The organism is Pedobacter caeni, assembly GCF_900129215.1.
Taxonomy (GTDB): Bacteria; Bacteroidota; Bacteroidia; order Sphingobacteriales; family Sphingobacteriaceae; genus Pedobacter; species Pedobacter caeni.
Genome location: NZ_FQUQ01000003.1, coordinates 828,045 through 885,715, shown reverse-complemented (window position 1 = coordinate 885,715; position 57,671 = coordinate 828,045). Strand labels below are relative to the sequence as shown.

Here is a 57,671-nt window from a genome sequence, read left to right as displayed (position 1 = left end):
TGGGGATTTTGGATTTTGTTCGAGGCCTGCAATTTCCTTGGCCCGCTCCTCCTCAATACTTCTATAAAGAAGTCGGCCTCGGGTAAAAAAACTTACATTTTCGATCCGGAATGGTCAAATGTTACTTTTGATACCCTTACCGACCTTTGTTTCTTTGGAATCGGTGCTCTTGGCTGCAGCCTGATCTGTGTCTATTCCCCAGCCATCATGATTGGCTTTATTATCCTCTGCTTGCTTTCCCTTTACCCATCTTATTATTGGTATTCCACTAAGATGCACCTGCAGAATGCCGGCTATCCTTTCCAGCTTCGCTTAAGCCAATGGAATTTCAAAATGCAGGATCAACATAAAAAAATGATCAAAGACTTCCTGAGAAGCGAAGAAAAAGGAAAACATCTGCTCTTATTTGGCTCCAAAGGGAGTGGAAAGACCTCGCTTTCGGTCGGAATTGCTACTGAACTCTCCATCAGGAATAACCGCTGTAGCTATGTAACGGCAACAAAATTATTGTCCATGTTTTTTGAGCAGAGTGACAGCAGCTCCCTTTCACCTGGTTCATGGACATGGCACGATTCTTCCCTTCTCGTCATAGACGACATCAATCCCGGAGGGCTCATCAAGAAAGACATTTTAAGGGCAACTTTATTTTATGAACTACTCAACAATCCGCAATACGGCCCATTTAACATTCAACATATTAAGGCCATGAACATCATTTGGGTGATGGGAAATGAGGAACCTACAGAACAGGTCGAAGAACGTTGGGAAACACTATTGGGAACAATAGGCGTACCGCAATCAGATATCATCACGGTAAACCTTGGTGGTGTTTAATTAAGGTAAGATATAATTGTCGTACGCAAAGCTGACCAGGTGGGTCAGACTTTTCACATTGAACCGTTTATAAAGTGGGATAATCCTTTTTTCTATCGCAGAATGGGAAACTTTAAGCGCATGCGCAATTTCCTTAAAAGAGTAACCTTTAGCCACCAGCTCCAGGGCTTGTTTCTCTTTATTGGAGATGGCCAGATAACTAAATAAGATTTTATTCAGCTCTTCTTCAAACTTTTCTTTTTCCGGTCCATATGCAGCATAACGCATCACCTTTCCAAAAATCAGACTCCTGTTTACCTGAAAACGACCAATAATCGATTCTATCTGTCCATTTTCAGAACTAAACACGCCTACCCTTGCCGTGATAGGGACCTGCGTTCCATCCTTATGGATCTTTTTAAGCTCAATGGTAAAGCTGTATTTTTCAAGATCCTTTGTTTTCTGATGAATAAACTTTAAAGCTTTATCGTTGAGTTCATGAGAGAAATGGGCAAACTCCGGGGCAGACATGTTCACAATCGCCAACATATTAATCTCATCGTCTTTATATCCCAAAACCTCTTCCCAGCCACTTGCATAAATCATACGCCCTTGTTTAAAGGAATAGATATAAACTGCCTCATCAGCAAATTTAGGAATGCGCTCATCAAAAAAGCGCGCCTCCTCACTTTGCAAATCTGCAGGCACAGCTGTGATAAAAGTCTTAGAGTAATCACCAAAATTCTCTCTCTCTTGCATTTTCATTGGAACATATTGTTTTTTTGGTTATCCTTTTGATCGTTTCATTAGGTCTTTGACAAATTAAATAATCAAAACTGCGTATTTTCTCAGTTGATACTCCCCATATCGTCCTGTAATTTTACGGCAAAATAAAAAAGTAACATTGCTTATCCAAAGTAATAATGGGGAAATAAAATTATTCATCTAAATATAATCACAATGTATCTCAAAAACATCAACAAATCGTATGTGACTCGATATTCGATTCTCATACTAAAGGTCATTGCAGTAATACTCTTTATCTTTTGCTTCTACCAGGCCGCAAAAATTAGTTCTTAATATAACTCCCCCCCTATATTTATGAACATGCAATCCTAACTAGTTTAGGATTGCATTCATATTAACCTTTAAACCCGGCTAATATGAAGCTAATGAACAAACTTTCACAGCATAAGGACTTAAACGCGCTCTCCCATTTAAGAAATCCAAACTAATGATAAACGAATAGGCAGCTACCTCTGCACCTAGTTGCATCACAAGTTTGGAGGCTGCCACAACGGTTCCTCCTGTAGCCAACAGATCATCGTGGATCAGGACCCGTTGCCCGGCCAGCAAAGCATCCTCATGAACTTCAATCGTTGCAGTACCATATTCCAAAGCATAAGACTCTTGTATGGTTTTATATGGCAGTTTTCCCGCCTTACGGATCGGAACAAATGGAACATTTAATAGCTGTGCCAATGCTGGTCCGAACAAAAAACCTCTGCTTTCAATCCCTGCAACCACATCAATTTTTACCCCGCTCAGCTGTGCAGCCAAAGCTTCAGTAATTTGCATGCATAACTTTGGATCTTTTAATATTGGAGTAATGTCTTTAAAAATGATCCCTGGTTTAGGAAAATCATTTACATCGCGGACAGTCTGCTTAATTTTTTCTTCAATCATCTTTAAAAGGTAAGATAAGGTGCCAGCCTCCCTATAATTTCCGGCGTTAAAATGGCGACCTTATTTAAGTCGGCAATATTACTATAATTTCCGTGTTGTTTTCTATATTCTATGACTGCATTTACTTGTTTATGACGGATATATGGATGATTTTTAAAATCCGCCAGCGCAGCAGTATTAATATTGATCTTTTTTAGCTTCCCAGGATCCACTATCACCTGATTTTTAATTTCCTCATATTTTAGGGAATCTATACCAAAAACTTCCTTCAACTGCTCTTTTTTATGAAATCCACCAACCCTTTCCCTATAGGCAACGATCCTTCTGGCAAACACCCTTCCGACCCCTCTGATCTCATCTAACTGTAGCGTATCAGCCCCGTTGAGCTCGATTATTTTTATGTCTTTAGGAATAACAATCTGCTCTTTGAATTTAACCTCTCCTTTCTGTGCTGGTTCAGGATCAATTCCCGAAATCACCACATAAGGTTCCAGAACCTTATATAATTGAGGACTCAGCGTATACATTTTCTTAAGATCTGCTTTCTTTCGGAATACCCCGCCCTTCGACCGGTAATTTAAAATTGCCTGTGCTTGTTTTTCCGACAAACCCAGTTTTTGCCAGTCATTGAGGTCAATGACATTCGGATCAAAATAAAATAATACTGATTTTCTTTTTTCAGAACCAGCAGATGGAGAAAAAATTCTCTTCTTCCCATCCTTCTCTTCTTTTGGCTGATTGGCCATCGCGAATTTCAACACAGCCAGCTGCTCTTCTGCTGAGGGAAGCTCCACAGGCACCAGGGCGCGGTAAATCATCGGAAAGAGAAAGGTCCCGGCAAGAAGGACCAGCAAAACCATAAGGCCATTAAATTCTTTTCTGGAAAACTCAAAGTAGTTATTTAGCCATTTTCTCATCACCTGTCTAATCTACTTACTGTTATTTAAAAATATAAATCTTATTTTTGAAATTGCTTTATTATTCACAAACAAAATTAAATGAAGATCATAACCACCAAAGAGTTTGCAAAGGCCACTAAAATAGATAAGTTAGGCGTGCCTGGCCTGGCCGCCTTACTTATGGAGATGATGAAACTGAATGACATCAACAAGGTTTTTTCCCAGAATGAACATTTTAACGGTTTAGAATTTGTTGATAAAATACTGGAAACTATTGGTGTAAGTATTGATTTTGATGAGGACGATCTAAAAAGTATTCCAAAGACAGGCGGATTTATCGCCATAGCCAACCACCCTTATGGTGGTATCGAAGGACTGGCACTGGTAAAACTACTATGTACAGTCAGACCGGAAGCTAAGGTGATGGTAAACTTTATCCTTAAGAAAATCCCGAACCTGAGCGAATTCTTCGTTGCGGTAAATCCATTCGAAAACGTACAGCATACCTCCAGCATCAGCGGGCTTAAAGCGACATTTGACCTTCTTCAAAGTGGTACCCCAATCGGAATATTCCCTGCAGGTGAGGTTTCAACCTTCAGCCTGGACAAACAGGAAATTACCGACCGGCTATGGCATCCGGTAGTAGGGAAATTAATTGCAAGAGCTAAAGTTCCGGTTGTTCCTATTTATTTCCATGGCAACAATGGAGTACTGTTTAATATACTTAGCTTCATTCACCCCACGTTAAGAACCGCAAAGCTTCCTTCAGAATTCCTGAACAAGCAAGGCCTTAAAATCAAAGTCAGAATAGGCAAGCCTATCCATATTGAGGACATCTCTTATAGAAACAATACCAACAAATTACTTGATTTCTTACGCGCCCGTACTTATGCTTTAGGAACCGGTCTTGATGAGGAGAAGAAATTATTCAATCCCATCAATCTCTTCAAAATCAAGAAAAAGCCAGAACCTGTTATCGAAGAAACAGAACGTTCACTGATCGTTGCAGAAATTGAAGATCTGGAAAGCTTCAGGGTATGGCAGGAAAAGAATTATGAAGTGTACATCACACCCACCTCCATTATTCCAAATATATTAAGAGAGATTGGCCGTTTGCGCGAAATCACATTCAGGGAAGTAGGTGAAGGAACGAATAAGAAAATTGACCTGGACAATTACGACATCTATTACCATCACCTGTTTATCTGGGATAAGGATCAGCAAAACATTGTTGGTGCCTACCGGATCGGTAAAGGAGATGAAATTCTAAATACCATGGGTAGAAGAGGATTTTACCTTTCTGAACTTTTCAAGATTAAAGAACCTTTTTATCCATTGCTGAGAAAAGGAATAGAACTGGGCAGGTCATGGATCCGCAAGGAATATCAGCTAAAACCCCTCCCTTTGTTTTTACTATGGAAAGGAATTTTAAAATACTTACTGGACAACCCTCAATACCGTTATATGTTTGGCCCGGTAAGTATCAGTAATAACTTCTCTAAGTTCTCCAAATCTCTGATAGTAGACTACATCACTAAGAACCATTTTGATTACGAACTGGCAGCTTATGTGAAGCCTAAGAACAAATTTAAAGCAGACCTGTCTGCCATAGATAAAAATCTTTTGATTGAGAGCAGCGAGTCTTTAAAAGACCTGGATAGTCTGATCTCCGATATTGAAAATTCGCACATCAAAATTCCGGTATTGCTAAGACAATACATGAACCTGAATGCGAAAATCATCTGTTTCAATATAGATCCTAAATTCTCTGATTGCCTCGATGGATTCCTGGTGGTGGATATGCAAAATATCCCTTCAGAAATGCTGGAGAAAATTGGTAAGAATTTCTAAAAAGCAAAGAGCCACGACATCTACAGTGGCTCTTTTCATATACATCCATTTTTGAGGTCTACACATCTCTTAATGAAGGGTTTCCATTAAATTATTTGCTATTTCATCCTTGTCAAACTCACCTTTGCTTTTCTTCATGACACTACATTAAAGTAGGAGGAAAGAAAGCAATCGAAAAAGCTTTAGAATTAATTTAACGTATAAAAGGCATTTGGAACAACCAACTGACTGTGCTGTGCTTAAGTAGATAGAATTACCTTAAAATCCTATTATACAAAAACCGAGGCTGCCCGCTTCGGTTTTTTTGTTTTAGTCTCTTTCGACCTTTTAGGAAACTTATAAAATAATAATTATTTAATATGTCACTAATACCGATATAGTAAATTAATAAAAATTAAAATATAAACCATGAAAACAAACACGACTTTAAAACATTTTTTCAATAAAATAGCCTTGGCTATTTTATTAGCGGTATTTATTATTCCGGGCTGTAAGAAAACGGAAAATAATACAATAGCCGATGAAACTTCAGCTATTGATCCCTCAGTTATTTCTAAAATAAAAGGGCTAGGATTTCAGACAGATGGCATCAGGGAGTTTGGAGAATACTATGTAGTTGAAGATGATATTATGATTTCGAAAAAATCTTTATCTCCGACAAAAAACACAGGAAAATTGATGAGTGCAGGTGGAAAAATAGCACAAGCCAATACTGATAATTTGATCAATAATACAAATAGCCATAATATTAATATATCAATAGATCAATCAATATGGGGTAATCACGTATGGTATAGTGGTGTACTACAAGCCATAACGGCATGGAACTCCACCCCAGGTAGTAATGTTAAGCTCAATTTAATTGTTAGCGATTATCAATATAATCCAGCACCAAGAATTGATATTATTATTAAAGGAGACCAAGGTATTCTTCCAACCAATACAGCTGCACGAGCTGAATTCCCAACCTCAGACGGAAAGCCAGGAAGCTTAATTTTGGTTAATTCTGATTTTAGAGATCCCAATACTAATTATTTTATAACACAAGGGCAAGGAGCTTGGAATGTGATACATGAAATCGGACATTGCTTAGGCTTACGACATACCAATTGGTACTTAAGAGGAGAACTTGCAGGAGCTGAGGGCGCAAATCAGATTCCCAATACGCCAGGTCATACAGTAGGTGATGCAAATTCCGTAATGAATGGAGGCACGGCTTTAAGCTATTATTCTTCTTATCCTTCATTACCTTCTAATTATGATGTAATAGCAATTAATACATTATATCCATTAAGTACAAATAGTTTAATTGTACCTTATATAGGTGGACAAAGTGTTATATACACCAATGGACAGAGTACTTATAATATGAGTTATGAATCAGCAGAGACTGGAATTTATTACAAATGGAAAGTAATCGGAATAAATGGCACTAATTATAACTATGAATATACAGATGATACCGATGCAATACTAAATGAAATAGGATTTGCATCATCTGGTACTTATCAATTACAGTGTACAATTTCCGGAGGTAAATACGCTTCACCGGTAACTGCGACAAAAAATATAACTGTTCAATAATCAATGTGCTAAACAGAATCAGTTGGTTATTTATTACCGGAACCGAATAGTACGATTCTCAATAAAAAAGCAAAGAGCCACGACATCCATCGTGGCTCTTTGTTATCAACTAAACCTAAACTTATAAATACTAACCAAATATTTATGATGCAAAAGTAAGGGCATCATGTTAACTCTTTATTAAATGCGGATTATGATAAGTATTCTTAACATTTCCCTAGAAACTATACCTTAAACCAAACTGCATCTGGTACCTCGATGCAAAGAAATCCTTAGAATAAGCACTTGTATTGTTCTGATCAAAAGTATAGGTTGGATAAGTATTTGCGCTTCCTCCTGCACCTGGTTTTAAACCTACACTAGCCATGGAATTGTAAGTGTTAGGAGAGAAATACTGAACACCCCAATTCTTGTTAAGCAAGTTCGTCAGGTTCACAATATCATACGTAAAAGTCAAGGTATGTTTGCGGTTTCCATTCTCTGCAACAATCAGATCCTGAGAGAAGCGAAAATCTGCCTGAACATTCCATGGTGTACGGGCTCCGTTCCGTTCCGTAAAATTACCTCTTCTTGTTTTCAGATACCGATCTCCATCAATGAAAGCATCAAATGCTGCTGCTTGTTGAAGTCCATCTGGAGTTTTTGCGAAAAACTCAGGGGTCTCCCCGGCTTTTGGAATATACACCAGACTCACATTTTGTCCCGTCCCGTTTATGGTCGTATTCAGGAATCCATAAGAATAAGGAGAACCGGATTGCGCACTAAAGAAGAGAGAAAAATTGGCGGTATATCGATTATTCTTATCCCAGGCGTGTTTGAAATTCACAGTAGACACAATCCTGTTTCTGATATCAAAATTAGAATATGCAAGGCCTGGAGCATTTGGATTTAAAGATTGATTCAACTGCCAGTTAGACTCCATAGAATTTCTGATTCCATTGGTGATGTCTTTAGACTGTCCATAAGTATAGGCAGCCATTACGTCCAAACCAAATGGAAAAGATTTGCTCACTTGTCCTGTCAGGCTGTAACGATACCCCTGACTGGTATTCGATAGCAGATAAGCATTACTATATTTGGAGTTGATCTTATTGTTTGTCGTTGGGTATATCGGTTGCTGCTTATTTGTGTCGTAAACATAATAAATAGGATTGTCAGTGAAATTTATCTGCTGGAATTTCAGATCATGAATCACCTTAGTAAAAATACCTTCCACTGTAAATTTCCATTGGTCTTCTGTCTTATAATCAAAGGCCAGACTTGTTCTCCAGGTTTTAGGCATTTTAAAATTGTTATCAATCAAATCAACTTGAGTGGCCCCATTCGCATCATTAACATTAACACCTTGTTTTGAAACATATCCAGCTTCTCCATTTCCGTTAAGCGCATCCTTAATGGGGTCACTACCCGCTGCCTGCGAAACAAGTGGTGGCTTGGTTGGATCATAATTGTACTTTTTATCAAAAGCCCCATAGGTTACCCCATTATTGTAATAAGCATACCCTAACCATGCAAAGGGAACCCTGCCTGTGAACAAACCACTTCCTCCCCTTAGCACCATACTCTGATCACCATTGATATCGTAGTTAAACCCAATTCTTGGGGACACCTGAACCTGGCCTAAGAAGCTATTCTTAATGTCTTTTGGAAGTGTGTAATTAAAAGTATTTCCATAATTTACATCAACCGGAGCATTTATCGTCTTATCACTTAAGGGCTGCTTATTAGGCAAGTCAGCCAGATCGAACCGCACACCATAAGTCAGTTTGAAACGATCGCTCAGCTGAAACTGATCTTCTCCATACAAACTATACATATTCATTTTAAATTCTGCCGGAGGGTTACTTAAAATGTTATCCCTTGTATTATCGGCATAATTATAATTCGTCCGGACGCGACTTGGGAGATTATTCAGAAAATCATTAACACTTCCATAAGCTACACGACCATTCCAGGCATTCACAAAGCCATAAGTAATGTTATAAAGCTCATTATGCGTCCCAAAAGTAAAAGTATGTTTTCCCTTGGTGAAGGTAAAGTTGTCTGTAAACTCAAAAGTCTTTTGTTTCATATTAAAGATACTTGCTTCCCGGTCCGTACCCAAAAAAATCGTTCCTCCGCGAGAGCTAATCTCTATTTGTGGTAAGGCGGGATTACTTACAGGATCTCTAAAATCATGAATGTTCGAATAACCAACTACCAAACTATTGGAAGCATTATTGGAAAGTCTGCTTTTTAGTTCAGCTACTGTGGAGCTCTGATTATTGGTTTGCTTAAAATCAACTCCACCAAACCTGAAGTTAGCCTGATCACGCTCCAGATTTGTTGCAGTAGACCTGATGGTATTGTTCCGGATCGTCAATTGATTATGATCATCTATGTTCCAATCCAAACGGTTAAAGAACTTGTTGGATTTAGCATAAATGTTGTAATTTCCAGATGAGCCGGGATCAATGCCATATTTATTGATCATGTTATTGGTAATTGCAGTCGCCTCATCCGAAGTAATGATTTTCATGTCCTTCGAACCTGCACCTAAAATCACAGGATCCTGACGGCGTGTCAGCTCTTCATTTGTGAAGAAGAACAATTTATTCTTGATAATCGGAAATCCTAGCCTTATACCTGTTTGATAATCATGGAAAGCAGAAGGTTCTTTAGAATTGTCGCCGATCTTGTTTGGTCCGATCAGTGAAGCATTACGTCCATATCCATATATTGAGCCTGTAACGTCATTGGTTCCTGAACGTGTAACCGCATTGACACTTCCACCCGTAAAGTTACCAATCTTCACATCATAGGGTGCCAGTAAGACCTGTACATCCTGAATCGCATCCAAAGAAACAGGATTAGTTCTGGTGCTACTCCCCGGCATCCCTGAGCTTCCGCTTTGACCACCAAGAGAAGGACTAAATCCGATTGCATCGTTATTGATTGCTCCATCTATCGTCACATTGTTATACCTGAAATTCGTCCCTACAAAGGAATTGTCTTTACTTCCTTGTGGAGTTAAACGTGTCAGGTCGGTCAGACTTCTGCTTACCGTAGGGAGCGTTTTAATCTGCTCCTCACCGATCTTTGTGCCCGATCCTGTTTTTTGTCCTCCGCGGGTACCAGACACCACCACTTCACTTAACAACTGGCCTTCGTCGGCCAATACAAAATCCTGTCGCTGATCTACTCCAAGATTCAGGTTAATTTGATTCCTTTCCTGTTTACTGTACCCAATATAAGTGATGGTCATTTTGTAAGGACCTCCCGGGTTTAAGTTGTTCACCCGATAAGCTCCATCACTGGAAGTAACTACACCATATTTGGTACCTGTAGGCTGATGTACAATAAGTACACTGGCGCCAGGAATACCATCCCCTTTGGTATCCCGAACTTTCCCGCTAATACTTGAGGTGGTTACCTGCGCAATAGACTTTGCCCCGACAAGAAGAAGCAATACCATAAGTATGCATGAGAAATAATTGTTTAGCTGTTTTTTCATTTTTCCCCTATAATTTTTATTCAAAACTATAGCAGCAAAATGAAGTTAATATTAAATTAACATGAATACAGCTCCGAATTAATATGGAATTAAAACTTGATTAAAATGGGATTAAAATATGGCCTGAAGTATTCATTTTAAAGGGGTCAAAAACCACAAAACTCTGAACAACAGCACAAACAAACACATCAAAACATAAATTTAATATTACCATTATGTTAACAATCAAAAGAGTATGGATGTAATCAATTTCCCTCCTTCTTTCAACAGACCACAACTACCTGTAGAATAGACAAATGAAATCAAATCATTCCGCCATATGGAAGATCTCAAAGAATACTTTAATGTGATAATACCTATATTAATAATATGTATATTTAATATTATCAAATCATTAACAAATTAAGGTGAGATCGCTGATTAAAAATTCTGTTCTGTTGTTGCTGGTCTTTGCAATCCATACTGGATTTGCTCAGGATAGACGTATCAATATCAGTTTTGAATTTTATAATGATACTTTTAATCTTGAACTGGATTCTTCTTTTGTGGTATCTCCTCAGTCTTCAGTATCTCAGCAATACATCCTTGATTCCTATAAAAAAGCCAATACAGGTAATTATCGCTTAATAGCTGATACACTCCTTCGCTACAAGGAAAAACACAAGCTCAATGATTGGTTATATTATCAACTGATTAGAAAAACTGCTCAGCAAATCAGCCCTAAGAAAGATGATTATATCAGATATACCTTTTACAAATGGTTTCTATTGGTAAAATCAGGATATGATGCCAGACTCACTACTGTTGACAACAGAATTATCATGTATATTTTTAATGATGAGAACATTTCCGAGGTTCCATACATTATAATTGACAAGAAAAAATTCATGTGCCTGAATTATCACGACTATGCCCAAACCAATTTCAGCAGTCTTCCTGATAATGAAATGGTAAGTATAGCAGAGGCTAAAAATCCCTTTTCTTACAAAGTCAACAGAATGCCTGATTTCAAGCCTGAGAATTACTCAGAGAAGAAGATCTTATTCAGCTATCGTCACAAATCCTACCATTTTAACATCAAACTAAATCCTGAAGTAGAAAATATTTTCACCAACTACCCGGGTGTAGATTTCGAATATTACTTTAACATTCCACTCAGTAAGGAAACTTATGGCTCTATTATCCCAACACTAAGGAAGAACCTGGAAGGAATGTCCCAAAAAAAAGGAGTAGATTATTTAATGCGGTTTACACGATATGCATTCTTGTATGAGAATGATGATGTGAATTTTGGAAAAGAAAAACGCCTGTCCCCTGAAGAGACGCTGTTTTCAGCTTACAGTGACTGTGATGACCGGGCGGCATTATTTTTCTATCTGGTTAAGGAGATTTATGATTTGCCCATGATTACCCTATTATATCCGACCCATGTAACGATGGCTGTTCAGTTTGAAAAATCAGTAGGCACAACCATCTCCTATAACGGCAAAGAATACACCATTTGTGAGCCAACTCCACAACTCCAGGATTTGCGGATTGGTCAGTTAAACCCCAAGTTAAAGAACGTCCCCTATCAGATTGTTTACGCTTACCAGCCAAACCCACATAAATAACAAAGAGGGCCTCGTTAAAACAAGGCCCTCTTTGTATTTTTAAATATTGTTAATATTATCTTTTGTCTGTTCTAACCCATGCACCAGTTGTCCAGTCACTACCTGTTTGCACAGCACCTTTGTAGTTGGCTGCAGTAAAGAAAGGATCTAAGGTTGCAGCGTCAACAGCACCAGTCGCTGTTGTTCCTACAAATACACCAGTAATATAGGCTGGTTTAGTACTTGCATCAACAAAAGTGTTTGAATATGGAGCGCTGATAAATAAATTCACACCAGTGAATGGAGGACGAACTCCACCTGCAGGTGTAGTTGGTTTAAATACCCAGGTTTTAAGGTTTGAAATGTCCGAGTTTTTGATCGCAAGTGAACCATCAGCCATATTTGCAAGTGTTCCATCGTGCTCAAGATCTACTCCATTATTGAAGTTATAAACCACAAAATTGTGCAATTTGCCTTTAGTACCTTCACGAAGTTTAAGCCCTAAAGTCTTACCTGTTTCTGTAGCATTATTTGGATCATCACCAGTTTTCGCTGTCAATGAACCTACCAGCGTTACGTTTGAGATTGTTGGATTTGAGAAAGGATTTGCTGCATTGTTCTTGTTGCTGTTATCAGCCTCAATTCCTCTGTCTGCAACACCGTCTCCCTGAACACCAACTAAAAACTGAGCTTTACCAGTCCAACCGAAAGTCCAGTCAAAAGTATCATCCTGTGCACCATAAGCGAAAAGATATTTTACGTTTACTGTACCACCAAACCATTCAAAAGCATCATCACCGCCTTTATAAACACTCAGGTATTCTACTTTCGTACCATTACCAACTCCTTCAAAAGTAAAGCCGTTATGCTCTTTATCAGCAGTCTGTTTTTTACCAGTATATTCTACGCGGATATATTTTAGAACACCAGAGTTATCTGATGCGTTTGTACCTCCATAAGTAACACCAGCACCCATTTCAGATGCAATGCGTCCACCTTCACCATTTACCGGAGCATTTCCGCAAATAATGATGCCTCCCCAATCTTGTTCTTTAGGTGCAGTTGCTCCTGAAGTGAATACAATTGGGCTCGCTGCAGTACCCTCTGCCATAATTTTTGATCCTGGCTCTACTAGCAAATACGCAGTACTTGGCTCATTTTGATCAGATTTAACAGTTACACCCTCTTGAATGGTTAGGGTTTTTCCGTTTTTCACGTGAACACCACCTTTTAAAACATATGAATTACCTTTAACCAGGGTAACATCATTAATAAGACTTCCTGTTATTACAGTACCATTGGCTAAAGCTCCAATTAAATCGCCATTGCCACCACCATCACCTGTTTTAGAATCTTTCTTACATGCCGCAAACAATGACATACTTGCAAGTGCTGCTAAAGTGAAGATCTTTGAAATGTTTAAATTATTCATAGTTTAGTTTTTTTATCTATTTTTATTGATACAAAAGAACACTTATGTTATTAAGTTGAGATTACCATAACGTAACCAATAAGTCAACTTAGTATTAAAAAACTGTTAAGAGTTAAAAGCTATAATTAAGGTTTAGTCCTACATTAATCCCTTTTCTATATTCATTGTAAATCAGGTTATTGTTACTATACTCTTGCTGAAACTTCACTTTAGGGTTCAGGATATTTCCGATATTCAGATCCAGACCTATTCTGTTGTTGATTTTGGTGTTTACGATAAAATCCAATGTATTAACCGGCATCTCATAGATATCACCTGCCTGTTGAGCTCCCGCAACGAACAACCTTTTTCCGAACACATTATAGGTTACAGTAAACATGGTATTCGTACTTTCCGACCAGTTATGTTTATAAGAATAATCAAGATTGATCAGGTAAGGAGAAGCACCAAACAAAGGTCTTGACCTGTTTGTCGGCGCGATTGGTTTTTTAGAATTTTTGATGGTCTCATCACTGATTTCGATTTTACTGTGAATATAAGAACCATTGATCCCCAGTGTCATGTTTTTAAGCAACTTCGAAGAAGAAGAAAACATAGAAGCGATGTTTCTGTTATATTCCAGTTCAATACCCGCTACCAATGCATTATCTGTATTGATATAAGTAAACAACGGATCGGCCGAATTCACCTGACTCAACTCGATCGGTTTATCGATGTATTTTCCAAAAACACTCACTGAAAACAGTTCATTTGCTGATGGATAAATCTCATATTTTAAATCCGCATTATAATTCGAGCTATTTACAAGGTCTGGATTTCCTTCACCTTCTGCAATTCCAAATCCAACGTTATACCTGAACGGCGCAGCTTCAACAAACTGAGGACGCGACATTGTTTTGCTTGCAGCAAATAATACATTTGATTTCTCTGTGATCAGATACTTCAAGGTCACTGCAGGTAAGATGTCAATGTTATCTAGTTTCTTTTTTTGAAATGGAGCATCATAAGCTTGTGAGCTTTCTTTGAAATAGGTATTCTGAACAGAGTATTCCGCTCTTACGCCGGCAATCAATTTTAATTTTTTATTCCATTCGAAGTTAAAGTTAAAAAAGGAGGCTGCGATGTTCAGGTCAGCTTTATAGTCATTCGGCGCATAATAAGATTCCTGATATCTGAATGAGTTTGCATCCTCACCACTACCTAATCTCCCATCATTCAAATACTGATCTACTTCAGATAAACCCAAAACAGGACTTAATCCGATTTTCGTATCGATCTGTCTTGCGCCAAATACTCTTTTTTTATGTCTGCCCTGGATACCTACCTGCAGGTTTCTGAAAACAGAATTCTCGCTTTTTGAAGCAAAATCAACAGATACGTTTCCAGAAAAATCATTTTCGTCCAAATCAGCAAAGAAACGGTGGTTATCACTCGTATTAAACTTTAAGAAAGAATAAGTACCGTTTTTATTATCAATAAAACTGTTCTGAACCCTATCCGGAGTGCTTCCGGTAATGTTCGAATAGCCTAATGCAAATTTCAACTTCGTACTTTCACCCAACTGATTTGTACCAGCAAGCTGAGTAGTTAACAACGAATTCTGTACATAAGAGTTTCTTCTGGCATAAATGTCACCACTTAAATCAGATTTAAATCCTTGCTGATCAAAAATATCATTACTTGAATCATTAACATACAAAGCAGTCAATGAATAAGAACTCTTCGCCCCTGCTTTATAAAAAAGGTTTACCAAACCTGAAGTATTGGTACCAAAGCTATAACGGTTCGTATTGTATAAATAGTCAGGAGCTTGTTGTGCATTAAATATCGCACTGATTCCATCAGAATACCTGTAATCATTTTTATAAGTCAAATTGGCTAAAAAACCGAATTGTCTGTCGTCCCCTAAATTATAGGAATTACCACCACCTACAGAGAACCCTGTACTTACAGGTGCAGATTTCTTTTCCGGCGACCATGCGGTGCTAAAGTCAGAAGGTTTTCCATTCTGATTGGCAGAGTTATATACTTTAGTATTGGCTACTCCTTCCGGCATAGCGCGATCTGATCTGTCAAACCCAACGAAATTAAGAAAACTACGTTTTGTTGAATAGAAGTCCTTGCCTGTAGTGATCGAATTATATCCGCTTGAAAGACCAACTTTAAGAAATGCTTTTTCCGGGTAATCCTTAGTGATGATATCTATATTACCACCAGAAAAATCTCCGTATAATTCAGGTGAATAAGATTTGGTTACACCTATATTTTTAACAACTGAAGTCGGAAATATATCTAAAGGAATAAGTTTTAAATCCGGATTGGTAGATGGAATTGGTAAACCGTTTAACATCGTGTTGTTGTAACGATCCCCAAGGCCTCTGACAAAAACATTTTTATTTCCTACAATAGAGACACCAGCAATTTTAGTAACTCCTTCTGCAACGTTAGAGAGTCCTTTACGGATCAATTCCTGAGCACCAATCTTCTGAAGAACAACACTGGAATTTTTCCTCTCCATATTTAATGAAGTTTCAGATTCCCTGTTCACTTTTGCGGTGATGGAAACATTATCAAGTGCTTTCCCAGCTTCTTCACTAAGATCTACGTTCAATAAAGTAGCATTTCCTTCGCTAACCTTAACGTCATTCATTTCCTTAGTAACATACCCCATATAAGAGAACTGGATGCTGTAATTTCCAGCAGTCATTCCTCCGATACTGTATTCACCTTTTACATTGGTAGCTACCCCTATAGTAGATCCTTTAATCTTCACCGTAACACCAATCAGTGTTTCACCAGTCTTCTTATCAGATACTTTACCAGAAATTTTGCCGGTTTGAGCAAACACTGTTACGCCAATAATTACGAATAAAACGGTAATTAGTGCCTTTTTGAGATTTAGTTGTGATTTCAATTTTTCCCTGTTTTTTATTTCAGGCAAAGCTATTACCACAATGTTAGCCCTATGTTACTCGGGCATTACCATTCCTTTATCACAATGTTAACCTAATATTAAATGGGGTTTGGCTCAATATTTTAAGCCCACTTTCAGGCATATGAAGTGCAATAACCAAATAGGGCCGATTAACAAAAACTTAACATCTTCTAAAAATGAAGGTTTCTTTCCTTCGATTTTATGACCGATAAATTGTCCGGTCCAGGCCAGCACAAAAATCACCAAACACACCATCCATAATGCCGGTCCGCCAGCGAGTTCCCATTTCTCCAGCTGGACAATCCCCATAGACATGGCGAAGATCAGCAACAGCATCAGGTAAGACATTACCGGGGAAAGCTTGTAATAGTAATAAACAGAGAATGCGATTAAAAATGAAGCCCAGTTCAGGTAACCATTGTACCGTCCTAAAAACTCCAGATGAGGAAAGGGAATAGCCCAGGTTAATCCCAGGAGACTAAAAACAATCAGTGGCACACATATCCAATGGATCAGTTCATTGGAATGATTCTGATGGCTCTCTGCATACCGGTCAAAAAGAACATCTACCTTGCTTTTCTCTACTGTTTTCATCTTCATATCTCTTTTAATTTTCCTGATCCGGGAGGAACAGGATTTCGGGTAAAAATAAAGAAAGCGATGAAGATTCCATCGCTTTCAGTTTAAATATTCACAGACCTGGAAAACCAGGTTCAATTCTCATTCTATTTTGCAAAAGAAACAGATCTGGTTTCCCTGATTACTGTTACTTTAATCTGACCTGGATAGGTCATTTCTGTCTGGATACGGTTCGAGATATCAGCTGCAAGTAATTCAGCCTGCTGATCGGTTACCCTTTCACTTTCTACCACTACCCTTAACTCTCTACCTGCCTGGATCGCGAAGGTCTTCTCTACCCCAGGGTAAGAAAGCGCCAGCTCTTCCAGTTCTTTCAATCGTTTGATATAACTTTCCACTACCTCACGACGTGCACCAGGGCGCGCGCCAGAGATGGCATCACAAGCCTGAACAATTGGTGAAATCATGGAAGTCATCTCAATCTCGTCATGGTGAGCTCCAATGGCATTACAAATTTCAGGATGCTCCTTATATTTCTCTGCCAGTTGCATTCCTAAGATGGCGTGAGGCAATTCCGGGTTATCATCAGGTACTTTACCTATATCGTGTAATAATCCTGCACGTTTCGCCATTTTAGCATTCAGACCAAGCTCAGCCGCCATCGTTGCACAGAAGTTCGCTACCTCACGTGAGTGATGTAATAAGTTCTGTCCATAAGACGAACGGTAACGCATACGTCCAACCATTCTGATCAGTTCAGGGTGTAAACCATGAATTCCAAGGTCAATTACTGTACGTTCTCCGATTTCTACGATCTCATCTTCGATTTGCTTTTTCGTCTTAGCCACCACCTCTTCGATACGTGCAGGGTGAATCCTGCCATCCGTTACCAAACGGTGTAATGCCAGACGGGCAATCTCTCTTCTTACCGGGTCGAAACCTGATAGGATGATCGCTTCCGGGGTATCATCTACAATGATCTCAATTCCGGTAGCAGCTTCTAAAGCACGGATATTACGTCCTTCCCTACCAATTACACGGCCTTTGATCTCATCACTTTCGATATGGAAGATAGAAACTGTGTTTTCAATAGCTGCTTCCACAGCAGTACGCTGGATCGTCTGAATTACGACTTTTTTAGCTTCTTTAGTTGCAGTCAGCTTCGCCTCATCTACAATGTCCTTTACCTGGATCATCGCCTGTGTACGCGCTTCCTGTTTCATGTTTTCTACCAGCTGATTCTTTGCCTCTTCCGCACTTAATCCTGCAATGGTTTCCAACTGTTTCACATGTTGATTTTTCAACAGGTCTACTTCCTCCTGTTTCTTGATCGCAACATCTGTTTGTTTTTCCAGGTTCTTTTTGTGGTTATCAAGTTCCTGTTCCTTGCGGTTCATGTTTTCCAAACGCTGATTTACAGATTGTTCTTTCTGTTTCATTGCGTTTTCACGTTGGTTGATCTGGTTGTTTTTTGTATTTACTTCCTGCTCATGCTCAGATTTCATTTGTAAAAACTTCTCTTTGGCTTCCAGCAATCTGTCTTTCTTTAAAATATCAGCTTTGCTTTCCGCATCTTTGAGCATCTTTTTTACCTTGGTCTGCGCTGCAATCTCCTGCTTTTTAAGCAGCCCTCGCAGCAGGTATCTGCCTACTAAAACACCAACCACCAGGCCGGCAAGTACATATCCAATTATTCCTACTATTTCCATTTTTAGTTCATCTGTATTTATATATTTCCTTTGTCCCTCAGATGCAGTTTAAATGACCTCTTTCATTTCCCCCTCAGGATATCTTTAAATCATATTTATAAAAAAACCGCAACTACCTTTAATAAGTCTCAACTATTCAAAACCTCAACGAGTTATAATTAGAATTTAAGTCATTTTCAGGTACATAAATGTAGATGAAATACACCCTCTTAATTCTATAAATATTGAAGTGTTAAGTTTTAAAATTTGTGAAACCCAAAAATTTAGCTGCGGCTATATCATTGTGCTAATCTTAACTTATATAAAGAACGCTCCTATTTGGAGAAAAAATCGTTTAATAAAGTATCTAATTCCTCTACCTTTTCGGCTACAGCAGTATCCTGATCCTGGACTTTATTTTCTACACGTAGCACTGCCGTTGCATAATGCAGTACCGCCATAGAAAGCAAATCCTGTTTATCTCTGACCGCATAGTTTTCCTGATAGTCCTTTATGCGCTCATTAATAATCTTTGCTGCCCGCCTCACAATTTCTTCCTCTTCTGTATTTACCTTTAAGGGATAGATACGGTCGGAAATAGTTATTTTTATCGAGATTTCTCCCATTTCTTAGCTTTGTTTCACTTTTTCTGTTTTCCTTACTTCTTCAGTAAGACCACACACTTATCTATTTCACGCACAAAATCGTTAATTTTTTGCTTTATATCAAGTGTCTTTTCACTTGTACCTTCAATACTCTTCGCTAATTTCAACACCCTGAGCTTTTCGTCCAGGTCTGCATTCTTATTTTTAGAGTGATCCAGCGCAACTTTTATAGATTGATTTTCCTGCTTCAATAAATCGTTTTCTTCCTGTAAGGCATTACAGAGCTCTATTATGCGAGCTGTTTTCTGCAATACGGAGTTTAATTGATCGGCAACCGAAGACATGTTTTATTAAAGTTTGTTTACTAATCTAAATATTTTTAAACGCAATAAATTATTTTCTTATTTCCGCTTTTGCTGTTTGCGCTAAGTTAGAAATAATCTTTTGCATCACCGCATCAATTTGCTTATCGGTTAAGGTCTGCTCTTCATCTTGCAAAGTGAAGTTCAATGCATATGATTTCTTCCCTTCAGGAAGCTTTTCTCCAACGTACACATCAAACACTTGTACGCTCTTAATCAGCTTCTTCTCTGTTTTAAAGGCAATCGTTTTCAGCTGATCAAAGGTTACATCGGTATCTACCAGCATCGACAAATCTCTTCTTACTGCAGGATATTTCGACACTTCCTTATTCACAATTTTATTCTTTTTAACAATGTCCAGCAATAATGCCCAGTCGAAATCTGCGTAAAATACCTCTTTATCCAGGTCCGCCTGTTTTCTGTCTGCAGTGGTTACCGCACCAAAAGTGACAATCGCTTTATCCCCTCTGAAATACTTCAGGCCATAAGCGAAATTCTCATCGCTGACATCTTCAGACTGGTAATTGCTGATTCCCAAACGGCCGATCACTGCATCTACAGCCGCTTTTAAATTATAGAAGCTCACCGGAGCTGTTTTATGGTTCCATTGCTCTGACTGGTTCGATCCGGAGATCACGATCAACAGACGCGGACGCTCTACATATTTTTCATTGATCAAATGGTAAGTTTTACCGAATTCATAAAACTTAATGTCTGCTGTTTTCCTGTTTTGGTTGTAAGCAACACTCTCTAAAGCCGGCATCAGCAAGCTCTGACGCATCACATTCAAATCAGAACTCAAAGGGTTCAGGATCTGTACGGCCTCTTCAGGGTTCTTCGAGTAAGCACCTTTGGTTAAAGAGTTACACCAGATCTCCAAAAACCCATTGGCAGTCAGCATATCTGCAATTACATGCTGGGTTTGCTCTACATTTGGTTTCGAAGTATTCGATAACGAAGCATTGATCTTGCTTGGAATCTCAATCTTGTTGTAGCCATAAATCCTCAACACTTCTTCGGTGACGTCACACTCACGCGTCACATCCACTTTATAGCTTGGTACTTTCAGCGACAAGCCTTCAGCATTTTCAGCAACCACTTCAATACTTAAAGCAGTAATGATTGCTTTAATTTCTTCATGAGGAATGTTTGCACCAATCAGTTTATTGATGTTATTATAGTTTACTGCTACATCAAAAGGCGCAACAGGAGCCGGGTAAATATCAGATACTGCAGAAGAGATTTCTCCACCTGCCAGTTCCTGAATCAATAAGGCTGCACGTTTCAATGCAAAGACCGTCATTTCCGGATCTGTACCACGCTCATACCTAAAAGAGGCGTCAGTCTTCAGCCCGTGTCTTTTAGCGGTCTTACGCACCGTTTTAGCGTCAAAATAAGCACTTTCTAAAAAGATCTTTGTGGTCATTTCACTTACACCAGAATTCTTACCTCCAAATACACCGGCAATACACATCGGTGCTTCGGCATTACAAATCATCAGGTCTTCTGAAGACAATTTACGTTCTACACCATCAAGCGTCACAAAAGGGGTTCCTTCCGCACATTTCTTAACGATGATCCGACCGCCTTTAAGGCTATCTGCATCAAAAGCATGAAGCGGCTGCCCTAACTCATGCAATACATAATTGGTAATGTCAACAATATTATTGATCGGACGAATGCCGATTATTTTTAATTTTTCCTGCAACCAGTCCGGAGAGGTTTTAACCGTTACACCAGTAATGGAAACACTGCTGTACCTTGGACATGCTTCCGTATCTTCTACACTTACCGGAATCGTCAGCTGCTCATTTGCAGTTTTAAAACCAGTTACATCAGGCATCGTTAGTGGTGTACGTAAATAAGCAGCCAAATCTCTGGCCACACCTAAATGCGAAGCAGCATCAGCCCGGTTAGGGGTCAATCCGATTTCATACAAATAATCATCTTCCAGCTTGAAGTAAGATTTAGCACTCAGTCCGATTTGAGTATCTTCCGGAAGCACCATAATCCCGTCATGGGAAACACCCAGTCCGATTTCATCTTCAGCACAGATCATTCCTTCAGAAACTTCGCCTCTGATTTTTGATTTATTGATTTTAAATGGCTCACCTTCGTTCGGAAACACTGTAGTACCTACAGTAGCAACCACCACTTTCTGACCCGCAGCCACATTTGGCGCACCGCAAACCACCTGTAAATTCTCTCCTGTACCTACATCTACTGTCGTTACACGTAAACGGTCGGCATTAGGATGTTGTACACAGCTCAATACATGACCGATCACCAATCCTTCTAAACCACCTGCAACAGCTTGTACCGTTTCCAGACTTTCTACTTCCAGACCAATATCGGTCAGGATCAAAGAAAGTTCAGCAGGAGTTTTATCGGTTTTCAGGAATTGTGTCAGCCACTTGTATGATATCTTCATGTTATATATTCAGTATAAAATGCAAAGATATAAAATAATGCCGTCGGTGTAAATGTCTTAGAAAGATAAACGGGCAATAATTGGCAAATGGTCTGAAGGATAACGTAAATCTTTGCTGTCCGACAACACGCCAAACTTTTGAACTTTAAATCCTTTGTTCACAAAGATGTAGTCAATTTTATCCTTCAGGGGACTGTCAAATTTAAAAGCGTTAAAAGTACCCACCGGACCATAAGCAGGCTCTACAGAAGCTTCCTTGGCGTCAATAAGGAAAGATTTGATGGTAGCAATAGCCTCTGTTTCAGGAGTCACATTTAAATCCCCTGTAAATACAACCGGCAGTTTCGGAGCAATTTCCTGTATTTTTCTTTTCAGGAGTTTAGCAGATTCAATTCTGGCTTGTACCCCAACGTGATCATAATGGGTATTGAACACCAAAAACTCCTTTTTATTCTTTTTATCAAATAGCCTGACCCAGGAGCATACCCTGTTCAATGCGGCATCCCAGCCCTTAGAAGGTTTTTCTGGTGTTTCCGACAACCAGAATGTTCCTCCATCCCTACGCGTAAACCTGGACTTATCGAAATAGATGGCAGAAAATTCGCCTGCACGTTTCCCATCATCACGACCAACGCCTTCCATTGCATAATTGGTGTTTGCCAGCATTTCATCTACCTGCAAAGGCAATGCTTCCTGAACACATAGAATATCTGCATCATGAAATCTAACCAATGCCTTCACATTGTCTTTGCGTTTAGGCCAGGCATTTTCACCATCAGAAGCTACATTTAAACGGATGTTATAGGAAATGATATTGATTGCATTTTCCCTTTGTGCATTGGCCATTGATACCATCAACAGCAATACCAGACTTAGTTGGATTACTTTTCTCATAAGAGCGGCAAATTACCTAATGCAGGTTAAATTAAGCCCTCATCATTGAAACTAAGATATGAATTGTTTGTAATAATTAAGTGATCAAGCACAATCAGATCCAGCAATTTACCGGCAGCAGTCAACTTTCTGGTCAGAATCAGGTCTTCCTGACTTGGTTTTAAATTTCCAGAAGGATGGTTGTGTGCCAGAATAAGATAAGTCGCATCATGATCCATCGCTACCTTGAAAATGATCTTTGGATCAGCAACCGTACCAGACAGACCTCCTTTACTGATCTGATGTTTACTGATCACATGATTAGCCCTGTTCAGTAGCAATATCCAAAATTCTTCATGAGGAAGATCAGTCAACACGGGATAAAACTGCGCATAACTATCCTTTGCATCTTTAATCTGAACTACTTTCGGCGTTACCCCTTCTTCCTTTCTTCTCCGCCCGAGTTCCAGTCCGGCAACAATAGAAATTGCTTTGGCCACCCCGATCCCCCGAAAACGGGAAAGCTCTTTAACTGTTGCCCTCCCCAGCTTATCCAGGTCATTATCATAAGCGGCAAGAATGCGCTTACTCAAATCAACAGAGGTTTCCTCCAGATTACCTGAACCGATCAATACGGCAATCAGCTCCGCATCGGTGAGGTGCCTCCTTCCGTACTGCATGAGTTTCTCACGGGGCCTGTCTTCCTCAGCCCATTGCTTGATGCCTATTTTCGGTTTGTAATTTGCCATAAATAAAAAACGGGATATGCAATTAAGCATATCCCGTCTATAATATTGTAAAGCTATATTTAATTTAAGCCATTAACAAATTTAGTTAACTTCGATTTGTTGTTAGCTGCTTTGTTCTTGTGAATAACATTTTTCTTAGCCAAACGATCTAACATAGAAATTACTTTCGGTAATAACTCTTGTCCAGTTTTCTTGTCTTCAGCAGCACGTAACCTTTTGATAAAAGTACGGGTTGTTTTAGCTTGATATCTGTTACGTAAACGTTTAGTTGCGTTTGCTCTAATTCTTTTTAATGAAGATTTATGATTTGCCATTTTTCAATATTATAATATTCCTTTTAAAGCTTTCAAGACTATTGGGTACAATCCCAACCGCTACCAGCCTTTTGTTTTTCCATTTTTTTCGGACTGCAAATATAGAATTAATGTTTTTAATATGCAAAATGAAGTCGTAAATATTTTTAATAAATCTTAAATATTGATTTATAACAGGTTAGAAAGTCTGGAATACCACACCCATCCCCTGCTCAATGGCTGCAATGTACGCAATAATTCAGATCAATAAAACCAATACAGACACAACACAGCTTGATTCAGAGCTACTGACCTGGGATTAAATGATACAAAAAGCAATAAAAATCTTCGGATCAATGCTTAAAATGCTATTTTTGACAAAAATCACCGGCCCATAAAAACCGGAGAAGCCAGCTTGAGTTCATAAATCAACCAGCACAGATGAAAAAACGTATCGCCATATTTGCTTCAGGTTCAGGCTCCAATGCCCAAAAACTGATGGAACATTTTAAACGTAGTCCTGAAGTAGAGATCGCCCTGGTGCTCACCAACAATCCGGATGCTTATGTTTTACAACGTGCAGACAACTTTGAAATCCCTTCACATATTTTCGACAGGAACGAGTTTTACCATACTGATCACATCATCGACCTGCTCAAAAATCTGGAAGTAGACCTGATCGTACTGGCAGGATTTCTATGGCTCATCCCTAAAAAATTAATTCACGAATACCCTGGACGTATCATCAACATCCATCCTGCGATCCTTCCAAAATTCGGAGGCAAAGGAATGTATGGGGATCATGTACACCTGGCAGTGATGGAAGCAAAAGAAACTGAAGGAGGCATCACCATCCACTACGTGAATGAAAATTATGACGAAGGAGAGTACATTTATCAGGCAAAATACCGCATTGATAAAGATGATAACCTGGAACTCATTAAATTCAAAGGTCAGCAACTGGAACACCAGCACTACCCCCGTATTGTTGAGACCATCATCAAAAAGATAAAAAAGTAACTTTTACCGGAGTTCTGGTCAATATTTCCGGAATAAACCTGTTTTAACGAGAAAGCGGAGATGTTATCTATAGATGACATCTCCGCTTTAATTCTACAGATTACAAATTAATGCTACCAATTAAGGTATAACGATATAACCAGAACCCGGAAGAAGTTGTAAATCATAACGTATATAAATGTCCGGTTCTCCGTAAAGCCAATGACGCTCATAATACGCAACATCTGAAGCAATCATAACAGATGATTCATCTCCTGAAGGAATATCATATCTGCCGTTCTGATTCATGCCATCAGGAAAATAAGCAACGGTCCGGTTAGGTCCTAACCCAAGCAATACGGTGATAGCGCTGTTAGGTACGATCGGTTGTGTCATTTGTTGATCTGCATAAAAAGAAACCAAAAAAGTTCCTCGGAGTTTCGAATTTCCTTCGCGCCAATACCCTTCTTCAACTTCATAATCATCCTGCATCTCAAGATGTGCATAAACCTGTGAACGACTTGCAAAACTGCAGAAGACGATACTCAATAATAGCAAAATTCTTTTCATACTAATGGGGGTTAATTTTTACCAAAAGAAACGGAAATCTGTTAACACAGCATTATCACCAAATCAATTTACACCCTTCCCATTACAGGATCACTAAAGCTTTCTGCACCCGTTTCCACCCTTCCGGCAAAACGCTGCTCAAACTCAGGGACTTCTTCAACAACAACACTGCTATCATACCAGCCATGACTCTTGCTCCCCTGAACAACTATCTGCAGGATCTGACCCGACTTAACCTCTTTTTTAACCTCCACATTGTCATATCCATTGTCTTTGACCACCACAGTATAAGCTTTAGATGGATTTTGATTGCTGATCTTCAGCAACAGGTTTCCGGTAAGTTTCGAACCCACTTTTTCATATTCAGCTTCCACACTAACCGAAGCCCCCTTAACCAATCCTTTAAATGACCTGAAAAATCCATTTGGACCATTTACCAGAAGCTGATATTTCGACCCTTCAAAAGCCTCAACAGGCCATTTGTAAGTGATCAGATCACCGGCAACCACTCCAAATGACCAATTCCTATAACTCTCCGAACCTGCTTCAGACGAAGGATCATGAAAATTTCCCGGGCTGATCACCGTAAAAGGCGCACCTGAAGACTTCTTACCAAACACCGTATTACCTGCAGCAAAGCTGATTTCAAATGATTTCTGATCCGCAGTTAATTTACCATTAACATATAATTCGTAAGGCAATGCACAGGAAGGACGGATTCCTTTTTCCTGTTGAGACATCACATCCTGATCCTTTGGATTTTTAATAAACCCGGATATATCAGTCTCACTTAGCTTTTTAAAGCCATTTGGCGCTTCCTTAAACTTTGCATTATAAATATCTTCCACAAAATTATTCCGTTGCAGAAAGTTTATTTTATCTGTTTTTCCTCCATTATACGGGCTAAATACTGAAGTTAAATCTCCGCATATCGCTCTCCTCCATTTGCTGATGTTCTCTATACGAAGGTTCTTATTGAGCTTTTTATTGAAAAATGTCTCCAGGAACTGCAAGGTTGAGGTATGGTCAAACACTTCAGAACACACCTTCCCTCCCCGGCTCCATGGAGAAGCAATGAGCATTGGTACCCTGAACCCAAGACCGATCGGTGCTTCACGTGCCGCTTTTTCAGGAACACCCTGTTTCAATTCATTGGCCAACCGTACATACTCAATTTCGGTATCAATCCCTTTGGAAACAAGACCTGTTCCGGGAATATTGGCATCCGGAATAGAAAATGGAGGCACATGGTCAAAATAGCCGTCATTTTCATCATAGGTAGTAATGAAGATGGTTTTCTTCCATACTTCCGGATTTTTGGTCAGGATATCCAGGATTTCTGAAACATACCATGCCCCGTACCATGGTGCACTTGGATGGTCAGAAAAATTCTGAGGTCCGGCCAACCAGGAAACCGCAGGCAACTTTCCTGTATTCACATCTTTTCTAAACTGATACAGAACATCTCCTTTAGGAACCGTAACCTCTCTTTTTGTATCCTTATCAGTATAATTCAGCGTAGTGATACTCCTGTAATCCGGATCACCAGAATTGATGACAAAAGCATTCTTAAATAAACGCTTTTGATGGTCCGGTAACTTATCGTATTCTGCCTGGCTCCATTGTTTCAATTCAGCAGCAGCATTATCCAAAGCAGCCATTTTTTTCTCCAGGTCTGTCTTTATTTTTTTTGCTGCCGCATCACTTGAAGGACTTTCCTCCTGCAACTTATTAATCTCACCAGGTAGCGTTTCTACCAATTTTTGCAGGTTCCTCACATAACGCGGTGAGAATTTAACATTGTACGCTGCAAAAAACTCCAGTAAGTTACAACCAAAATTAGACAGCCAGGCCCTCTCCTCCCCCTTATAACCACCCCCACAGCTTAGGTCATTCTGATAGAACTTCCAGCTGATGTCATTTTCCTCCAGTAATTCAGGAAAGGCCTTCCAGGGAAGCTTGCCATAGCTAAAATCATCATTTCTAATGTTTACTTTCTGTAGGCCATCCAGTTGATAAGATGCTTTTCCCGTCCAGAAAAACGACCTGTTAGGCGTAGTACTGGTCATCGCCGAACAGAAATTCTGATCACATACCGTGAAAGCATCAGCCATTGCATAATTGAAAGGCAAATCTTCACGGGTATAATGGCCCAGCGTTAAGGGCATATCGCTATATTTTTTATTACCCGATCTTTTTGCAGTTAACCACTGATCATATTTGCCCTGGTTATAAGCATCCACCTGACTGGCCCTTGAATGTGGTAAATCCCCCATCCAGGTTACTTTAGAATCTTTGATATTTAAACGAAAAGGCGCATACGTTTCGCCAACCGCATTGGTTTGCATCCATACTGGCTTTTGGTCAGGAAGCGTGATTGCGCGGGGATCATTAAATCCCCGCACCCCTTGCAATGTACCAAAGCAATGGTCAAAGGACCGATTTTCCTGCATCAGGATCACGATATGTTCCGCATCAAGAAAACTGCTTCCCAATTTTGGATCAATAGCCAGCGCCCTTTGTATCGAGGCTGGCAACATCGTCGAAAGCCCGGCTGCACCAGACAATAAAAGCGATTTTCTGATAAATTCTCTTCTTGATTCCATGAATAGTAGTAAATGTGATTAGTCTTTTGCTTATTTTTAATAATCCGGCTAATGTCCCAATCCAAGATTACAGATCAGTTCCTTCTATATAAAATTACTGTTATTTTTTGATCAGATACGATTCAGTCCAACGGAATAAAAACCTCCCCATACCGTCAGGAAAACGTTTAACTTAATCAATGTTTAACACCCCCTTAATGCTGAAGCCTTGATATTTGCAGCACATCCCAAATTTAGAAATGATCAATTGCTCCTTGTTGTTTGAACGCCGCGAAAGCTGCGAAAAACAATTAGGAAAAAAGTATGTATGCCGCCACTCAGACAAACCAAGTAAACAAAATTAAGAATCCAAAAAATCGCATTATGATAAAAATCTCTACTCATCGTGTGCCGTTTCAAAAGCCCTTAAAACACCTTGCCTTCGCATTGGTGTTGGGCATAATGCAACTGCCACAAGCCCTTTCAGCCGCAGCTCCAGCGAATGTACTCCTTCCGTTCCTGCAGGAAACCGTCACGATAAAAGGTACGGTAAAAGATGCCGGAGATGGACAACCTCTACCTGGTGTTACCATTTCAAATGACCAGAAGAAAGTCTTAGGGGCAACTGATGGAAATGGTTCCTTCACAATAAAAGTAACCAAGGGAACTCAGATCTCTTTTAATATGGTAGGTTATCAACCTGTCAGGCGTATGATTACCGAAGCAACCAATACCATGATGGTCAACATGACCAGCTCAAGTTCTGAACTTAATGAGGTTATTGTTACAGCCCTGGGGATCAAACGTGAGGCAAAATCTTTGGGTTATTCAACAACCACCGTAGACAGCACCCAGTTAACCAATGCAATTTCAAGTAACTGGACTGACGCCTTATCAGGAAAAGTTGCAGGTTTAAATCTGGTACGTAGTGGTGGTCCGGCAGGATCCAATAAAATTATCTTACGGGGTGAGAATAACCTTACCGGCGACAACGAAGCATTAATCGTAATTGATGGTGTAGTGGCCTCCAGTAGTTCAAAACGTACAGCTGCCACTGGCGGTGGTGTTTATGGAACATCCGGTGATATTATGCCTGCAGACTTTGGCAGCGGATTAAATGATTTAAATCCTGACGATATAGAAAGCGTAACCGTGCTTAAAGGCCCTGGTGCATCAGCTTTATATGGTCAGAGAGGTGCCAATGGAGCGATCATCATTACCACCAAATCAGCAAGTATGAATAAAAAGGTAATGGGAATCACCTTTACCTCGAACAGCGCCTGGGAAGACGTGAATCGTGGACCAGACCGGCAACAGGAATTCGGTTCTGGCACTTACGGCGCCTCCTATTTCTCCTTCGGCGCCACTGCAGACGGGCCGAGTACCAATGCCACCAGCGCCTCCTATGGACCAGCATTTGACCCTGACCGCAAGTTCTTTCAATATGATCCTGTAACCAGAACCAGGGGCCTGGAAAGAACACCCTGGGTTGCTTTTAAAGATCCTATTGATGCGTTTTTTGTGACTGGTTTTGAATCCACGAACACAGTAAGCCTGGATGGGACCTATAAAAAAGTAGGCCTTCGCTTATCTGCCAGTCATGGTAATAACGAATGGATTGTGCCAAATACAGGGCTGGAAAGAACAAGCGTTGCCTTAAATGCAAACACCAATATTACAAAGAAGTTAAGCCTGAATCTGAAAGTACAATACAGCAACAGACATAGCGACAACTTACCAGCCACAGGTTATGGCAACCAATCATTGATGTACTGGTTTATGTTTGCTCAACCCAATGTAAACGTAGATTGGTATAGAAATTATTGGGCACCAGGCAAGGAATACCAGGAACTGGTGAACCTTACTACCTCTTTTCCGGAAAGCCCATATGCGATTTCAGAACAATACATCAATGCCCAGAGGCGAAATGGATGGCTAGGCAATATCCAGGGGAATTACAAATTCACTAATGAGTTAAGCTTAATGGCACGGGCCTCCATTGACTTAAACAATGATACCCGTGAAACCCGACGTCCATGGGATGCCTCCGGAAATAAATTTGCCAAAGGTTCTTACCGTGTTTCCGACATCCGTTCTTATGAAATCAATGCCGATTTTATGCTGAAGTATGATAAGAAGTTTAACGATGACCTGCGTTTGACAGCAACCCTGGGAGGTAGTCAGATGCGCAATGTGTATGATAAATTAGAAACCCGCGCAGACGGTTTAGTCATTCCAAACGATTACCGCCTGGACAACAACAGAGACCCTTTGGTTTATGTTGTGGATCCCGCCAAGTATAGAATTAACAGTTTTTATGGGGCAATGTCATTCGGTTACAAAAAATATTTGTTTTTAGACATTACCAGTCGCCAGGACTGGAATAGTACCCTCGCTACCGTAACACGAACAGATAATGTTGGTTTTTTCTATCCTTCGGCCAGCTTAGCTTTTGTGGCATCCGATTATTGGAAACTTCCTGTTGCTGTCAGCTTTGCCAAATTACGGGCTTCTGTTGCTCAGGTAGGAAGTGGCAGTACCATTCCATACAGAACATCGTATAATTACTTGTCTGCCTCAGACGGAATCTATCCGGACAGTGCTTTAAATAACCCCAGGATACTGCCTAACCCAGATCTGAAACCTTTGATCACAACTACGATTGAATTAGGATTAGATTTAAAGCTATTTAACAACCGTTTGAATTTTGACTTAGCAGTCTATTCTGGCAACACAAAGAACCAGATCTTAAATAGAATCGTAGATAAATCTACTGGTTACAACGTACAGGTCGTTAACATCGGTCGGGTAGATAATAAAGGTATTGAGGTGGCAATTAACGCTACACCAATAAAATCCAAAAATTTTACCTGGACAGCTTTCGGAACTTTCTCAGCCAATAGAAATAAAATTAAAGAACTCGCAGATAGTGCTCTGGTTCTTCGTACAGGAGCACTCGGCAGTGGACAGGTAGTTGCAAACGTAGGTGGCACCATGGGTGATGTATATGGCAGGGGGTATCTCCGCTCGCCTGACGGGCAAATCGTGTACAATTCAACTACCGGTGTAGCTCTCGAAAATCCCGGATTGCTCTACCTTGGAAATACCATACCGAAGTTCCGGTTTAGTTTAGGTACAGGCTTTACCTACAAACAAATTAATCTGAACGTTTTATTCGATGCCCAGCTTGGTGCAGTAGGACATTCACTTACGTTCTCAAGAATGGCCTCACTGGGTAAACACACGGTTACGCTACCTGGAAGATATAATGGTGTAATTGGCGAGGGTGTGGTACAAAACCCCGACGGCAGCTATCGCAAAAATGATGTCATCGCCAAAGATATTGCAGCGTACTACGAATCGATATATGGCAGTGGTCAGGCAGAAGGAAGCATTTTCAGAACAGACTACCTTAAGTTCAGGGAAGCAAACCTGGGTTATACGTTTAATAAAAGATTCGTGCAAAGCATCGGATTCAATAAAATATCATTAAGTGTTTATGGCCGTAACCTGTTTATCTGGTCGCCATGGCCGGCCTTTGACCCTGAGTTTGGTACACTTGCAGGTTCAGATATTGTGCAGGGATTCGAAACAGGTCAGCTGCCATCTACCAGAAACTATGGTGTACGTTTAGTTGTGGGCCTTTAATTCTATTAATCATGAAAAAGAATAAAAATACTATTGTATCTGTACTCCTGGCAGTTTTGTGTGCATCAACATTCTCCTGCACAAAGGATTTTACAGAAGTGAATACAAATCCTATTGGTAAAAAAAGCAGTGAGGCCCATCAGTTGTTAGCACCTGCATTGGTTAACATTTTAAGCACCAATATGTCCCGTAACTGGAGTTTCAACAATCAGCTGATGCAGGTAACCGTGGAAATCAACGACTCCGAAGGCAGGGTATTCCGATATGATGTAAGAAACAACTGGGCGGATTTTACCTGGAACAACTGGTATCTGGGCTTAACTGACCTTAAAGACATCTATACCATTGCCAGCCAACCGGAAAAACTGAATAAATCTTATCAGGCCATATCCCTGATCACCCAGACCTGGGTGTATTCCCTGTTGACAGATACCTACGGTGATATTCCATATACGGAATCAAACATGGGTAAGGAGGGCAATATGCAGCCTGTTTTTGATCAGCAAAAGAACATTTATGCTGATATGTTCAAAAAGCTGGAAGAAGCGAATAAATTGTTAAAAGAAGGAACAGCAATTGTGGCTACCAGCGACCCGGTTTATCAGGGGGATCTTCTCAAATGGAGAAGGTTTTGCAATTCACTTTATTTAAGATTATTACTCCGCGTATCCGCAAAAGCAGAAGTGGCCAATACCGTGATCGCTAAAATCAAGGAAATTGTAGACGTCAATCCTGCAGAGTATCCGGTGATAGAAGACAATACACAGACCGCAAGAATTCTATGGAATGGAAGCAATAGCAGTACTGCAGTATATACTTCTCCATTTATGGCAGGTATTCGCGCAGCCGATTTCAGGGGGATGCCTATTTGCGATTTCTTTTTAGGCAAGCTGGCCACCTGGGATGACCCCAGGGTTGACCCTGCTCTGGGTACAGCCGGTGTTCCGCGTTTTGGGATTGACAAGGGAGCTGATGGTTACGTAGGCGTACCTAGTGGTTATGCACCCGGTTCCGGTATTCTCATACAGGCACATTTTAACTCCGATGGGGAGAATAGATTAACCTTGCAAACGGATCGGAATACGGGTATTATCCTGAACAGTGCTGAGGTAAGTTTTATGCTGGCCGAAGCGGCAGCAAGAGGCTGGATCAGTGGTTTTGCTCAAAATTACTATTATAAAGGGATGGCTGATGCCATCAACTATTGGATGCCAACCTATATCTCAAGCCCGGCGGATCCAAAATTTGTAAATTATATAACCGAAGCAAATTTAAAATGGAATCCGGCTTTGCCATTGGACGAAAATACTTCAGATAGTAAAAGCCAGTTGGGAATGATACATCTACAAAAATACTATGCCATGTTCCTTGTTGATTTTCAACAATGGTTTGAGCATAGACGCACAGGACACCCCATTCTGCCAAGAGGACCGGGACTCGAAGGAAGGAAAATGCCAGTGAGGTTAAATTATCCTTTGATTACGCAATCGACAAATCCAAACAGCTATAAGAATGCGGTAGCCATTCAGGGACCAGATGACATCAATACATTGATATGGTGGCAAAAACCCTAATTCTTAAAAACTATTCAGAAAAACAGTCATGAAAAAGATTTTAAAAAAACATATACTGATTATCGGGGCATGTATAGTCCTGATGACCGCCTGTAAACGGGATAGCGATTATGTGAACAGCAGCCCTGGTCCTTATATTTCTAATTTTGATTTACGGAAGCTATACAAAGGCACTGATCTGGTATTAGCCAAAAATGTTACCGGACAAGCTACCTATGTAGCCGGACAGGTTACTTCTGATCATTCCGGAGGCAATTTACCTGCTGGTTTATTGTTTATCCAGAATTTAAGAATGGTGGGCAATGGCGTTGATTCCTTAAGAGGCATCGCCATTAACATAGGTGCTGCGGCAGCCAATTATGCTCCGGGAGATTCTGTACATATTAAGATAGAAGGCAGTACTTTGAAACGGGTTGATGGCCTTTTACAAATCACTGGCATTACTGCATCCAATGTAGAACGGGTAGCTAGCGGTATTAGACCATTGATTACTCCGATTTCGACCATCACTACGCTTGCCAAACCAGATAATTTCGAATCTTGTTTAGTCCTGGCAAACGACTGCAATTTTGAACCCAACATTGGTGTGGAAACCATCGAAGGGGTAAAGACCTTTAACGATGGCCCCGGAAATATGCAGATAAATGTAAACGGAACAGCCCGTTTTAAATCAGAATTCCTGCCCTATTCGGCTAAAATATCCGGAATTGTGATTCCCTCTGCAAGTAATGGTGTACCACAGGTATGGCCCCGTTTAAAAGAAGATTTTATCCCGACCAGTATCGTGGTCGATCCATCGATACCATTGGGTCCTAATCCGGCAATCATTAGCGGCTATTTTGCTAATCCATCCGGCACAGATGCCAACTACGAATATATTCAGTTTATGGCTACCCAGGATCTGGATTTCAGACAAAAGCCTTTTACCGTTTATGCAACAAACAATGCAGGAGCCAGTACACCTACCGGTTTCCCGGTTGCAGGATGGAATACCGGAGGCTTACGTACCTATAAATTTAACATTACCCGGGGTACGGTGGCAAAAGGTAAATTCTTTTATGTAGGCGGCTATAAACAAATAGCAGGTGTAACCTCAACAGACATCAGTGCTGCAAACTGGGTAGTAAGTAAGCTTTACAGTGATAATAACGGCGACGATGGGATTGGAGACAAAACGGCTAATCTGCTGGCTAACAGCGGGAATTCTGCTGGCATTGCCATCTTTGCCACAAAAGTTGTCGAATTAACCACAGCCCCTTCTGATGTCGTGTTTTTCGGAGGCTCAGTAGGAAGTGTTTATGGTTCTGGCGTAGGATACAGTATTTGTAATAACGATTATTACACAACATCAAATGCCGGTACCGCTCAACCATTTTACGGCCAGGGTAAAAATACGTTCAAGTTTGTAATACCCGTGGATACTGAATTTACTTACCTGGGTGGAGAATACGATGTGGCAACAAAAAAATGGACAAAATCAAGAGTTCACAAGACTGTTGCTGTACCTAAAGCTGCAACCTTGCCGGTAATCGAACAAATGCCGGCTGTAACGAAAATTACCAATTGATCATAAAAACCATCACCGCTCATTTTTAATTAAACAAACAGAAGTTGAACAGAAAATCATTTATACAGTCCATGGGCCTCATCACCGGGGCTGCATTCATTAACCTGCAAACCAATGCATTCTCTAAATTAAAAAGAGATCAAACGATAACAGGAACCGTGACCAATGGTAAAAGAGGCATCCCGAACGTGGTCATCTCTGATGGTTACAGCGTTGTAATTACCGACGCAAAAGGAAACTATACCCTCATACCCGATGGCAGGGCGACTACGCTGTTTATGAGCACTCCGGCAGGATATGAGTTTAAAACAGATTATAACGTGACCAGACAATATGAAACGCTGGGTAGCCGTAACCAATATGATTTTAAATTGAAAGCCTTAAAAAGAAACGACAACAAACATCAATTCATCATCTGGGCAGATCCTCAGGTGAAAACTAAAAAAGATGTAAAAGAAATGATGGATACTGTCGTTCCGGATGTGCAACAACTTGTAAAATCAATGGGACAGGACGCCTTGATCCATGGCATCTGTGTAGGTGATATTGTCTGGGACAATCATGCATTATTCTCTGATTACAACCAGGCGGTGGCCGAAATGGGCATTCCTTTTTTCCAGGCATTGGGCAACCATGATATGGATTACAGAATCGGCGGTGATGAAACCTCAGATAAAACCTTTAAAGAAGTTTATGGGCCTACCTATTATTCTTTTAACCGTGGCAAAGCGCATTATGTAGTTTTGGATGATGTACGTTACCTGGGAGTAGAGCGGGAGTACGATGGCTACCTCAGCGAAAATCAATTATCCTGGCTATCCAAAGACCTTCAGCATATAGCTAAAGACCAGTTATTGATCATTAACCTGCACATCCCGGTACACAATTCGGTTAAAAACAATACAGAGTTGTATACCTTGCTGGAGGGCTATAAGAATGTCCATATCATGTCGGGCCATACCCATTATAACCTCAATAAAATCACCAATGGGATTTATGAACACAATCATGGAACAGTATGTGGTGCATGGTGGACAGGGCCAATTTGTGGAGACGGCACTCCCCGTGGATATGGGGTTTATGAAGTAAATGGAACGGAGCTGAAATGGTATTACAAATCAACAGGATTTGACAAAAATAAACAGGTTAATGTATATGTGGATACCCTGACCAATCAAAAAAGAGCAATAGCCAATGTGTGGAACTGGGATCCGGAATGGAGCGTAGAATACTTCTTAGATGATAAAGCCATGGGAGCACCCGAACAACAAAAGGGATATGATCCGCTCGCTGTACAGCTTTATAAAGGTGACCACATGCCTGTGAAGAGATCTTTTGTCGAGCCACAAAAAATGGATCATTTGTTTATCGCACATTTTAGTCCGGAGGTAAAAACCGTTAAGGTGGTAGCGACAGACCGATTCGGTGAAAAATACACTGCCGTTGTGAGTACATAGGACAAAAGTATATATCACTCAGGACATTCTATAACAATAGCAATGGATACCACTACGAAATTGACAGCTGGGTTTAGGCTTTGAACCCAGCTCAGCTGATACAGTTATACCATAAATTCTTGCTTTTACCAGGCATCTGCATTGCGCATTAAGACCATGCAAATGCCTGGTTTAATATACTGCAAATAAGCATTTGACATTCAAAGAAAAATGGGTACTTTTGCGGCTCAAAATTTTTCTCTAATGAGTCAATCGATAAAGATCAAAAACGCTTTAATTTCAGTTTATTACAAGGATGGTTTAGAACCTTTAGTTCGCCTGTTAGCTAAACAGGGTGTCCAGTTATTTTCCACTGGTGGTACCGAACAATTTATAAAAGACTTAAACTTACCGGTTACAGCGGTCGAAGACCTTACAGGTTATCCTTCAATTTTAGGTGGGAGGGTAAAAACATTACACCCTAAAGTTTTTGGTGGGATCTTAAACAGAAGAGGTTTAACTTCAGATCAGCAACAGATCAGTGAATATGAGATTCCTGAAATTGACCTGGTTATCGTGGATCTGTATCCATTCGAAGAAACCCTGAAAGCAGGCGGTACAGAAGAAGAGATCATCGAAAAGATTGACATCGGCGGTATCTCACTGATCAGAGCAGCTGCAAAGAACTTCAACGACGTGGTAATCCTTGCTTCAAAAGACGACTACTCAAACTTACAACAACAATTAGAAGAACAAAACGGAGAAACCACTTTAGCACAGCGTAAAGCCTATGCTAAAAAAGCTTTCCATACTTCTTCACACTACGATACAGCCATCTTCAACTATTTCAATACTGAAGAACCTCTTAACGTTTTCAAACAGAGCTTAAACACTGCACAAACCTTAAGATATGGCGAAAACCCACACCAACAAGGTGTATTTTATGGCGATTTAAATGCCATGTTCACCAAATTAAACGGTAAAGAGCTTTCTTATAACAACCTGGTAGACGTAGATGCTGCTGTAGCTTTAATCGATGAATTCGAAGAGCCTACATTTGCCATCTTAAAACATACCAATGCCTGTGGTGTAGCTTCAAGAACAACGATCAAAGAAGCCTGGGACATTGCCCTTGCCTGTGATCCTGTTTCTGCATTTGGTGGCGTATTGATCGCCAACCGTGAGATCGACCTGGCTACGGCTACAGAAATCAACAAACTGTTTTTCGAAGTATTAATTGCCCCTTCTTATCAACCGGAAGCTGTAGAATTGTTCCGCGCTAAAAAGAACAGGGTAATTTTGCAGAGAAATGATGTGGAACTGAGCAAAAAACAATTCAAGACTTTATTAAACGGTGTAATTGAACAAGATAAAGACCTGATCATCGAAAATACTGACCAGATGGTGGCCGTTACGGAGAAAACACCTACTGCCGAAGAATTGAAAGATCTTTTCTTTGCCAATAAAATCGTGAAACATACTAAATCTAATACTATTGTATTTGTAAAGAACAATCAGTTGCTGGCAAGTGGTGTTGGTCAGACGTCAAGAGTGGACGCTTTGAAACAAGCCATCGTTAAAGCACATGCATTCAACTTTGCACTGGAAGGTTCAGTAATGGCATCTGATGCATTCTTCCCTTTCCCTGACTGTGTGGAAATCGCTGCTGAAGCGGGTATCACTGCAGTTTTACAACCAGGTGGTTCTATTAAAGATGCGGACTCTATCCATATGGCAAATGAGAAAGGCATCGCAATGGTTACCACGGGTATTAGACATTTTAAGCACTAATTTATTTAACTGCGAATACAATAAAAAGACGTAGTTTTACATTACTATAGTATACAGAATTTTTAATACTTAAATTATCACCTATAAATGGGTTTATTTAATTGGTTTACACAAGAGGTAGCTATCGACTTAGGTACGGCTAACACTCTGATTATACATAATGACAAAGTAGTGGTAGATGAACCTTCCATCGTTGCTTTCGACAGACAAACAAACAAAATTATCGCTATTGGCCGACAAGCCATGCAAATGGAAGGTAAGACGCACGATAACATCCGTACGGTAAGACCATTGAAAGATGGAGTAATCGCAGATTTCAATGCCGCAGAAGCGATGATCAAAGGTATGATCCGCATGCTGAACGGTGGAAAAGGATGGATGTTCCCTTCTTTGAGAATGGTAATCTGTATCCCTTCAGGAATTACTGAAGTAGAGAAACGTGCAGTAAGAGATTCAGCTGAAATCGCAGGAGCCAAAGAAGTATACCTGATTCATGAGCCAATGGCAGCAGCTGTGGGTATCGGAATCGACGTAGAAGAGCCGATGGGTAACATGATCATCGATATAGGTGGTGGTACTACTGAGATCGCTGTAATCGCGCTATCAGGAATCGTATGTGACCAGTCTATCCGCGTAGCCGGAGATAACTTCGATTCAGACATCGTAAACTACATCCGTCGTCAGCACAACATCATGATCGGTGACCGTACTGCAGAGAAAATCAAGATCGAAGTTGGAGCAGCATTGCCTGAGCTGACTGATCCACCTGCAGACTTCGCCGTACAGGGAAGAGACTTAATGACTGGTGTTCCTAAACAAATCACCGTTTCCTATACAGAAATTGCACACTGCTTAGATAAATCCATTTCAAAAATCGAAGAGGCTATCCTTAAAGCATTAGAGATAACCCCACCGGAACTTTCTGCCGATATTTACCAGACTGGTATCTATCTGACAGGTGGTGGTGCATTACTTCGTGGTTTGGATAAACGTGTTGCTGCAAAAACAAAACTTCCAGTACATGTTGCCGAAGATCCGCTTCGTGCAGTAGTTCGCGGAACCGGAATCGCTTTAAAGAACATTGGCGGTTATAAATTCTTAATGCAATAAGCGTCCTGAGTTTGGGTTTTAAATGTTAAGTTCCGACCTTCGGCCATAAGTACAACTTAGACTTAACATTTAAAACTTAAATCAGAAATCAAATCGTAAAGTATGCGTAACCTTTGGATTTTCATAAACAGATATAACGCATTCTTCTTTTTTATCATTTTCTTTACGATCGGACTGATCCTGACCGTAAATAACAACTCCTACCAGCGAAGTGTAGCTGTTAATTCTACCAATGCGGTAGTCGGAAAAGCCTACAACAACCTTAACGTACTCAAAAAGTACCTTAACCTGGGCGATGTAAATGATAGTCTTGCCTCAGAAAATGCGAAGCTCAAGACAGAACTGCTGACACTAAAAAATATAGACAGTGCTAAAGATGTGGTGGTGAAAGACACCCTCAGTAAATCACAATATACTTACCTTTCTGCAAGAGTAATCAAAAACTCTATTACCTTAAGAAATAACGTCATTACCATTAACCGCGGAAAAGCCGATGGCCTTGCCAGCGGAATGGCCGTCATTTCTCCCGGAAAAGGAGTCGTAGGTTATATCCGTGATGTTTCAGATCACCTGGCCACCATCTCCTCTTTATTGCATAAAGATACCAAGGTGAGTGTTACACTGAAGAAAAACAATGCCCTGGGGACCTTAGTATGGGGAACAAAAAATTCTGATTACAGAAAAGCTTACCTGAAAGATGTCCCTAACCATTTTAAAATCGCGTTAAAGGATACCGTGGTGACTTCCGGATTTTCATCCTTCCCTCCGGGCATTCCTGTAGGAAGGGTCAGCAATACCGGCATTGCAACAGGAGATAATTTCCTGACCATAGAAATCGAACTTTTCAATGATTTTAGTACCTTACAGTACGTTTACGTCATTAAAGACAAATTAGCAGAGGAACAAAAAAGCTTAGAATCAAAATTGCCAAATGAACAGTAAAATAATATTGGTAAACATCTTCAGATGGTTCTTACTACTTTTTATTCAGATATTACTCCTTAGAAACCTGAGCTTTTACGGCCTGGCCACTCCTTTTGTCTATATCATTTTCCTACTCTTACTCCCTTTTAAAATTCCCAATCTGCTATTATACCTGATTGCATTTTTTACAGGTTTAACATTGGACGCATTTTATGATACGATGGGCGTACATGCAGCAGCCTGTGTGACGCTGGCATTCGTAAGGATTTCATTTATTACAGTAACCGTAAACAAGGATAATTTTGATGAGCCGGAACCTACATTAGGAAATATGGGCTTCAAATGGTTTAGCATTTATGCCATATTTTGTACCCTTGCCCATCATGTGGTACTTTTCTTTCTGGAAACCTTCAGGCTAACCGAATTCTCTTATACCTTGCTAAGGTGCCTGTTCAGCAGTCTCTTTACCTTGTTTTTAATCATCCTGATAGAATTTATATTCTATAACAGAAAGGCACGCTAATGGATAACCTGTTTAACCGAAAATATATTATTCAGGGCTTATTTATCGCCATCGCTTTAATCTTATTAGGCACGCTGTTCTACATCCAGGTAGCCAGCGATAAATATTTCCTTTCCGCAGAGAGTAATGTGCTCCGCAAACTTTATACCTTCCCGGCAAGAGGCGTGATCCTCGACAGGAATGAAAAAGTATTGGTTCAGAATGAACCGGTGTATGACCTGATGGTGATCCCCAACCAGGTTAAAGATTTTGATACCCTCGCCCTTTGCAATATCGTAGGGATCGACATGAAGCGTTTCAAGAAAAGCTTCAATAAGGCCATGAGCCAATCAAGATATCAGCCAAGCATCTTCGAAAAACAACTTTCCATACAGATTTACGCCGCCCTGTCCGAGCAACTCTCCCGATTCCCGGGGTTCTTCGTACAGAGCCGAACAGTAAGGTATTATCCTGATAGTGCAGCAGGCCATTTCTTCGGGTTTGTGAAAGAGGTATCTCAAAAAGATATTGATGAAAGCGAAGGCTATTACCGTCCGGGTGATTATATTGGTAAAGGTGGTGTTGAAAAGCAGTACAACGATGTGCTCAGAGGAGAAAAAGGGATCATAAACATGTTGTATGATGCCCATAATGTACCTAAAGGAAGCTATGCGGAAGGACGGTTTGATACGCTTGCCCGATCAGGTGAGAAAGTTGTCTCTTCACTGGATTTCCGGATTCAGAAGCTTGGAGAGCAGCTGATGAAAAACAAGGTAGGTAGTATCGTTGCCATTGAACCTGCTACGGGCGAGATCCTCGCATTCGTAAGTAGCCCAGGCTATGACCCCAACCTTATGGTAGGACGGCAACAGGGAAATAATTACATGGATTTAATCAATCAGGAGAAGAATCCGAACAGGGTATTCACGGTACGCCCGATCCAGGGATATTATTCTCCAGGCTCTGCGTTTAAACCGCTTGATGCCTTACTGGGTTTACAGGAAGGCGTCATCGATCCCAATACCACGTTCAACTGCCCAGGTTATTTTATGGCCGGTAATCACAGGGTGAAATGTGAACACGTAGACGGCCCCATCGCGTTACGTAAAGGACTGGCAAGATCCTGCAACACCTATGCCCTTTATGTATTTCAGAAACTGATCACCCAGAAAAAATTCGCCAACCAAAGAATAGCTTATGATGCATGGCAGCAAAAAGTAAAGAAATTCGGACTTGGAGAGAAATTGGGTGTCGATTTACCTGCTGAACGGACAGGAAGGTTATACAATTCAGATTTTTACAATAAAAGATATGGCAACAGAGCCTGGGGATATACTACAGTAATCTCACTGGGTATCGGACAGGGTGAGATGGATGCCACCCCACTACAGATGGCAAATATCATGGCCATTATTGCCAACCGCGGATATTACATCAAACCCCACCTCATCAAAGCCATTGGTGAGAACAGGACGATCAAAAAGGAATACGCACGGAAAAACTACGTTGATGTGGATGCCAGACATTTCGAGCCGGTAATCGACGGGATGCAGGATGCCGTAAGTGCGCCCTGGGGTACGGCCAGACAATCCATGATCGATAACATCATCATGTGCGGTAAAACAGGTACGGTACAAAACCCACGTGGAAAAAACCACTCTGTATTTATAGGCTTTGCGCCAAGGGATAATCCAAAAATTGCCATTGCGGTAATTGTCGAAAACGCAGGTTATGGTAGTTCATATGCTGCACCAATTGCCAGCTACATCACAGAAAAATACCTGAAAGACAGCATTGCAGTAAATAAAAGAGCAAGTGTGGAATGGATGAAAAAACAGGTAATTTTACCAGTGCCTCCAAAACCAAAGGTAAAACTGAAGCCCTTACTCACAGATTCTGCTAAAAAGGATTCTATAAAAAATGCAGTTAAAGCTCCGAAAACATTAGCTACTCCTTCTGTTAAACCGGTTCAGACCACCAAACCAATTGAAATCGTTAAACCAATTCAAACGACAAAATGAGCACTCAACAGGGAAATCGCTTTTTCTTTAACGTAGACTGGATCACGATCCTGCTTTATGTCGCTTTGTGTACGATTGGTGTAGTGAACATCTATGCTTCGATCTTTAACGGTTCAACAGCCAGTGAATTCAATTTTTCCACCAGCTATGGAAAACAACTGATATATGTCATTACCGGACTGATCCTTGGATTCTCCATTCTCTTACTGGATGCGAAATTCTTCAGTATCTTCTCTCCCATTGTCTATGGGATAACGATGTTGCTGCTGGTCCTGGTACTCGTTGTGGGAAGAAAAGTAGGCGGAAACCAGGCCTGGATTCCTCTGGGAAGCTTTAGGCTGCAACCCTCAGAACTTGCAAAATTTGGTACAGCGCTACTGCTGGCCCGTTATATCAGTACGTTCAGCCCTAAGTTAAGGGATATAAAATCTATATTTTTTGCGGCCGTAATTATTGTAATTCCACTGTTTCTGATTATGCTGCAACCGGATATGGGTTCCGGACTGGTATTTTTATCATTCATGTTCCCGCTGTACAGAGAAGGCTTATCAGGCTATTTCCTGTTGATCTTTCTGGGAATGATCGTACTCTTCATTGCCGACTTCCTCGTTCCGATAGAAATCTTACTGCCCATAGTTCTGGCCATTGGAGGCCTCTTTATCTACCAGAACAGACGAAAGCAAAAGATCATGTTTTCGAGTATCATTGTTACTGTGGTTGCCGTACTTTATCTCTTCACGGTAAAACTGGCTTATAACAAGCTTTTAGAGCCACACCAGAAGACAAGGATCGAAATCATGTTAGGGCTCAAAACCGACCCTAAAGGTGCGGGATATAACGTCATACAATCTAAAATAGCCATTGGTTCCGGACAGCTTACCGGACGCGGGTTCCTGGAAGGAACGCAAACAAAATATGGCTATGTACCGGAACAAAGCACCGACTTTATCTTCTCCACCATTGGTGAAGAATGGGGATTTGCAGGCTGCTTCACCGTAATTGCGTTATACATCTTTATGCTGCTCCGGGTCATCAACCTTGCAGAACGGCAGCGCTCTACTTTCTCCAGGGTTTATGGCTATTGTGTAGCCAGTATTATCTTTTTCCACGTGTTTATCAACATAGGAATGACGATAGGCATTATCCCGGTTATCGGGATTCCTTTACCTTTCATCAGCTATGGAGGTTCCTCGCTTTGGAGTTTTACCGTATTGCTGTTTATCTTCCTTAAATTGGATTCTAACAGAATGGGCTTTATTTAGCCTGAAAACGTTGGTTTAACAACTCATAAAACTTATCAACCGTTGCCTGTCTGGATGCCCAGTTGTTCTTTGCTGCATAATTGTTCTGTAAAAACGAATCTGCAGTTTTAAAATCAGGCATTTTGTTGAGCAGATCAATCACTTCAGCATAGGCAAGGTTATAACCGTTAAAAAGATCCTTGATATATAACATCTTATCGTTCATATTGATGCCCTGCTTCAGGTCAGTAATGGCATTTCTGCTGTTGTCTGTATTGATATTTGTTCCGTTTTGACGGGCAAGAATTTCGTTTAAGGTTGGCCTTGCAGATTCTTCAGTCTTTTGAACAGGCTGTACCGGCTCTTCTACTTTATGAACTGGTTCTTCTGCCTTATAAACGACCTCTTCTACCTTTTGAACAGGCTCCTCTCTTTTATAGCTTTCCACAGCTGAATAAGCAGCTGCTACCGGAACTTCCGGAGCCGGAATTTCAACCTGGACTTCTTTTCTTTCAAAATCATCCAGAACCAGTTGAGTACTTGCCAGAGGAACCACATCTTCTTCTCTCTCCACTAAAAAGGGCTCCGGTCCTAATTCATCTGCAGTTTCTATTTCTGTTTTTGCTCTGGCTTCCTGTTCTTTTATCCTTTGCTTTTGGGCAATCACTTCTTCTTCTTCCTTACTTAAAGGCCTGTCAAAGATTTCATCTACAGATTTCTCCTCAAACTCAAACTGATCTGTAGCCCCCACATCTTTCAAAATGAATTCAAATGTGGAAGGTTCTTTATCAAGTTTAAACAATTCTCTCTCCATAGGTGATTCCGCTACTTTTTTAACCTGAGGTTCTTCAGCGGCTTCCTGAGGTTCTACTGCTGCTGCAGAATGTCCTGCTGTTTCTTCCTTAAGCTCAACAGCTGCAGTTGTTTCAGCAACTACCTCGTTTTCGCTCAACTCTTCTGTGATCTCCTCTTTGATTTCCTCGACCTGATTGAACCACTCTTCCTGATGATTTGATGATGGTGTAGTTACCGCCTCAGCGTTCGCAGCTACCACAACAGGTACCGATATTGCCTGAGGCTCTTCTGCTGACCAGGTATTCGTTACCTTTTCCTCCACATTTTCCTGAGCTGCAGAAGTGTGTTCCGGAATCTCCTTCACTACTTTTGCACTGTTTAATTTTCTTACAATCTGAACATGGTCTGATAAAAAGCTGGCATTAGCCATAAAAAGCTCCAATTCCAACTCATTGAGTTGTTTTGGATTTTGCGCCAAATACTGGTACTGATCTTGAAGCTCATCTAAGATCAAGCCTATCTTTTTAAAAATATCTTCCTGGTTCATCATAATTTAATAACGGAAAAATGAATGTTTTATGTTGGTAACTTGCTACTCAAAAATACTAAAAATAAGGATCGTCCTGCAAATAAAAACCAATCCGTTACGTTTATCAAACCATGTTTAAATGCTACCTTTCTAAAAAGTACATTTGAATTACCTGATTGCATCAAAACGCTACCTTATTATGAATAACAAATTCTCCCCTTCGCTGTTTTGTCTGATTTTAATAAACATTGGAACATCCTGTGCACAAGAGGATATCACAGGAGTCTATAACCGGAGCCATAAAGGCGATCCACACGGCGCCAGCCATCTGTTTGTTCTTGAGAACAACCGCTTTGTAGTCACCTTTTTTGGGGGTGCTATAGCAGGCACATGGAACATCACTAAAGGAAACCTTGTAGAATTTAAGCCTGATGTTCCCAAACAAAAAATCTACCTCTATGGTCGGCACAATAAGGATATTAAGGACAGCTGCAGAATCTTTTTTCAGGGATTTGAAAATAATGAAACCTTTATTGGCTTTGAAGACAAAGCACCTCTGAGAAGGGTATTTAACCCAAGTCCAAATTGTTTCAGTTATCCTTATGTTTATAAATTCCCGCATATTCCGGGACAGATGATCATGGCCGACAAAGAAGATAAGGAACCAAATGAAAAACAAAACGAAACCTCCTCAAAAAACATTTACACTTTCAAAAACACCAAAAAGTATAACGACTTTGTTGCCTATTACTTTGAAGAACACAACGACAGAAGACCCTTTTACGCAAAGATTAAAGAAAAGCAACTGTTCTTATCTGAGGATCATGCCGCACAAAAAAGACCACTATCTGAAAATACTAAAGATTTAATTTTTATTAAAAATATCGCCAACATGCCACAGGAAACAAATAGCGTGATGTACAATCCTTTTTACGAAGAATGTAGAGAAGACATTGCGAAAGACACTTTAAACTGGCGATTTGAGCAAAATAAAAATGCCTATATCAATTTTTTAAACTACGTAGAGGGAGAAGATAATACAACGAAAATTGTTTATGAATTTCAACACCTGCCTGTTACAGGTAAATCGGCAGGAGCTATTGCAATAGATGAAGTCCCTTTATTTGTGGTGAAGTGTAAGGACAGAGAATAACGCCACTTTTCAACATCCTTATCTTCTTAGCTTTATATTTTGCATCTTTGAAAGCATAAATAAATAGGGTTAATTTCTATATTAGCCAGCTATAAAGACCACACCATAGATGTTATTCAGCGAACAAAATTACAGAAGAGGAGAGTTTTGCGGCAGTATAGAGGTAATTTGCGGCTCTATGTTTTCAGGAAAAACGGAAGAATTGTTAAGAAGGTTAAAGCGGGCACAAATCGCTAAACTGAACGTAGAGATCTTCAAACCTGCAACGGATACCAGATATGATGAAACCGCTATTGTATCTCACGACAGAAATTCCATCCAGTCTACCCCTGTAGAAAATTCATCCGCAATCTTGCTACTGGATACCGAGGTACAAGTTGTCGGAATCGATGAAGCGCAGTTTTTTGATGAGAACCTTCCTGATGTTTGCAACAAGTTAGCACAAAAAGGAATCCGTGTAATCGTTGCCGGATTAGATATGGATTTCAGTGGTAAGCCTTTCGGACCTATGCCGGCATTAATGGCCATTGCAGAACTGGTGACTAAAGTAAATGCAGTATGTGTACGCTGCGGAAGCCCGGCTGTGTATTCTTACAGAACTGTAGCTAACGAATCAAAAATCCTACTGGGAGAAAAAGACAGCTATGAGCCAAGGTGCAGGCCTTGTTATCATGCCAGGGATTAAGATAATCTTTCAGACCACTTTTGGAGAGTTTAGCGCAATTAATATTATGCTGAAAAGAAATTAACGCGATTGAAGATTAACATATGAGATCCAAAAACAATATATAAGCCAAAAAAACAGATCAATTCATCGTAGTCCCCAACTGACGCAAAGTTAACAAACTTGAAATCGCAAAAAGTGAGATCAAGTTGGAGGAAAGAGAAAATTACTCAATCTCCTTGGGACTAAACATATTACAATTGCCCAGCCTGTTCGATTTTACTATTAATGTTATTAAAATAATCAGTATAGGCTTTAAGAGATGGATCAATCCATTCCATAATATCATGTATGTCATCGATGACAGTTTTTGCCAAAAGAAAATCGATAGAGGCCCCTCTAAAACAGATGGGCTCATTGTGGTAAATTCTATTTCTAAACTCTCTTATACGATTTAACTTTCCAGTCATCGTAGAACGGTTTACTACTTTGGGCTTATTTGGAAATGCGCTAAGAGGTGCCCCTTGAACAAGCTTAAAATGGTGAGGGTCAAAAAAGGCAGTCCAAAAACCAAACGCGTGTTCTGCAATTATTTTGCTTGATGTAATTTGACAGCCCGTTCGTCTAACTTTTTGCTCAGCCTTCAACACGCTTGTTTTTAAAAAGAAATTTGAAGCCGATAGACTTGGATCACTCATAAATCTTTGTTTTTGATTAATAATCCAATCTGGATCATTGAAATGATTGGTTAGTTCATTGTAGATTGCATTTCGAATGAAAGTCTCAAAAAGATTCATTAATGGATAAAATGCTTGAGCAACTCTAAGATTTATTTTATATAGTCTTTGTGTTTTTGATTTAGAATTTCCGCAGGCTCTTAAAAATCTATTTAATCTTGGTTGAGAAATGTAATATTCTAATTGAGCGTAAGTCATGCGAAAAATTTCTATCTATTTAAAAATATATCTTTATCTTTGATGTGTTATGCTTAGTAAAGCCTCCTTTTCTTCAGAAAAGCGTAACTAAGTCAGGTATTTAGCCCCGGTCGCATCCGGGGCTTTTTCTTATAAAAAACTAACACCTGCTTACTGTATGATCATTATAGTAAAATTAATTTCTCAAATACACAAAACACATGATATTAACCAACTCAACCTGTTAATATCAAATTAATACAAACCCCATTCAATAGTCGGAACGCCTGTATGAAAACTGGATAAAAAAGGCCGCAACTTTCGAACTGAGGTTTATCTACCTCAGCAAGTTCATAGAAAAGGAGGGCATCTTATATAGAACTCTTCTTCTCAACATAAAAAACACATCCGATTCAATAGGCTTGAAAGGGGAAAAAGCCCTAGCAGACCCTATCATCCCCTATGCTTAGCCTGAATTAAACAACGACAATTTATAGAATGGCACGGCAATGTATATAACCTGTTATTATCAGTTCCCCCATCCTTTTCATTATTACGATATTACCACTCCATTGTTTTCATCAATAATAATATCTAATATTGATTACACACAAAACACATACAAATGAAAAATTTTCTATTAAGGGAAAGGCATTTTCTTATGCCTTACGCGAGGGGCATTATGGTAATGCTACTTACAAGCTGTTTTTTATCGATTAAGGCCCAAAATTTAAACAGTGTTAAGAAAATTGAATACTACAATAGCATTTTCCCTTCAGAGAATGGGAAAGTGAAGTCTATTGATGGTATTTTAATAGAATATTACAACAGCGTTTTTTCTTCAGAAAACGGCAAAATAAAATCCATCGGCAGCAAGAAAATAGAATATTATAACAGTGTTTTTCCTTCAGAAAATGGCAAGATTAAATCTTTCGATGGTCAGAGGATAGAATATTATAATAGCGTTTTCCCTTCAGAAAATGGAAAGATAAAATCAATTGGCGATACAAGAATAGAATACTACAATAGCGTTTTCCCTTCAGAAAATGGTAAGGTTAAATCGATTGGTAGTGCCAGGATAGAATACTACAACAGTGTGTTCCCTTCAGAAAATGGAAAGATGAAATCCATTGATGGTTCCATTCCGGAAGGCCTTTTGCTTATCTTAATGAATCAGGAATAGTAAGTAGTGATACATTATAAAGATCAGTAGTGCGATAAACCGCACAGCTGATTTTAAGGATTCTTCATGATCTGATTAAGCATAGACACAAAAGCAGCAATTTTGCTGCTTTTTAGCCAACAATAATATCATAACAGCGTCAACAGATGATCTATCCCGCTTGAAATTGGCTTATCATTATATAATTCCCGACCTTCGCGCCGGAAAGGAAAATAATGAATATAGCTATTGATAAAAAAGACATTAAAGAAGTTTATGAGACTTCAATTATTCAGCAGACGGCATTCTGGTCGGAAGTAAAAACCCAACAAGGCCTCCAATCTAAAGCATTTAACTTCAAAGTCAAAAACGAAGACATCTTCCATGATGCTTTAAAAAACAAATTTACCCATGCTGATTTCCTGGTATTACTCCAACCGCTGGACAGTGAATATAGCATTGCTTATGTCCCTTACGGTCCGGAAATTGAACCCAATGAAGAATATCAGGGAAAGTTTCTGGAAGAGTTGTCGGAAAACCTCCGCTCCCACCTTCCTTCAAAATGTATACTGATCAGGTATGACCTGGCCTGGGAATCCCATTGGGCAAAAGAAGATGACCATTTTGATGATGCTGGAAACTGGTCCGGCCCACCTGAAAAGAAATATCAGGAGTTCCGTTTTAACTTCAACACAGATAACTGGAACCTCAAAAAAACAAATTCTGATATCCTGCCTTCAAATACGATATTTCTGAATTTGCAGAAAGAAGAGGACGCGCTGCTAGGCTCCATGAAAGCAAAAACAAGATACAACATCAATCTATCCTATAGAAAAGGCGTTACAGTGAGCAGAGTGGGAATGGAAAACTTACACATCTGGTATGCCTTGTATCAGGAAACCGCTTTGCGCAACCGCATTCACATCAATGATATCGATTATTTCAGAACAGTACTTTCTGCCCGTGCAGAAGACACTTCTTCTCCGGCAGAAGTAGAACTCCTGCTGGCAGAGACTGAAGGACAACCGCTTGCCGCCATGTTCCTGGTAATCTCAGGCCAAAGAGGTACTTACCTTTATGGCGCTTCTTCCTCGAGCAATAGAAATTACATGGCCACGTATGCCCTGCAATGGGAAGCGATGAAAATTGCAAAAAACAGGGGCTGTGTAGAATATGATATGTTTGGTGTAGCGCCAAACCCTGATCCCTCTCACCCACTTCATGGTTTATATAAGTTTAAAACCGGCTTTGGTGGAGAACTGTATCATAGAATGGGCTGCTGGGATTATCCGCTGGATCCGGAACAATATCACCGTTTCATTGCTACCGAGATGCAAAGTCAGGGTTATCACCTCTAAATAAAGGGAATTTTATTGGCTTTGCCCGACCGAACTGAGCGGGAACCAATCAATTTGTATTAATTCTAAATAAGACTATATTTGCTCCATCAATAGAAAAATCTTCTGATGGGGACTGTACATTCCAGCTTTAATCACAAAATTACTGAACAGTCATTCACCTGGCTATTCGACAATTATTGGGAAAAAATTTATGAGCTTTGTTACCAGCAGATCCGTTCTCACGAAGATGCCCGGGAACTCACACAAAACATTTTCGAGTCCATCTGGAAACGCAGAAATGAACTCCATATTGAGGGCAATCCGGAGCACTACCTGATGCGCTCCGCAAAGCTACAGATCATCAATTTCTATAGAGATACAAAAATCCGGGAAGAACATCAGGCCAGCTTTTCTTCTGAATACCGTGACTTTGACAACTGTACAGAAAACGAGATCCTCTTCAGTCATTTGAATCAACGTGTAAGCAGCGTTATTGAAACCCTACCAGGTCAGTGCAAACTGGTCTATCAGCTGAGCAAAAACAAACACTTATCGAATAAAGATGTTGCAGCCACCCTCAACATCTCTATAAAAACCGTCGAATATCACCTTTCCAATGCAAACAGTCTGTTAAAAAAAAGTCTGAAAGAATTTATATAATTCTACCAGGGTTTTTCTGCACTGATGTTACTTGGTATATAGAAGGCATTTATAATAGGTCTTTCTTAAAAGATGAAGCAAATCGATCCTGAGATATTAAAGCGCTATGCAAATGGCAATTGCACTGCCGAAGAACAGGCACTGGTAGAGCTCTGGTTGGGTTCTGAAGAAAACGAATCGGTTCACCAGGATACTTTTGCCGGAATAAACAAAGAAGAATTAAAACAGGAATTATGGGCAGAATTAAAACCCTTCTCCCCTTCAAAGCCCTGGTATCAGCTGCCCGCTTTTGCCTATAAGCTTGCTGCATGCCTGGCCCTAATCTGTTCAGCAGCCTATTTTGGCATCATGTACATCAGCCATCAGCAAGAAAACCAGCCATTAGCCTCCGTTCTCGTTTATAAAGAACTGTTTGTCCCAAAAGGAAGCAGAGCCACCATTACCTTAACTGATGGAACAGAGATCAGCTTAAATGCCGACAGCCGCTTAAAGTATCCCGTTGCCTTTACCGGTAATTCCAGAATCATTTATCTAAGCGGCGAAGCCCATTTTAAAATAGCTAAAGATCCATCGAGACCTTTCCTTATCCACACCAATAAAACAAATACACGCATTTTAGGGACAGTATTTAACCTGAAGGCTTATCCTGAGGAAAATAAAGAGCTCCTGACGGTAGAAGAAGGAAAAGTACAATTTTCATCAAAATCTGACCCTGAAAAACAGCTTATTCTTACTAAAAATCAGCAGGGTACAATAGATGCAGCAGGTATACTGGATCAGAAACTGGTTTATGCTCCTGCGCATAGCGGATGGAGAACTAAAAAACTGGTATTTAACGACCTGACTTTAAAAGAAATTTCAGTTTTATTGAACAGGGAATACAATATGTATCTGGAGATTAAAAACAAAAAACTCAGTGCAAAGCGCTTTACAGGTACGTATCAAAACTCATCGCTCAACTCTGTTGCCCGGGATATTAGTCTGGCATTACATTGCAAATATCAATTAAATAATCAGTCTTTAACTTTCTATTAAATCTCTTCAAGATGTAGCCAGCTTCCATCAAATTCCACAAAGGAAAATCCATAACGAAACAACAAAAACCCGGTGCTCCGTCTCGCAAACCTCACACCGGGCAATGATTAATCAAATCCGTTTAAAATCAATTAACCATTACAAAACTAATGAAATCTTTGTTTTCAAAATCTATTTTCATTTTCATATTACTAATCAGTAGCCACTACTGCACTCAGGCCCAACAAAATATACTGGAGAAAAAGATCAGATTAAGTCTCACCCAGTCGACAATTCCCGATGCATTGGCTTACCTATCAGATCAGGCAGGCTGCACTTTTTCCTACAGCAGCTCTTCGTTACCTTCAAATATCCGCATCAATACAACGCATCAGGAGATCACCCTCACTGCAGCCCTGAAGGAAATCTTTGGCAGCAGACTGGAAAGACTGCAACTGCAAGGTACCAACATACTCATTGTGTTAAAAAAAGCTTCCGGAAGTGTAACGGGTTTTGTTAAAACCAGCGATGGCAAGCTTGCTCAGTTTGTCAGCATCAGTATTAAAGGGCTCACAGGGACCACCGTCGATAAAGACGGTCATTATCTCCTGAAAAATATTCCGGAAGGCAGCTATAAACTAATCGCCAGCCTAGTAGGATTGAATTCCCAAAGCAGACAGATCAGGATCATTGCTAACCAAACTGAAGAACTTAATTTTACACTTACAGAAAGCGGGGAGCAATTAAACGAGGTGATCGTTAAAGCCAGCAAACCCAATAAATTCGCTGAAAAAGAGAGTGAAAACATTGCCAGATTGCCCATTAAAAATCTGGAAAATCCTCAGGTATACCAGGTAGTTACACAAGCCATTATGAAAGAGCAAATGCTCACCAGCTATGCAGAGGCTTTTCAAAATGTAGCTGGTATTTCTACTTCCAATATTTTAAACACCAGGGGAACTTCGTTTTTTCTTCGGGGCTTTGCCAGTCCCCCCTCCATGCGTAATGGAATGGCAGCTCCTGCCTGGGCAGAATCTATCGAACCAGTAAACGTTGAACGGGTTGAAATTTTAAAAGGGCCTTCTGCAACTTTATTTGGCAGTACACAAACCAGCTTCGGTGGTGCAGTAAATAATGTAACCAAAAAACCATTCGCAGGTACTGGCGGAGAAGTTGCTTATTCGCTGGGGAGCTGGAACCTGAGCCGGTTAACTCTTGATTATAACGCTCCGTTGAATAAAGATACCACCCTACTTTTTAGAATAAATGCCGCCAGACACTGGTCAGATACCTTTCAGGATTTCGGTTTTCAACATAGCTATGCTGTTGCTCCCTCTCTGTTGTATAAGCCCAACTCTCGCTTAACATTAGCATTAGAGGCAGAGATAAATAACTACAAAGGAACGATGTGGGCCTGGACTGGTTTTGGTGAGGATGTAACCATAAAGAATATTAAAGACCTGAAGATACCTTACAACAGGTCAGTAACCGGAGATCAGCTCTTACAACAATGGACTTCCAGCAGTGTATATGCAAAAGCAGATTATAAGATTTCTGATCAATGGACCTCTTCCAGCAATGTGATTCAATCCATCTATCACAGGTCTGAATTTTATGGAATGAACAACAACCTATGGAAAAACGACTCTACACTTGTCAGGGAAATTTTCGGGAACTTTCCTGCAACCGTTTCCACTTATCAGATTCAGCAAAACTTTAACGGGGATTTTAAAATCGGACCAATTAGAAACCGGATGGTTTTGGGGATAGATGTTTTTATGACAAAAGACAACCGTACTTTTAAATCAGGTCCCGATCCGGACCACAGCAGGTATACGGATGAGGTCATCATGAATGATCCTTCCAGCGCTGTAAATGTATCAAAAGATAAAGTCCTGGCATTTTTTGCACCCTACCCAATGAGCAGCAATATAGCAAGAACAAATACATATAGTGTTTATGCTTCTGATGTTGTCAATATCACGGACAGGTTATTGGCCATGTTAAGCTTACGCATAGATCGCTTTGACAATAAGAAGCTCATCATCAATGGTGTTACTAATGCAAAAGGTGACTACAAACAAACTGCATTATCCCCGAAATTCGGCGTTGTCTACCAGCTGGTAAAAGATCAGGTTTCCATCTTCGGAAATTACATGAATGGTTTTACCAATAACCAACCTCAGCAAAATGCGCAAAATGAAATGATCACCTATAAGCCTTCCCAGGCTAACCAATGGGAAGGAGGAGTAAAAATGGATCTCTTTCAACATAAATTATCCACCAATCTGAGTTACTATAACATTTCGGTTAAAGATGCCCTGCGTTGGAATGCATTTCCTCCAACACAGGATGGCACACAATACAGCCGGGGATTTGAAGCCGAAATCATTGCAAACCCTTTACCTGGCCTGAACATTACTGCGGGTTACGGTTACAACAAATCGAAATATGTAAAAGCAGATGAAATACTGGAAGGAAAATCCCTCGGGGCGCCTAAAAATGTAGCAAACTTCTGGATCAGTTACAAAGTCCAGGAAGGCAAAGCGGAAGGCCTGGGCTTTGGGTTTGGAGGGAACTATGTGAGTGAAGTGTTCATTATCAATCCAATTGTCATTCCTTCTTATACCTTGCTTAATGCAGCAGCATTTTATGATGTTTCCAAATACAAAATAGGTCTTAAGGTAAACAACCTGACCAATCAGAAATATTGGTCCTGGGACCACGTAACCGGGCAACCTTTGAGAAACTTTGTGCTCAACGTTGCCTATAAATTCTAAACTACAGATCCCCCCGATCTTTTTTTAATACCCAATAATTCCCAAACCGTCCATGCGCAAAGCAGGGGCGGTTTTTTTGTGCCCAAGCTTTTCAATATATTATTATTTATAATAATTCTAATTAACGAATAAATCATCATATTTGCAGACTATTTAGATTGATTAAAAATAATATAACATGATTAAAAATTTACTATCTGTCTTCTGCATCTTTGTCCTGTCTGTAACACAAAGCTTTGGGCAAACTTCTACAGGGACGTTAAAAGGGAAAGTGGTCACCTCTGATGGCCATGCAGCTGCTTACGTATCTATCGGTTTTAAAGAAATTAAGCTCGGTATCTCTACCGATGAAAATGGAGAATATACCATCAGCAAGGTGAAGCCTGGAAATTATACCTTAAAAGTAAAGGCCATAGGCCTGGAGCCTCAGGAAAAAAGCATCACTATTATTGCCGCTGAGACCACCACTGCAGATTTCACCCTGAGCGAAAATTCTCAGAAACTACAGGAAGTGATCGTTTCTACCGGAAGAAAAAAATATAAGGTAGATGAACCTTCCAAAAGTCTCAGACTTAATCAGGAACTCAAAAACATCCCACAGAATATCCAGATCATCACCAACGAACTGATCAAAGATCAACAGATCTTCGACATGCTGGAAGGAATCACCAGAAACGTAAGTGGGGTAACACGTGAAGCCCATTGGGACAATTACGCAAGAATCAACATGAGGGGTTCCAATATCGCCGCCTTCAGAAATGGGATGAATGTAACCATGCCATGGGGTCCCCTTACCGAAGACATGAGCATGATTGACCGCATTGAGTTTGTGAAAGGGCCTGCAGGATTTATGCTGGCCAGTGGCGAACCATCAGGTTTCTATAACATAGTAACCAAAAAACCTACAGGAACCACCAAAGGAGAAGCAAATCTTTCGATGGGAAGTTTTGACACCTACCGTGCCGCAATTGACCTGGATGGGAAATTAACAGAAAATGGAAAACTACTGTACCGCTTAAATGTAATGGGCATGCTAAAAGGTTCTCACCGTCAATATGACTATAATAACCGCTACACCATTGCCCCGGTATTAACCTATAAGATCAATGATAAAACTGAGGTAACTGCAGAATATACCTACCAGTTCTCTCAGGTGCCTCTTATCGGTGCCGCCTATGTATTTGGAAAATCAGGTTACGCCTCAGTTTCACGCAATTTGTCCCTGCTTGAACCGAACACAGACCCAAGTAAAATTAAGGACCATAGTGCCTTTCTAACCTTAAATCATAAAATTGATGACAACTGGAAATTTACCGCTCAACTGGGTTTCCTTACTTTTGGTCAGATCGGTAGCTCTACCTGGGCAAATCAGGTTTATGATGATGGCCGTATCATGCGCAGCATCAATGTTTGGGATGCCTGGGGTCAAAACAAAATGGGTCAGGCCTTCTTAAATGGTAAAGTGACCACAGGTCAGGTAACCCATAGAATCCTTGCAGGCCTGGATATGGGAAATAAGCAATATATGGCTGATTTCTCACAGGCTTTTAAATTAGATAACCCAAATGGATTATTTAATATCAACAATCCGCAATATGGAAAAATTCATCCGGACACCATCAAAAGCTTCGACAGATCCAAAAGCCTGAGACGAAGAGTGGGTGGAGGTGCGAACTACGAAAATTATACTGGTATTTATGTACAGGATGAAATCGGATTTTTGGACGATAAAATCCGTTTGACATTAGCCGGTCGTTTTACCGCTTTAAAAGTATATGATGGATATAGCCGGGAAACCAATGATTCTAAATTTACTCCACGAATCGGATTAAGCGTTTCTCTGGATAAACAAACTTCAGTTTATGGTTTGTTTGATCAGTCCTTTATTGCACAACCAGGTCTGATGTGGGGTGGCGGCACTACAAAACCTCTGGATGGAAATAACCTTGAATTCGGTATCAAAAAAGACTGGATGGGCGACAAATGGAATACCACGATTGCTGCCTATCAGATTACCAAGAAAAACGTCAATGCAGCTGATCCGGATCCAACACATACACCGGCTAACACTTTTGTTGTTCAAGTTGGTGAAACACAGGCAAAAGGGATAGAATTTGATTTACGTGGTGAAATTACTGAAGGGTTAAACCTAACCCTGAACTACGCTTATACAGATTCTAAAATCACCAAAAACGGCGGTGATACAAATGTTGGGAGCAGCATAGATGGTTATGCAAAACACCTGACCAACGGATGGTTGTCTTACCGTTTCAACGAACCCAAGATCAAAGGATTGGGCGTTTCTCTGGGATATCAATACATGATCGATAGAAAGGCTGGTGCATGGGGAGGAACCAACCCTTTAAACCAGTCTCTGCCTGATTACTTTCGTCTGGATGGCGCCATCAACTGGCAAGGTAAAAAGACCAGTATTGGTCTGAACGTAAATAATATTCTTGATAAATACTTATATACCGGTGCTCCTTACAGCGACTATTACTACTGGCAGGCTGAACCTGGTGTCAATTTCAGATTGAGCGTAGGATTTAAATTCTAAACAAAAAAGGGCCGGAATAAACCGGCCCTTTTTGATTAAACATACATTTCGGTTTGATCAATTGTACTATTGAATCACTTTACCGTCTTCACCAATTTTGATGGAAGCAGTTTCTGCTTCTTTTTTCACATCAATCTGGTAAAATTTAGTTTTGTCTGCATTCGTTACTAAGAAAGCTGCAACCGGAGTCCATGCTTTAACTGGTTCACTTTGCAAAGTAGTTTTCACTGCTTCCGGAAGATCTTTCAATTCAACCGGAGTTTTTGTAGT

Annotated in this window: 42 protein-coding genes (1 of these 42 only partly in view); 23 read left to right on the top strand and 19 right to left on the bottom strand. The window is 40.2% G+C overall.

The genetic code is table 11. The annotated features are described in order from the left end of the window. Positions 1-834, top strand: partial view of an ATP-binding protein gene (locus BUC20_RS18360; RefSeq protein WP_073232490.1) — the 3' portion only. The gene continues 213 nt to the left of window position 1, outside the view; only the last 834 of its 1,047 coding nucleotides appear in the window; its start codon lies off the left edge, out of view; it ends in the stop codon at positions 832-834. Here the strand turns inward: BUC20_RS18360 and BUC20_RS18355 are convergent, their stop codons facing one another. The 3 genes from BUC20_RS18355 to BUC20_RS18345 all read right to left on the bottom strand — a co-directional run bounded on the left by BUC20_RS18355 (position 835) and on the right by BUC20_RS18345 (position 3,416). Beyond that, positions 835-1,578, bottom strand: a complete 744-nt coding sequence (locus BUC20_RS18355) for a LuxR C-terminal-related transcriptional regulator (protein WP_234994547.1) — start codon at positions 1,576-1,578, stop codon at positions 835-837. Between the two features lie 393 nt (positions 1,579-1,971). Beyond that, positions 1,972-2,499, bottom strand: coding sequence for an adenine phosphoribosyltransferase (locus BUC20_RS18350; protein ID WP_073232489.1), 528 nt, complete (start codon positions 2,497-2,499; stop codon positions 1,972-1,974). A 2-nt stretch (positions 2,500-2,501) separates the two neighbouring features. Beyond that, positions 2,502-3,416 carry a ComEA family DNA-binding protein gene (locus tag BUC20_RS18345; protein ID WP_073232488.1) on the bottom strand — a complete coding sequence of 305 codons (915 nt, stop codon included), beginning with the start codon at positions 3,414-3,416 and terminating at the stop codon, positions 2,502-2,504. Between the two features lie 81 nt (positions 3,417-3,497). Between BUC20_RS18345 and BUC20_RS18340 the strand changes: the two genes are divergently transcribed. Further along, positions 3,498-5,249: a lysophospholipid acyltransferase family protein gene (locus BUC20_RS18340; RefSeq protein WP_073232487.1), complete on the top strand. Its 1,752-nt coding sequence runs from the start codon at positions 3,498-3,500 to the stop codon at positions 5,247-5,249. Positions 5,250-5,657: 408 nt separating this feature from the next. Continuing rightward, positions 5,658-6,833, top strand: coding sequence for a M57 family metalloprotease (locus BUC20_RS18335; RefSeq protein WP_073232486.1), 1,176 nt, complete (start codon positions 5,658-5,660; stop codon positions 6,831-6,833). 217 nt (positions 6,834-7,050) lie between these two features. Here BUC20_RS18335 and BUC20_RS18330 read toward each other — a convergent pair whose 3' ends face one another. Further along, complete coding sequence (locus tag BUC20_RS18330; RefSeq protein ID WP_073232485.1) at positions 7,051-10,326, bottom strand: TonB-dependent receptor; 3,276 nt, start codon at positions 10,324-10,326, stop codon at positions 7,051-7,053. Positions 10,327-10,733: 407 nt separating this feature from the next. On the opposite strand from BUC20_RS18330, the gene BUC20_RS18325 reads away from it, so the two are divergent. After that, on the top strand, positions 10,734-11,939 hold the full coding sequence (locus BUC20_RS18325) for a hypothetical protein (protein ID WP_234994546.1): 1,206 nt from the start codon (positions 10,734-10,736) through the stop codon (positions 11,937-11,939). Positions 11,940-11,994: 55 nt separating this feature from the next. On the opposite strand, the gene BUC20_RS18320 is transcribed toward BUC20_RS18325, so the two are convergent. From BUC20_RS18320 to rpsT, 10 genes are all read right to left on the bottom strand, one after another. Next, entirely contained in the window at positions 11,995-13,350 is a 1,356-nt protein-coding gene (locus BUC20_RS18320; protein WP_073232484.1) for a hypothetical protein, read from the bottom strand. A gap of 112 nt (positions 13,351-13,462) precedes the next feature. Next, a complete protein-coding gene (locus tag BUC20_RS18315) occupies positions 13,463-16,264 on the bottom strand; it encodes a TonB-dependent receptor (protein WP_143166841.1) in 2,802 nt (933 codons plus the stop codon). A gap of 114 nt (positions 16,265-16,378) precedes the next feature. Next, positions 16,379-16,879, bottom strand: a complete 501-nt coding sequence (locus tag BUC20_RS18310; protein WP_073232738.1) for an Mpo1 family 2-hydroxy fatty acid dioxygenase — start codon at positions 16,877-16,879, stop codon at positions 16,379-16,381. Positions 16,880-17,010: 131 nt separating this feature from the next. Continuing rightward, complete coding sequence (gene rny, locus BUC20_RS18305) at positions 17,011-18,573, bottom strand: ribonuclease Y (protein ID WP_073232482.1); 1,563 nt, start codon at positions 18,571-18,573, stop codon at positions 17,011-17,013. Between the two features lie 314 nt (positions 18,574-18,887). Then, positions 18,888-19,178, bottom strand: coding sequence for a cell division protein ZapA (locus BUC20_RS18300; protein WP_073232481.1), 291 nt, complete (start codon positions 19,176-19,178; stop codon positions 18,888-18,890). Between the two features lie 32 nt (positions 19,179-19,210). Further along, positions 19,211-19,501 (bottom strand): hypothetical protein, encoded by a 291-nt coding sequence (locus tag BUC20_RS18295; RefSeq protein ID WP_069379789.1) that lies wholly within the window; start codon positions 19,499-19,501, stop codon positions 19,211-19,213. Positions 19,502-19,550: 49 nt separating this feature from the next. Beyond that, entirely contained in the window at positions 19,551-21,950 is a 2,400-nt protein-coding gene (gene pheT / locus BUC20_RS18290) for a phenylalanine--tRNA ligase subunit beta (protein WP_073232480.1), read from the bottom strand. Positions 21,951-22,007: 57 nt separating this feature from the next. Next, positions 22,008-22,844 carry an endonuclease/exonuclease/phosphatase family protein gene (locus tag BUC20_RS18285; protein ID WP_073232479.1) on the bottom strand — a complete coding sequence of 279 codons (837 nt, stop codon included), beginning with the start codon at positions 22,842-22,844 and terminating at the stop codon, positions 22,008-22,010. Between the two features lie 26 nt (positions 22,845-22,870). Further along, positions 22,871-23,572, bottom strand: coding sequence for a RadC family protein (gene radC, locus BUC20_RS18280; RefSeq protein ID WP_073232478.1), 702 nt, complete (start codon positions 23,570-23,572; stop codon positions 22,871-22,873). Between the two features lie 59 nt (positions 23,573-23,631). After that, positions 23,632-23,886 (bottom strand): 30S ribosomal protein S20, encoded by a 255-nt coding sequence (gene rpsT / locus BUC20_RS18275; protein ID WP_073232477.1) that lies wholly within the window; start codon positions 23,884-23,886, stop codon positions 23,632-23,634. 420 nt (positions 23,887-24,306) lie between these two features. On the opposite strand from rpsT, the gene purN reads away from it, so the two are divergent. Then, entirely contained in the window at positions 24,307-24,885 is a 579-nt protein-coding gene (purN, locus tag BUC20_RS18270; protein WP_073232476.1) for a phosphoribosylglycinamide formyltransferase, read from the top strand. A gap of 120 nt (positions 24,886-25,005) precedes the next feature. On the opposite strand, the gene BUC20_RS18265 is transcribed toward purN, so the two are convergent. Then, positions 25,006-25,434, bottom strand: coding sequence for a hypothetical protein (locus BUC20_RS18265; protein WP_143166840.1), 429 nt, complete (start codon positions 25,432-25,434; stop codon positions 25,006-25,008). 68 nt (positions 25,435-25,502) lie between these two features. Further along, on the bottom strand, positions 25,503-28,040 hold the full coding sequence (locus tag BUC20_RS18260; RefSeq protein WP_073232474.1) for a phosphocholine-specific phospholipase C: 2,538 nt from the start codon (positions 28,038-28,040) through the stop codon (positions 25,503-25,505). A gap of 363 nt (positions 28,041-28,403) precedes the next feature. Between BUC20_RS18260 and BUC20_RS18255 the strand changes: the two genes are divergently transcribed. The 10 genes from BUC20_RS18255 to rodA all read left to right on the top strand — a co-directional run bounded on the left by BUC20_RS18255 (position 28,404) and on the right by rodA (position 43,854). After that, positions 28,404-31,667 carry a SusC/RagA family TonB-linked outer membrane protein gene (locus BUC20_RS18255; RefSeq protein WP_073232737.1) on the top strand — a complete coding sequence of 1,088 codons (3,264 nt, stop codon included), beginning with the start codon at positions 28,404-28,406 and terminating at the stop codon, positions 31,665-31,667. Positions 31,668-31,678: 11 nt separating this feature from the next. Continuing rightward, positions 31,679-33,241: a SusD/RagB family nutrient-binding outer membrane lipoprotein gene (locus tag BUC20_RS18250; RefSeq protein ID WP_073232473.1), complete on the top strand. Its 1,563-nt coding sequence runs from the start codon at positions 31,679-31,681 to the stop codon at positions 33,239-33,241. A 28-nt stretch (positions 33,242-33,269) separates the two neighbouring features. Further along, entirely contained in the window at positions 33,270-34,808 is a 1,539-nt protein-coding gene (locus tag BUC20_RS18245; protein ID WP_073232472.1) for a DUF5689 domain-containing protein, read from the top strand. Positions 34,809-34,852: 44 nt separating this feature from the next. Then, positions 34,853-36,265: a calcineurin-like phosphoesterase C-terminal domain-containing protein gene (locus BUC20_RS18240; RefSeq protein WP_073232471.1), complete on the top strand. Its 1,413-nt coding sequence runs from the start codon at positions 34,853-34,855 to the stop codon at positions 36,263-36,265. 243 nt (positions 36,266-36,508) lie between these two features. Beyond that, positions 36,509-38,035 carry a bifunctional phosphoribosylaminoimidazolecarboxamide formyltransferase/IMP cyclohydrolase gene (gene purH, locus BUC20_RS18235; protein WP_073232736.1) on the top strand — a complete coding sequence of 509 codons (1,527 nt, stop codon included), beginning with the start codon at positions 36,509-36,511 and terminating at the stop codon, positions 38,033-38,035. Positions 38,036-38,122: 87 nt separating this feature from the next. Then, on the top strand, positions 38,123-39,145 hold the full coding sequence (locus BUC20_RS18230) for a rod shape-determining protein (RefSeq protein WP_008246482.1): 1,023 nt from the start codon (positions 38,123-38,125) through the stop codon (positions 39,143-39,145). A 102-nt stretch (positions 39,146-39,247) separates the two neighbouring features. Next, positions 39,248-40,087, top strand: coding sequence for a rod shape-determining protein MreC (gene mreC, locus BUC20_RS18225; RefSeq protein ID WP_073232470.1), 840 nt, complete (start codon positions 39,248-39,250; stop codon positions 40,085-40,087). Continuing rightward, a complete protein-coding gene (gene mreD / locus BUC20_RS18220; protein WP_073232469.1) occupies positions 40,077-40,592 on the top strand; it encodes a rod shape-determining protein MreD in 516 nt (171 codons plus the stop codon). The genes mreC and mreD overlap by 11 nt, the downstream gene beginning before the upstream one ends. Continuing rightward, a complete protein-coding gene (gene mrdA, locus BUC20_RS18215; protein ID WP_073232468.1) occupies positions 40,592-42,592 on the top strand; it encodes a penicillin-binding protein 2 in 2,001 nt (666 codons plus the stop codon). The genes mreD and mrdA overlap by 1 nt, the downstream gene beginning before the upstream one ends. Beyond that, a complete protein-coding gene (gene rodA, locus BUC20_RS18210) occupies positions 42,589-43,854 on the top strand; it encodes a rod shape-determining protein RodA (protein ID WP_073232467.1) in 1,266 nt (421 codons plus the stop codon). The genes mrdA and rodA overlap by 4 nt, the downstream gene beginning before the upstream one ends. Here the strand turns inward: rodA and BUC20_RS18205 are convergent. Further along, positions 43,847-45,178 carry a hypothetical protein gene (locus BUC20_RS18205; protein WP_143166839.1) on the bottom strand — a complete coding sequence of 444 codons (1,332 nt, stop codon included), beginning with the start codon at positions 45,176-45,178 and terminating at the stop codon, positions 43,847-43,849. The genes rodA and BUC20_RS18205 overlap by 8 nt on opposite strands. 178 nt (positions 45,179-45,356) lie before the next feature. Here BUC20_RS18205 and BUC20_RS18200 point away from each other — a divergent pair, with 178 nt between their 5' ends. Both BUC20_RS18200 and BUC20_RS18195 read left to right on the top strand, forming a co-directional pair. After that, a complete protein-coding gene (locus BUC20_RS18200; protein ID WP_073232465.1) occupies positions 45,357-46,310 on the top strand; it encodes a hypothetical protein in 954 nt (317 codons plus the stop codon). Between the two features lie 109 nt (positions 46,311-46,419). Beyond that, positions 46,420-46,995 carry a thymidine kinase gene (locus tag BUC20_RS18195; protein ID WP_073232464.1) on the top strand — a complete coding sequence of 192 codons (576 nt, stop codon included), beginning with the start codon at positions 46,420-46,422 and terminating at the stop codon, positions 46,993-46,995. Positions 46,996-47,228: 233 nt separating this feature from the next. On the opposite strand, the gene BUC20_RS18190 is transcribed toward BUC20_RS18195, so the two are convergent. Next, positions 47,229-47,909: an Abi family protein gene (locus BUC20_RS18190; protein ID WP_073232463.1), complete on the bottom strand. Its 681-nt coding sequence runs from the start codon at positions 47,907-47,909 to the stop codon at positions 47,229-47,231. A 604-nt stretch (positions 47,910-48,513) separates the two neighbouring features. Here BUC20_RS18190 and BUC20_RS18185 point away from each other — a divergent pair. From BUC20_RS18185 to BUC20_RS18160, 6 genes are all read left to right on the top strand, one after another. Then, positions 48,514-49,071, top strand: coding sequence for a hypothetical protein (locus BUC20_RS18185; protein WP_143166838.1), 558 nt, complete (start codon positions 48,514-48,516; stop codon positions 49,069-49,071). A gap of 215 nt (positions 49,072-49,286) precedes the next feature. Then, on the top strand, positions 49,287-50,408 hold the full coding sequence (locus tag BUC20_RS18180) for a lipid II:glycine glycyltransferase FemX (protein WP_073232461.1): 1,122 nt from the start codon (positions 49,287-49,289) through the stop codon (positions 50,406-50,408). 108 nt (positions 50,409-50,516) lie between these two features. Further along, entirely contained in the window at positions 50,517-51,050 is a 534-nt protein-coding gene (locus BUC20_RS18175; protein ID WP_073232460.1) for an RNA polymerase sigma-70 factor, read from the top strand. A 72-nt stretch (positions 51,051-51,122) separates the two neighbouring features. Beyond that, positions 51,123-52,085, top strand: coding sequence for a FecR family protein (locus tag BUC20_RS18170; protein WP_073232459.1), 963 nt, complete (start codon positions 51,123-51,125; stop codon positions 52,083-52,085). 149 nt (positions 52,086-52,234) lie between these two features. Continuing rightward, positions 52,235-54,844: a TonB-dependent receptor gene (locus BUC20_RS18165; RefSeq protein ID WP_084529021.1), complete on the top strand. Its 2,610-nt coding sequence runs from the start codon at positions 52,235-52,237 to the stop codon at positions 54,842-54,844. Between the two features lie 178 nt (positions 54,845-55,022). Next, complete coding sequence (locus BUC20_RS18160) at positions 55,023-57,401, top strand: TonB-dependent receptor (RefSeq protein ID WP_073232458.1); 2,379 nt, start codon at positions 55,023-55,025, stop codon at positions 57,399-57,401. A 66-nt stretch (positions 57,402-57,467) separates the two neighbouring features. Here BUC20_RS18160 and BUC20_RS18155 read toward each other — a convergent pair. Continuing rightward, a partial coding sequence (locus BUC20_RS18155) for a hypothetical protein (protein ID WP_073232457.1) occupies positions 57,468-57,671 on the bottom strand: 204 nt, incomplete at its 5' end.

Coding starts and splice junctions, on each gene's coding strand:
- BUC20_RS18285 (WP_073232479.1), bottom strand. CDS start 22,844: ATGAGAAAAGTAATCCAACTAAGTCTGGTATTGCTGTTGATGGTATCA.
- BUC20_RS18320 (WP_073232484.1), bottom strand. CDS start 13,350: ATGAATAATTTAAACATTTCAAAGATCTTCACTTTAGCAGCACTTGCA.
- pheT (WP_073232480.1), bottom strand. CDS start 21,950: ATGAAGATATCATACAAGTGGCTGACACAATTCCTGAAAACCGATAAA.
- mrdA (WP_073232468.1), top strand. CDS start 40,592: ATGGATAACCTGTTTAACCGAAAATATATTATTCAGGGCTTATTTATC.
- BUC20_RS18295 (WP_069379789.1), bottom strand. CDS start 19,501: ATGTCTTCGGTTGCCGATCAATTAAACTCCGTATTGCAGAAAACAGCT.
- BUC20_RS18165 (WP_084529021.1), top strand. CDS start 52,235: ATGAAATCTTTGTTTTCAAAATCTATTTTCATTTTCATATTACTAATC.
- mreD (WP_073232469.1), top strand. CDS start 40,077: ATGAACAGTAAAATAATATTGGTAAACATCTTCAGATGGTTCTTACTA.
- BUC20_RS18190 (WP_073232463.1), bottom strand. CDS start 47,909: ATGACTTACGCTCAATTAGAATATTACATTTCTCAACCAAGATTAAAT.
- BUC20_RS18250 (WP_073232473.1), top strand. CDS start 31,679: ATGAAAAAGAATAAAAATACTATTGTATCTGTACTCCTGGCAGTTTTG.
- BUC20_RS18170 (WP_073232459.1), top strand. CDS start 51,123: ATGAAGCAAATCGATCCTGAGATATTAAAGCGCTATGCAAATGGCAAT.
- BUC20_RS18330 (WP_073232485.1), bottom strand. CDS start 10,326: ATGAAAAAACAGCTAAACAATTATTTCTCATGCATACTTATGGTATTG.
- BUC20_RS18185 (WP_143166838.1), top strand. CDS start 48,514: ATGAAAAATTTTCTATTAAGGGAAAGGCATTTTCTTATGCCTTACGCG.
- BUC20_RS18355 (WP_234994547.1), bottom strand. CDS start 1,578: ATGAAAATGCAAGAGAGAGAGAATTTTGGTGATTACTCTAAGACTTTT.
- BUC20_RS18200 (WP_073232465.1), top strand. CDS start 45,357: ATGAATAACAAATTCTCCCCTTCGCTGTTTTGTCTGATTTTAATAAAC.
- BUC20_RS18335 (WP_073232486.1), top strand. CDS start 5,658: ATGAAAACAAACACGACTTTAAAACATTTTTTCAATAAAATAGCCTTG.
- BUC20_RS18300 (WP_073232481.1), bottom strand. CDS start 19,178: ATGGGAGAAATCTCGATAAAAATAACTATTTCCGACCGTATCTATCCC.
- BUC20_RS18345 (WP_073232488.1), bottom strand. CDS start 3,416: ATGAGAAAATGGCTAAATAACTACTTTGAGTTTTCCAGAAAAGAATTT.
- BUC20_RS18195 (WP_073232464.1), top strand. CDS start 46,420: ATGTTATTCAGCGAACAAAATTACAGAAGAGGAGAGTTTTGCGGCAGT.
- BUC20_RS18180 (WP_073232461.1), top strand. CDS start 49,287: ATGAATATAGCTATTGATAAAAAAGACATTAAAGAAGTTTATGAGACT.
- BUC20_RS18205 (WP_143166839.1), bottom strand. CDS start 45,178: ATGATGAACCAGGAAGATATTTTTAAAAAGATAGGCTTGATCTTAGAT.
- BUC20_RS18260 (WP_073232474.1), bottom strand. CDS start 28,040: ATGGAATCAAGAAGAGAATTTATCAGAAAATCGCTTTTATTGTCTGGT.
- BUC20_RS18230 (WP_008246482.1), top strand. CDS start 38,123: ATGGGTTTATTTAATTGGTTTACACAAGAGGTAGCTATCGACTTAGGT.
- BUC20_RS18175 (WP_073232460.1), top strand. CDS start 50,517: ATGGGGACTGTACATTCCAGCTTTAATCACAAAATTACTGAACAGTCA.
- purH (WP_073232736.1), top strand. CDS start 36,509: ATGAGTCAATCGATAAAGATCAAAAACGCTTTAATTTCAGTTTATTAC.
- rodA (WP_073232467.1), top strand. CDS start 42,589: ATGAGCACTCAACAGGGAAATCGCTTTTTCTTTAACGTAGACTGGATC.
- purN (WP_073232476.1), top strand. CDS start 24,307: ATGAAAAAACGTATCGCCATATTTGCTTCAGGTTCAGGCTCCAATGCC.
- BUC20_RS18340 (WP_073232487.1), top strand. CDS start 3,498: ATGAAGATCATAACCACCAAAGAGTTTGCAAAGGCCACTAAAATAGAT.
- rny (WP_073232482.1), bottom strand. CDS start 18,573: ATGGAAATAGTAGGAATAATTGGATATGTACTTGCCGGCCTGGTGGTT.
- BUC20_RS18160 (WP_073232458.1), top strand. CDS start 55,023: ATGATTAAAAATTTACTATCTGTCTTCTGCATCTTTGTCCTGTCTGTA.
- BUC20_RS18245 (WP_073232472.1), top strand. CDS start 33,270: ATGAAAAAGATTTTAAAAAAACATATACTGATTATCGGGGCATGTATA.
- mreC (WP_073232470.1), top strand. CDS start 39,248: ATGCGTAACCTTTGGATTTTCATAAACAGATATAACGCATTCTTCTTT.
- BUC20_RS18310 (WP_073232738.1), bottom strand. CDS start 16,879: ATGAAAACAGTAGAGAAAAGCAAGGTAGATGTTCTTTTTGACCGGTAT.
- rpsT (WP_073232477.1), bottom strand. CDS start 23,886: ATGGCAAATCATAAATCTTCATTAAAAAGAATTAGAGCAAACGCAACT.
- radC (WP_073232478.1), bottom strand. CDS start 23,572: ATGGCAAATTACAAACCGAAAATAGGCATCAAGCAATGGGCTGAGGAA.
- BUC20_RS18265 (WP_143166840.1), bottom strand. CDS start 25,434: ATGAAAAGAATTTTGCTATTATTGAGTATCGTCTTCTGCAGTTTTGCA.
- BUC20_RS18255 (WP_073232737.1), top strand. CDS start 28,404: ATGATAAAAATCTCTACTCATCGTGTGCCGTTTCAAAAGCCCTTAAAA.
- BUC20_RS18350 (WP_073232489.1), bottom strand. CDS start 2,499: ATGATTGAAGAAAAAATTAAGCAGACTGTCCGCGATGTAAATGATTTT.